Raw genomic sequence first — 57671 nt, forward strand, 5'->3', positions numbered from 1 at the left:
GCGGCCGAAGAACTCGGCGACGGCCACGCGCACCTGCGGCATGCGGGTCGAGCCCCCCACCAGCACCACGCCTTGCACTTCGTGCCGCTGCAGTTTCGCGTCGCGCAGGGCCTTGCGCACGGCGACCAGCGTCTTCGCGGTCAGCTCCTTCGTCGCCGCATCGAATTCGGCGCGCGTGACGGTGACATCCACGCTGCGGCCCTCGAGCGCCACCGGCACGGTGACGGTGGCCACATCGGACAGCCGCTCCTTGACCGAGCGCGCCAGCATCTTGATGGCGGCCTTGGCGGAAGCGCTGCTCGCCTGCAGGCCCGAGCGCGCCAGCAGCACGTCCGCCAGCGCGCGGTCGTAATCGTCGCCGCCCAGCGCGGAGTCGCCGCCGGTGGACACCACCTCGAACACGCCGGCCGTGAGGCGCAGCACGGAGATGTCGAAGGTGCCGCCGCCCAGGTCGTAGACGGCGTAGAGCCCTTCACTGCCGTTGTCCAGCCCGTAGGCGATCGCCGCCGCCGTGGGTTCGTTGATCAGCCGCAGCACGTTCAGGCCGGCCAGCCGCGCGGCGTCCTTGGTCGCCTGGCGCTGCGCTTCGTCGAAGTAGGCCGGCACGGTGATCACCGCGCCGTACAGGTCGTCGTTGAAGGTGTCTTCCGCCCGGAAGCGCAGCGTGGCGAGGATCTCGGCGCTGACTTCCACCGGCGACTTGCGGCCCGCGCGCGTCTCCAGCATCACCATGCCGGGCTCGTCGATGAAGCGGTACGGCAGCTTCTCGCGGTTGGCGATGTCCGCCAGGCCGCGGCCCATGAAGCGCTTGACCGAAGCGATGGTGTTTTCGGGGTCCTCGGCCTGCGCGGCCTGCGCGGCGTCGCCGATCTGGCGGCGATCCTCGGGCAGGTAGCGCACCACGGAAGGCAGGAGCACGCGGCCCTGGTCGTCGGGCAGGCATTCGGCGACGCCGTTGCGCACGGAAGCGACCAGCGAATGCGTGGTGCCGAGGTCGATGCCGACGGCGATGCGGCGCTGGTGCGGGTCGGGCGAGGCGCCCGGTTCGGAGATCTGGAGCAGGGACATGGTCAGCCCGCTATTGTCCCAGTTGCGCGAGCCGGTTCTCCACGTCCGCGCCAAAGCGCTCAAGGAACATGAGGGCTCTGACCTGCTGGGCCGCCGCGGCGGCATCGTGGTCGACGTCCAGCAGCTGCGCGATGCAATCCAGCACGCCCTGGCGGCCGCTGGCCAGTTCGTCCGCCAGCGCCTCGAGCTCTTCCTCGCCTTGCGCCTCTTCCAGCGATTCCCGCAGCTCCATCTGCTGGTGCAGGAACTCGGCCGGCATGGCGGTGTTGTGGTGGGCGTCGATCGGCGCCCCGAGCAGCTCGCAAAGGTAGGCCGCGCGCTTGAGGGGGTCCTTCAGGCGCTGGTAGGCCTCGTTGATGCGCACCGACCATTGCAGTGCCACCCGCTGCGCCGACGCGCCCTGCGCGGCGAACTTGTCGGGGTGGGCTTCGCGCTGCAGCTGCTTCCAGTGCGCGTCGATGACGGCCCGGTCCTGCGCGAATTGCTGCGGCAGGCCGAAGAGCTCGAAGTCGGTGGCTTGCAGGTTCACCGGGCTAGACGCGGAAGGATTCTCCGCAGCCGCAGCGGTCCCGCTCGTTCGGGTTGTTGAACTTGAAGCCTTCATTGAGGCCCTCGCGCACGAAGTCCAGCTCCGTGCCGTCGATGTACGCCAGGCTCTTCGGGTCGATCAGCAGCTTGACGCCGTGGTTCTCGAACACGATGTCTTCCGCCGCCACTTCGTCGACGTACTCCAGCTTGTAGGCCAGGCCGGAGCAGCCGGTGGTCTTCACGCCCAGGCGCACGCCCACGCCCTTGCCCCGCTTGGCAAGGTAACGCGTCACGTGCCGCGCCGCGGCTTCGGTCAGGGATACAGCCACGGCACTCAGTTCGCGTGTTTCTTCTTGTAGTCCTCGACGGCCGCCTTGATGGCGTCCTCGGCCAGGATCGAGCAGTGGATCTTCACCGGCGGCAGCGCGAGCTCCTCGGCGATCTGGCTGTTCTTGATCGAGGCCGCCTGGTCGAGCGTCTTGCCCTTGACCCACTCGGTCACGAGCGAGCTGGAGGCGATGGCGGAGCCGCAGCCGTAGGTCTTGAAGCGCGCGTCCTCGATCACGCCCGTCTGCGGGTTGACCTTGATCTGCAGCTTCATCACGTCGCCGCAGGCGGGCGCGCCGACCATGCCGGTGCCCACGCTCTCGTCGCCCTTTTCGAAGGAACCGACGTTGCGGGGATTTTCATAGTGCTCGACGACTTTTTGCGAATAGGCCATGGTGGTACTCCGTGATTCGTTTCTTCAGTGGGCGGTCCACTGGATGGTGCTGATGTCGATGCCGTCCTGGTACATCTCCCAGAGCGGGCTCAGCTCGCGCAGCTTCGCCACGTTCTGCTTGATGGTGGCGATCGCGTAGTCGATCTCTTCCTCGGTGGTGAAGCGGCCGATGGTCATGCGCAGGCTGCTGTGGGCAAGCTCGTCGCTGCGGCCCAGGGCGCGCAGCACGTAGCTGGGTTCCAGCGAGGCCGAGGTGCAGGCCGAGCCCGACGACACGGCCAGGCCCTTGATGCCCATGATCAGCGACTCGCCTTCGACGAAGTTGAAGCTGATGTTCAGGTTCTGCGGCACGCGGTGCTCGAGGTTGCCGTTGACGAACACCTGCTCGATGTCCTTCAGGCCGTCCAGCAGGCGCTGCTGCAGCTTGCGGGCGTGCTCGGCGTCCTTGTGCATCTCTTCCTTCGCGATGCGGAAGGCCTCGCCCATGCCGACGATCTGGTGCGTGGGCAAGGTGCCCGAGCGCATGCCGCGCTCGTGGCCGCCGCCGTGCATCTGCGCTTCCAGGCGGATGCGGGGCTTGCGGCGCACGTAGAGGGCGCCGATGCCCTTGGGGCCGTAGGTCTTGTGCGAGGCCAGGCTCATCAGGTCGACCGGCAGCTTCTTCATGTCGATCTCGACCTTGCCGGTGGCCTGGGCGGCGTCGACGTGGAAGATCACGTTCTTCTCGCGGCAGATGTTGCCGATGGCCATGATGTCCTGGATGACGCCGATCTCGTTGTTGACGAACATGACCGAGGCCAGGATGGTGTCCGGGCGGATCGCCGCCTTGAACGCCTCCAGGTCCAGCATGCCGTCTTCCTGCACCTCGAGGTAGGTCACCTCGAAGCCCTGGCGCTCCAGCTCGCGCATGGTGTCCAGCACCGCCTTGTGCTCGGTCTTCACCGTGATCAGGTGCTTGCCGCGCGACTGGTAGAAGTGCGCCGCGCCCTTGATCGCCAGGTTGTTCGACTCGGTGGCGCCGGAGGTCCAGACGATCTCGCGCGGGTCGGCGGCTATCAGGTCGGCGACGTAGCCGCGCGCCTTCTCGACCGCTTCTTCCGCTTCCCAGCCCCACGCGTGGCTGCGCGAAGCCGGGTTGCCGAAGTGCTCGCGCAGCCAGGGGATCATGGCGTCGACCACGCGCGGGTCGACCGGCGTCGTCGCGCCGTAGTCCATGTAGATCGGGAAATGAGGCGTCATGTCCATTTGCTGGCTCTTCTTGGCTGGCGGGTTGCTCTTACTGCTTGGCGAAGGAATTGCCGAGCGCGAACACCGAGTTCGGCGCGTTCACGCGGATCGGCTTGACCACGGGCTGGCTCGAGATGGCCCGCTTGGTGGCCGGCTTGTCCTCGATCTGGATGCCCTTGGCGAGCTGGTCGTCCACCAGCTTCTGCAGCGTGATGGAGTCCAGGAATTCCACCATGCGCTGGTTCAGCGCGGCCCACAGCTCGTGCGTCATGCAGCGGCCGCCATCGCCCTGGCAGTTTTCCTTGCCGCCGCACTGGGTGGCATCGATTGGCTCGTCGACCGACACGATGATGTCGGCGACGGTGATTTCGGTGGCCTTGCGGCCCAGCGTGTAGCCGCCGCCCGGGCCCCGCGTGGACTCCACGAGTTCATGGCGGCGCAGCTTGCCGAACAGCTGCTCCAGGTAGGACAGCGAGATCTGCTGGCGCTGGCTGATGGCCGCGAGCGTGACCGGCCCGTTGTTCTGGCGCAGGGCCAGGTCGATCATTGCGGTGACCGCAAAGCGGCCTTTGGTAGTGAGACGCATCGTCAGCTCCTTTTGCTGGCTTGGCTTCCATACCCCGGCAACGCCCGCTGCCGAGGCCGTCTCCACCCATGTTCCGGCTTGTTCCGCCGGCCCTCTGCCGGCACTCGCGGCCGGCTCAGTTCGTCGTTTTCTTGGGTTCCTGACTGTTTCCGTCAAGTATACCCGAAAACCCAGCTCCGAGCTCGGGTACTCCGGGCTTTCTGCGGTGCAGCAAGGCAACCGTCAGGTCTGGCTTCGCTCAGCCCGTGAGGACCTGCCCACCGGACGGCGCAACGGCCGGCCCTTCCTTGATGTATGGGCGGCGCAGCCGGAGGAAAGGGGACTCGACGAACGTGTAGCTGAGCCAGGCCGGTACGAACATGAAAGCGTAGAAGAGCACCGTCCAGGCCAGCGCCAGGTAGATGTTCGAAATCGCCATGACATGCGTGTGCACGTACCTGGTCGCCTCGAACACGAAGAAGAAGTGCAGCAGGTAGATCGAGTAGGAAAGTTCGCCGAAGCGCGCCAGGGTGCGCGAGAACCACCCTGCTCCCGGCGTGAACGAGCTTTCGTACCAGGCGATGAGCAAGCCGTAGGCGGCGCCCTCGAGGGTCGGCAGGACGATCCAGAAGGGGCTCGGCGAGGGATAGACCGGCAGGTTGTCGAACCCGCCGCGCAAGTCGAACAGCCAGTACATCGCGCTGAACAGGAGGAAGACGCCCGCGGCGACCACGTGCCGGCCGGTGAAGATGCGGCGCGCATGGAAGAAGAACATCCCCAGCGCGAACTGGTCGAACCGCCCCACCAGGCTCCAGTACGCGGGACCCTGGACCTGGCCGAGGCGCCACCACAGCACGGCGCGCAGCAGGACCGCGGCGGCGACCAGGCCCAGGAGCCACGCCGGCGAGCGGCGCGCGGCCAGCAGCAGCAAGGGCAGGATCAGGTAGAAATGCGCCTCGACCGTGATCGACCAGGCCCCGTTGGGCAACACCGGCCAATACGTTCCGCGCCCCATCGCCTTGAGGTACTCGCCGACGGTGATCGCCCCCGCGTGCACCCACATCGCGCCCACGATGGCCAGGACCAGCAGCAGCAGCGGCAGCAGGCGCAGCGCGCGATTCAGCAGGAAGGCGCCGTAGTCGATCCGGCGCGTGCCTATGAGCTTGGCAAACAGGTAGCCGCTCAGGGTCATGAACAGGGCGACGCCCGTGTGCCCTTCGTCGAGCAGCGCAAGAGGGAAGAAGTTGGGCGCGCCCCGCATGGGGACCGGCCCGCCCGCGAATCCGTGGAAGAAGTGCCAGGCGATGACGATGAAGACCGCCACCGCGCGCACATGATCGAGAGCGGCGTAATGCGCGCCGCTTGAGGACTTCATAGCGCGCGGATCATAGCAGCGCTCAGGCCTTCTTCTTGCCTCCCTCGGGCACCACGATGCTGTCGTGCGGCGCCGCGCCGAAGGCCTGCTCCTTCAGCAGCGCCAGCTGGTCGCGCACCCGCGCCGCCTTCTCGAATTCGAGGTTGCGCGCATGTTCCAGCATCTGCTTTTCCAGCCGCTTGATTTCCTTGGAGATGTCCTTCTCGGACATGTCCTCCACCATCGCGCGCTGCAGCTCCTGCTTCTCCTGCTCCTTGCTGGCCTTCTCGCTGTAGACGCCGTCGATCAGGTCGCGCACTTCCTTCTTGATGCTGCGCGGCGTGATGCCGTGCGCCAGGTTGTGGGCGACCTGCTTCTCGCGCCGGCGCTCGGTCTCGCCGATGGCCTTCTTCATCGAGTCGGTCATGCGGTCGGCGTAGAGGATGGCGCGGCCGTTCAGGTTGCGCGCCGCGCGGCCTATGGTCTGGATCAGCGAGCGCTCGGCGCGCAGGAAGCCTTCCTTGTCGGCGTCCAGGATGGCCACCAGAGAGACCTCGGGGATGTCCAGGCCCTCGCGCAGCAGGTTGATGCCCACCAGCACGTCGAATTGGCCCAGGCGCAGGTCGCGGATGATCTCCACCCGCTCCACGGTGTCCACGTCGCTGTGCAGGTAGCGCACCTTGACGCCATTGTCGGCCAGGTAATCGGTCAGCTGTTCCGCCATCCGCTTGGTCAGGGTGGTGATCAGCACGCGCTCGTTCTTCTCCACGCGGATGCGGATCTCCTGCAGCACGTCGTCGACCTGGTGGGTGGCCGGCCGCACCTCCACCTCGGGATCGATCAGGCCGGTGGGGCGCACCAGCTGCTCCACCACCGCGTCGCCGGCATGGGTCTTCTCGTAATCGGCCGGCGTGGCCGAGACGAAGATCACCTGCCGCATGCGGGTCTCGAACTCCTCCAGCCGCAGCGGCCGGTTGTCCAGCGCCGAAGGCAGGCGGAAGCCGTATTCCACCAGCACCGTCTTGCGCGCGCGGTCGCCGTTGTACATGCCGCCCAGCTGGCCCATCATCTGGTGGCTCTCGTCCAGGAACATCAGCGAGTCCTTGGGCAGGTAATCCGTCAGCGTGGAAGGCGGCGCCCCGGGCGGCGCGCCCGAGAGATGGCGCGTGTAGTTCTCGATGCCCTTGCAGTGGCCCAGCTCGGCGAGCATTTCCAGGTCGAAACGGGTGCGCTGCTCCAGGCGCTGCGCCTCCACCAGCTTGCCGTCGGCGACGAACTGCTTCAGCCGATCGGCCAGCTCCAGCTTGATCGACTCCACCGCCGACATCACCTTCTCGCGCGGCGTCACGTAGTGGCTGGACGGGTAGACCGTGAAGCGCGGCACCTTCTGGCGGATGCGGCCGGTGAGCGGATCGAACAGCTGCAGCGACTCGACTTCGTCGTCGAAGAGCTCGAGCCGGATCGCCAGCTCGGAGTGTTCGGCCGGGAAGATGTCGATGGTGTCGCCGCGCACGCGGAACGTGCCGCGCGAGAAGTCGTTCTCGTTGCGCTGGTACTGCATGCGAATCAGCTGGCCGATCACGTCGCGCTGGCCGATCTTGTCGCCCACGCGGACGATGAAGCGCATCTGCGTGTAGTCCTCGGGGGCGCCGATGCCGTAGATCGCCGACACCGTCGCCACGATCACCACGTCGCGCCGCTCCAGCACGCTCTTGGTGGCTGACAGGCGCATCTGCTCGATGTGCTCGTTGATCGAGCTGTCCTTCTCGATGAACAGGTCGCGCTGCGGCACGTAGGCTTCGGGCTGGTAGTAGTCGTAGTAGCTGACGAAGTACTCCACGGCGTTCTTCGGGAAGAACTCGCGGAACTCCGAATACAGCTGCGCCGCCAGCGTCTTGTTGGGCGCGAACACGATCGCCGGCCGCCCGAGCCGCGCGATCACGTTGGCCATGGTGAAGGTCTTGCCGGAGCCGGTGACGCCCAGCAGGGTCTGGAACACCTCGCCGTCCTGCACGCCTTCCACCAGCTTGTCGATCGCCTGCGGCTGGTCGCCCGCCGGCGGATAAGGCATGTAGAGCTCGAAGGGGGAGCCCGGAAAGGTGACGAATTCGCCCGCCTTCTCGGCCGCCTTCTCGTCCGTCTTCTGGTCCTTTTTGGCCTCGGCGGCCTTGGGAATTGCACTCATGCGGGTAAGTCTCTAGGGCTAGCCATTAAAATTGCGGGCAGCCGGCCAGCTTACGACAGGCCGGGCGTTCTTGCCACCGTCCACTAGGAACCCCATGTCTCTCTTCACCGCCGTCGAAATGGCGCCCCGCGACCCGATCCTGGGCCTGACCGAGCAATACGTCGCCGACACCAACTCCAAGAAGGTGAACCTGGGCGTGGGCGTCTATTACGACGACAACGGCAAGCTGCCGTTGCTGGAGTGCGTGCAGAAGGCGGAAGAGAAGATGATGGCGGCCCATGCGGCGCGCGGCTACCTGCCCATCGACGGCATCGCGGCGTACGACGCGGCCGTCAAGAGCCTGGTATTTGGGGCCGAAAGCGAGGCGGTCAAGAGCGGCCGCGTCGCCACCGTGCAAGGCCTGGGCGGCACCGGCGCGCTGAAGGTCGGCGCGGACTTCCTGAAGAAGCTCAACCCCGCGGCCAAGGTCCTGATCAGCGACCCGAGCTGGGAGAACCACCGCGCCCTGTTCACCCAGGCCGGCTTCCCGGTCGAAACCTATCCCTACTACGACGCGGCCAAGCGCGGCATCAACTTCGACGGCATGCTGACCGCGCTGAACACCGCGGCCGCCGGCACCATCGTCGTGTTGCACGCCTGCTGCCACAACCCCACCGGCTACGACCTGACGCCCGCCCAGTGGGACCAGGTGGTCGCCGCGGTCAAGGCGCGCAAGCTGGTCGCCTTCCTCGACATGGCGTACCAGGGCTTCGGCCAGGGCATCGCCGAAGACGGCGTGGCGGTGCAGAAGTTCATCGCCTCCGGCGAGAACTTCTTCGTGTCGACCTCCTTCTCCAAGAGCCTGAGCCTGTACGGCGAGCGCGTGGGCGCCCTCTCGGTGCTGTGCCAGGACAAGGAAGAATGCGCGCGGGTGCTGTCGCAGCTGAAGATCGTGATCCGCACCAACTACAGCAGCCCGCAGATCCACGGCGGCCAGATCGCAGCGACCATCCTCAACACGCCCGAACTGCGCGCGCTGTGGGAGAAGGAACTGGCTGCGATGCGCGTGCGCATCAAGGAAATGCGCGTCTCGCTGGTCGAGAAGCTCAAGGCCGCCGGCGTGAAGCAGGACATGGGCTTCATCGCGCAGCAGGTCGGCATGTTCAGCTATTCCGGCCTGAGCAAGGACCAGATGGTGCGCCTGCGCGACGAGTTCGGCGTGTACGGCATCGACAGCGGCCGGATCTGCGTGGCGGCGCTGAACACGAAGAACATCGACTACGTTGCCGGCGCCATCGCCAAGGTGATGCAGTAAGCACAACCGGCCGCCTTGTCATTGCGGGCCTGACCCGCAATCCAGCGACGGCGGTCGATCGAGTGCGGAGCTGGATCCCGGGTCAAGCCCGGGATGACAAGCTCAAGACCAGACCACCGACCGCATCGCCATCGACATGGACTGATAACGGTCGTTGAAGAAGCGCACCTTGTCGCGCGGCTCCGCCGCCCCGGCCGCCGTCAGCAGCGGCAGGAAGTGGTCGTACGTGGGATGCGCAGCTTCCGCCAACGCCCCGAGCTTCTGGAACTCCGCCAGCTCCTTCAACGCGCCCTTCTCGATCAACGCCGCCGTCTTCCGATCGAACTCGTACGCCCAGTCATACGCCTGCATCGCGCTCGCCCCGCGCTTGCTCGCACGCAGGTTGTGCACGATGTTGCCGCTGCCCACCACCAGCACGCCGCGCTCGCGCAGCGCCCGCAACTGCCGGCCCAGTGCGTAGTGCGCCTGCGGGGTTTGCGAATAGTCGATGCTCAATTGCACGACCGGGATGTCGGCTTGGGGGAACATCGGCTTCAGCACCGACCAGGTCCCGTGGTCGTAGCCCCATTCGTGGTCGTCCAGGCCCGCGCCCAGGCCGCCGGCGATTTCACGCGCGACGGCGGGCGCGCCGGGCGCCGGGTACTCCTGGTCGAACAGCTCCTGCGGAAATCCGCCGAAATCGTGAATCGTGCGCGGCTGGGCCATTGCCGTCAGGCGGAAGCCAGGCGTGATCCAGTGCGCCGAGATGCACAGGATCAATTGCGGCTTGGGGTAGGTCTTGCCGAATTCCGTGCCCAGCGCCTGCCAGCTGCGGCGGAACTCGTTCTCGGTGATCGCGTTCATCGGGCTGCCGTGGCCCAGGAACAGCACCGGCAGCCTCGGGCTGGCGCGCAATTTTTCCGCGGCGGAGGTCGCCGCCTGCAGCGTGCCCAGCAGCGACGAACCCGCCAGGGCTGCGGCCCCGGCGATCCAGTTTCTTCTCTTCATGTCAGCCTTGTCGTTGTGCTGTCCCATCCGAGACATTCCAAGCTCTAGAGTTCCCAACCCATCCGTAGTTTCACCTGACCACGCTTGCGCTTCCACTGGTATATTGCACTGCAACAACACCTACCCAACGCAGAATGCTCTACCAGATCTACGAAGCGCAGCGGTCCCTCATGGAACCGTTTGCCGATTTCGCGCAGGCTGCGTCCAAGCTTTACAGCAACCCGCTCTCGCCTTTCGGCCAGAACCCGTTCGCCCAGCGCATTTCGGCCGGCTACGACCTGCTGTATCGCCTGGGCAAAGACTACGAGAAGCCGTCCTTCGACATCAAGACCGTCGACGTCGACGGCACCGACGTCGTCATCTACGAATCGGTCGCGATCGACAAGCCCTTCTGCGAACTGCGCCGCTTCAAGCGCTTCACGGACGACTCCGCCACGCTCGACAAGCTCAAGGGCCAGCCCGCCGTGCTGGTCGTCGCGCCCTTGTCCGGCCACTACGCCACGCTGCTGCGCGACACCGTGCGCTCGCTGCTGCGCGACCACAAGGTCTACATCACCGACTGGAAGAACGCCCGCATGGTGCCGCTGGAAGACGGCGCCTTCCACCTGGACGACTACGTCAACTATGTCCAGGAATTCATCCGCCACCTGCAGGGCCACTACGGCAACTGCCACGTGATCAGCGTCTGCCAGCCCACCGTGCCGGTGCTGGCCGCGGTGTCGCTGATGGCCTCGCGCGGCGAGACCACGCCCCTGACGATGACCATGATGGGTGGCCCGATCGACGCGCGCAAGTCGCCGACGGCCGTCAACAACCTGGCGATGAACAAGAGCCACGACTGGTTCGAGAACAACGTCATCTACCGCGTGCCGACCAACTTCCCGGGCGCCGGGCGCCGCGTGTATCCCGGCTTCCTGCAGCACTCCGGCTTCGTGGCGATGAACCCCGACCGCCACCTCTCCAGCCACTACGACTACTTCAAGCACCTGATCGCCGGCGACGACGCCAGCGCCGAGGCGCACCGCCAGTTCTACGACGAGTACAACGCGGTGCTGGACATGGATGCGGACTACTACCTCGAGACCATCGAGACGGTGTTCCAGGAGTTCAAGCTGGTCAACGGCACCTGGGAAGTCCGAAACCCGGAAGGCGAGCTCGAACTGGTGCGGCCCGAGGACATCAAGACCACGGCGCACTTCACCATCGAAGGCGAACTGGACGACATCTCCGGCAGCGGCCAGACCGAAGCCGCCCACGCGCTCTGCTACAACGTGCCGAAGGCGCGCCAGAAGCACCTGGAGGTGAAGGGCGCGGGCCACTACGGCATCTTCAGCGGCCGCCGCTGGCGCGACGTGGTCTATCCGCAGGTGCGCGACTTCATCCAGCAGTTCAACGTGGTGCCCGCCGCCCGCGGCGCGAGCCGCGCTCCGGCCAGGCAGGCCGCGGCGCGCAAGTCCGCGAAGACGGCGCGCACCACCGCGAAATGAATGCACTGGCGGCGCGCCTGCACGCCGCCCTGCCGCAGACGCAGTGCACGCGCTGCGGCTATCCCGATTGCGCCGGCTACGCCGCCGCCATGGCCGAGGGCGCCGCGGAGATCAACCAATGCCCGCCCGGCGGCCAGGAAGGCGTCGCGCGCCTCTCCGCGCTGACGGGCCGCCCCGCCCTGCCCCTGAATCCCGCCAACGGCGTCGAAGGCCCGCGCACGCTGGCCGTGATCGACGAGGGCTGGTGCATCGGCTGCACGCTCTGCCTCGACGCCTGCCCCACGGATGCGATCCTCGGCGGCAACAAGCGCATGCACACGGTGATCGAGGAGCACTGCACCGGTTGCGAACTGTGCGTGCCGGTGTGTCCCGTGGATTGCATTTCGCTGATCAACGCCAGCGGCGAGCGCACCGGCTGGGACGCCTGGTCGGAAGCCGACGCAGAGCGCGCCCTGCAGCGCTACGAGTTCCACCTGTTCCGCTACCGCCGCGCCGAGGGCGAGAACGCGCAGCGGCTCGAGGCCAAGGCGCAGGCGAAGCTCGCCGACCTGGCAGCCCAGACGAAGGGCGAGGACCTGGACCGCAAGCGTTCGGTCATCGAAGCGGCACTGGCGCGCGCGCGGGCGAAGCGCTCAACCTAGCGCGTCGTTCACCTGCTCGTTGAATTCGGCTTGGCTCAGGGCCGTGCCGATCTCGCGCGGCAAGGCGTCGCGCACGGAGAACACGCCCAGGATCTTCCGGTCCGGACTCACGATCGGCAGGTGGCGGAAACCGCGTTCCAGCATGATGAGCACGGCATCCGACACCTTGGTCTCGGGCGCCACGCAGACCGGGTGCGTGGTCATCACCTCGCTGGCCGGCGTCTTCTTCGGGTCGAGCGCGCGCGCCACCAGGCGGGTCATGAGGTCGCGCTCCGTCAGGATGCCCAGCAGCTTGTCGGGCGGCTCCATCACGAGAATGCTGCCGCAGTTGGCGCGGGTCATGGCGCATGCGGCTTCCCAGACGCTGGCATGCGGGCCGCAGCTCAGCACGTGCTTCTGCGAAAGCGACTGGAACACCGTGCGTTCGGCCATCGATGGCTCCTTCGCGCTCTACCGGAGTGCGGCATTGATTTTCGCCAAAGCGGTCGCGCCTGGACAGAGCTCATTCGCATCCAGGGCATTCAGCGGACGAGCGGTCGTGTTCAGCGCGGTGTGCAGGTCCGTCGCCAGCGGGTCGACGTAAAGCAGCCCGGTCACGATCTCGCCGCGCGCCTGGTGCGACTGCATGAAAGCCATGGCGGCGAAACGGTCGGTCGCGTCGTAGTCGGCATGCAGGCTGCGCAGGCGCAGCAGGCTGCCGTCGTGCTGGCGCACGTCGACCGCTTCGCCCGGCGCCATCTCGGCCGTGATCTCCTCGCGCGAGGAGATGAAGTCGATGCGGCTGACGGCCTCGTTGTGCTCGCGCACGTAGTCGTAGCTCTTGGTGCTGCCGGGGTGGTTGTTGAAGGCGACGCATGGACTGATCACGTCGATGAAGGCCGCCCCGCCATGCGCCATCGCGCCCTTGATCAGCGGCACCAGCTGGGCCTTGTTGCCTGAGAAGCTGCGGCCGACATAAGTGGCACCGAGTTGCAGCGCCATCGCCACGAGGTCGACCGGGCTGTCGCTGTTGACCACGCCCTTCTTGCTCTTGCTGCCGCTGTCGGCGGTGGCCGAGAACTGGCCCTTGGTGAGGCCATAGACGCCGTTGTTCTCCACGATGTAGGCCATTCGCACGCCCCGGCGCATCGCATGGGCGAACTGGCCGAGTCCGATCGAGGCCGAGTCGCCATCGCCCGAGACGCCCAGGTACAGCAGGTCGCGGTTGGCGAGGTTGGCGCCGGTCAGCACCGAGGGCATGCGGCCGTGCACGGTATTGAAGCCGTGCGAGGCGCCGAGGAAGTAGTCCGGCGTCTTCGAGCTGCAGCCTATGCCGCTCAACTTGGCCACGCGGTGCGGCTCGATGTCCAGCTCCCAGCAGGCCTGGATGATCGCGGCGGAGATCGAATCGTGGCCGCAGCCGGCGCAAAGCGTGGAGATCTTGCCTTCGTAGTCGCGCCGCGTGTAGCCGACCTTGTTGCGCTCCAGCGTCGGATGCCGCAGCGGCGGCTTGGCGATATAGGTCATGCCGCGGTCTCCCTGTGTGCCTGCATGTGCGCGGTGATGGCGCCGGTGATGAAGCGCGCGGTGATCGGCGTGCCGTCGTAGTGCAGCACCTTCACCAGCCGCTGCGGCGCGATGTCCAGTTCGGTCATGAGCAGCGTGCGCATCTGGGCGTCGCGGTTCTGCTCGACGACGAACACGTGCTCGTGGCGGGCGATGAAGTCGACGACATCGTCGTTGAAGGGGAAGGCGCGCACGCGCAGCGCGTCGAGCGCGATGCCTTCGGCGGCCAGCACCTCCAGCGCTTCCTGCATGGCGGGACTGGTCGAACCGAAATACAGCACGCCGAGCGGCGTTTCCCGGTCCGCGCGTTTCAGCACCGGCTTCGGCACCAGGGTCGCCGCGGTCGCGAACTTGCGCAGCAGCCGCTCCATGTTGTAGACGTAGTCCGGCCCCCGCTCGGAGTAGCGCGCATACGGGTCGCGCGTCGTGCCGCGGGTGAAGTAGGAGCCCTTGGTGGGATGCGTGCCGGGCAGCGTGCGCCAGGGCACGCCGTCGCCGTCGACGTCCTTGTAGCGCCCGAAGTCGCGTCCGGCCTCCAGCTCCGCGGCGCTCATCACCTTGCCGCGGTCGTAGGCGCCTTCCTTCCATTGGAAGGGACGGCAAAGCCGCTGGTTCATCCCGATGTCCAGGTCGGTCATCAGGAACACGGGCGTCTGCAGGCGGTCGGCCAGGTCCAGCGCCAGCGCCGCCTGCTCGAAGCACTCGTGCGGATCTTCCGGGAACAGCAGCACGTGCTTGGTGTCGCCGTGCGAGGCATAGGCGCAGGCGAGGATGTCGGCCTGCTGCGTGCGCGTGGGCATCCCGGTGGACGGGCCGCCGCGCTGCACGTTGATGATGGTGATCGGGATCTCGGCGAAGTACGCCAAGCCGATGAACTCGGTCATCAGCGACACGCCGGGCCCGGAGGTGGCGGTGAAGGCGCGCGCGCCGTTCCACCCGGCCCCGACGACCATGCCGATGGAGGCGATCTCGTCTTCGGCCTGGACGATGGCATAGCGGTTCTGGCCGCTCTCCGTGTCCACGCGGTAGCGGCCGCAATAGCGCTGGAAGGCTTCCGCCACGGAGGATGAAGGCGTGATCGGGTACCAGGCCGCCACCGTCGCGCCGCCGTAGACGCAACCCAGCGCCGCGGCGCTGTTGCCGTCGACGAAGATCTGGTCGCCCACGCGGTCGGCCCGCTGCACGCGCAGGCCGATGGGCGCCAGGTGCTCCTGCGCGAACTCGCGCCCGAGCTGCAGCGCCTGCACGTTGGAAGCGAGCAGCTTTTCCTTGCCCTTGTACTGCTCGCCGAACAGCTTCTCGATCACCGCAGGATCGATCCCGAGCAGCACCGACAGCGCGCCCACGTAAACGATGTTCTTGAACAGCTGGCGCTGGCGGGGATCGGCGTAGACCGCGTTGCAGATCTCGGTGAGCGGCATGCCGATCACGTGGATGTCGGGGCGGAACCGGTCCGGCGGCAGCGGCCGCGTGTTGTCGTAGAAGAGGTAGCCGCCCGGCGACAGCTCCGCCACGTCGGCGTCCCAGGTCTGCGGGTTCATCGCCACCATCATGTCGACGCCGCCGCGCCGCCCCAGCCAGCCCTGCTCGCTCACGCGCACCTCGTACCAGGTCGGCAGGCCCTGGATGTTGCTGGGAAAGATGTTGCGCGGGCTGACCGGCACGCCCATGCGCAGGATCGCCTTGGCGAACAGTTCATTGGCGGACGCCGAACCGGACCCGTTGACGTTGGCGAACTTGACGACGAAATCGTTGACCGCTTCGATCCGGTTCATGCGACTGCCTCCTGCCGGGCCGGCGTCCGCTTGGCCATCCCCGCCACCGCCGACTGGAACAGGAACTTCTGCATGTCCCAGGCGCCGGTGGGGCAGCGCTCGGCGCACAGGCCGCAGTGCAGGCAGACGTCTTCGTCCTTGACCATCACGCGCCCCGTCTTCAGTTCGTCCGACACGTACAGCGCCTGCAGCAGGTTGAGCGCCGGGGCCTTCAGCTGCGTGCGCAGTTCAGGCTCCTCGGCGTTGCCGGTGAAGGAGATGCAGTCCATCGGGCAGATGTCGACGCAGGCGTCGCACTCGATGCAGGTGCCGGCGTTGAACACCGTCTGCACGTCGCAGTTCAGGCAGCGCTGCGCTTCGCGGAAAGCGGTGGCGGCATCGAAACCCAGTTCCACCTCCACCTTGATGCTGGCCAGCGCCATTTCCGCCTTGGCCCAGGGCACCTTGAAGCGGGCGTCGAGCGAGGTCGAATTGTCGTAGCTCCACTCGTGGATGCCCATCTTCTGCGACATCAGGTTCACGGTGGGTGGCGGGCGCTCGGTGGGACTGGCGCCGCGCAGCAGCTGGTCGATCGAGATCGCCGCCTCGTGGCCGTGCGCCACAGCGGTGATGATGTTCTTGGGCCCCAGCGCGGCGTCGCCGCCGAAGAAGACATTGGGCACGGTGGAACGGAAGGTGCCGGGCTGCAGCTGCGGCAGGCCCCACTTGTCGAAGGCGATGCCGCAGTCGCGTTCTATCCAGGGGAAGGAGTTCTCCTGCCCCACCGCGACCAGCACCTCGTCGCATTCGAAGACCGCATCCGGCTCGCCGGTGGGCACCAGCTGGCGCTTGCCCTGCGCGTCGTACTCGGCGCGCACCAGCTCGAAAGCCATGCCCACCAGCCGTCCGTTCTCGTGGAGGAAGGCCTTGGGCACGTGGTAGTTGAGGATGGGGATGCCTTCGTGCATCGCATCTTCCTTCTCCCAGGGCGAGGCCTTCATCTCCTCGAAGCCGCTGCGCACGATCACCTTGACGTCGGTGCCGCCCAGGCGGCGGGCCGAGCGGCAGCAGTCCATCGCGGTGTTGCCGCCCCCGAGCACGATCACGCGCTTGCCGATCTGCGTGACGTGGCCGAAGGACACCGAGGCGAGCCAGTCGATGCCGATGTGGATCTGCCCGGCAGCCTCCTGCCTTCCGGGCAGCTCGAGGTCGCGCCCGCGCGGCGCGCCGCAGCCGACGAAGACCGCGTCGTAGCCCTCGGCCAGCAGCGCCTTCATCGAGTCTATGCGGCGGCCGGCGACGAACTCCACGCCGAGGTCGAGGATGTAGCCGCACTCCTCGTCGATCACTTCTTCCGGCAGCCGGAAGCGCGGCACCTGCGTGCGCATGAAGCCGCCCGGCTTGGCTTCGCCCTCGAACACCGTGACTTCGTAGCCCAGCGGCGCCAAGTCGCGCGCGACGGTCAGCGAGGCCGGGCCGCCACCCACGCAGGCGATGCGCTTGCCGTTGGAGGCAACGCGCGCCGGCATGCGATGCCGCACGTCGTCCTTCATGTCGGCGGCCACGCGCTTGAGCCGGCAGATCGCCACCGGTTCCGGATCGCCGGCGTTGTTCTCCTCGACGCGGCCGCGGCGGCAGGCCGGCTCGCAAGGCCGGTCGCACGTTCGCCCGAGGATGCCGGGGAAGACGTTGGACACCCAGTTCACCATGTAGGCGTCGCCGTAGCGGCCCTGGGCGATCAGGCGGATGTATTCGGGAACCGGCGTGTGCGCGGGGCAGGCCCACTGGCAATCCACGACCTTGTGGAAATACGCGGGGTCGGCAATGTTCGTCGGCTGCATGGGCCTCCTGGCGGCACTGTCTCCTGTGCCGCGGGCCAGTCTACGCCGGTCGCGTGAAGTGCGCTGCTACGGGATTCCCCCGATCACAAAACGCCCGCGCTGGGCTCAGCCCGAATGCGGCCCGCCGTCGGCGCCCGCCACGCGCGTCGGCTTGCCCACGCGCGCCAACCACTTCGCCGCGAAATTGATGCCGGTGACCGGTGCGCCGAAGAAGTTGCCTTGCGCCTGGTCCCAGCCGTTCTTCTTCAGGAAGGCCACCTGCTGCGCGCTGTCGACGCCCGTCGCCACGCAGTTCAGCTTGAGGCGGCGCGCCAGGTCGCCGATGCCCAGCACCATGGCCGCCACCGTGGGGTCCTTGTCCAGGTCGCGCATGAAGGAAGCATCGACCTTGATCTCGTCGACCTGCAGCTTGCGCAGCTGCGCCACGGAGGCCGTGGCGCCGAAGCGGTCCAGCGCGATCCGCATCCCCTTCTTGCGCAGCGCCACGATCGCCGCGGTGTCCCGCTGCGCCACGTTGGCGTCGGCCGGCAGCTGCTGCAGTTCCAGCACCAGCAGGCGCGGGTCCATGCCGCCGCTCAGCGCCGCGTTCACCAGGTAAGCCAGGTCGCGCAGCTGGATCTGCCCGAGCGAGGCCTTCACCGCCACCGGCACGGCCTGCAGGCTCGCCGTCTTCCAGTTGCGCGAGTGCTTGTGCACCTGCTCGAACACCCACTCGGTCAGCGCCACGTCCATCTCGGACGTGCCGGCCAGGTCCATCAGCTCGTCGCCCTCGATGACGCGGCCGGAAGGATGGTTCCAGCGCACCAGGGCCTGGGCCGCCACCAGCCGGCCGGTGGAAAGCTCCACGCGCGGCTTGAACAGCAGCTCGATCTGGTCGCGGCTCACCGCATGGCGCAGCTCCGCGCCGAGGTCGAGACGCGCCTGCGCCTGTTCGGTGAAGCGCGGCGAGAAGAACTCGTAGCGGTGCGGGCCGGCCTGCTTGGCGTGGCGCAGCGCCAGGCCGGCATTGCGCATCAGCACGTCGGCGTCGCTGCCGTCGGTGGGGAACACGGAGACGCCGACGCTGCAGGTCACGAAGACCTCGGGCGCGCCGGGCCGCTGGAAGCTGACCGTGGCGTCCTCGAGGATGCGGTTGATGAAGGCGGCGGCGCTGTGGATGCCGTCCATGTAGGGGATCAGCACCGCGAACTCGTCGCCGTCGAAGCGGTACAGCGTCGGGTTGGCGATATCCGAGCTCAGCTCGCCGCCGGCCTCGGTCTGCACGCAGCTGGCCAGGCGCTTGGCGACGCGTTGCAGCAACTGGTCGCCCACCACGCGGCCGAGCGCATCGTTCACGCGGCCGAGGCCGTCCACGCCCACGTGCAGGAAGGCGCCGGAGCTGCCTTCGGCGCGCGCCAGCCCCAGCAGGGCCGCCGCTTCCTTGCGATAGCGCTGCTTGTTCGGCAGGCCGGTCAGCGCATCGTGGTAGCCCAGGTAGTCGCGGTACGCGCTGGCCGCCAGCGTGTTGCGGATGCGCAGGCCCAGCTCGCTCGGGTCGACCGGCTTCGAGAGGAAGTCCATCGCGCCCAGCGCCAGCGCCTTCAGCTTCACCTGCGGGTCGATGCTGCTGGTGAGCACGATCACCGGGATGTGGCGCGCGATCGGGTCGTCGCGCATCTCGGCCAGGATGTCGAGGCCGCTCACCTTGGGCATGCTCAGGTCCAGCAGCAGCACGCCGGGGCGCTCCTTGCGCAGCATGGCCATCGCGCCCTCGGGCTCGTCGGTGTGGACGAAGTGCGTGTAGCCGGCTTCCATCAGGAAGGCCTGCGTCATCTCGATATTGAGCTGCTCGTCGTCGACCATCATGATCAACGCCTCCGACAGGCCGGCAACCGAGCGGTGCCGCCAGATCATCTCCTGCGGCGACAGCGCGCGCAGTTCCTGTTCGGAGAGCTTGTCCTCGCCGGGCGCGAAGACGGTGGGAAAACTCAGGGGCTCGGTGTCGAGGCTGCTTCGGCTGGACTGCGGGCCGGAGGAGGAATCGGTTGCCATTGGATACAGATTGTCCGTCAAACTTTAGCCTGCACCGCGTCGGGCACTTCCATCAGCAGACCCATTCGCACGATCCGTTGCAATACCGCCTCAGCGGCGGGATGATCGCCGCCCTTGGCAGCCGCTTCCAGCTCGCGCGCCGGCTCGGTGAAGGCGTCGTAGCCCACCGTCCCCGCGGCGCCGGCCAGCCAGTGCGCCAGCCTTTCCACTTCCGCCAGGTCGCCGTTTCCGAGCGCGTCGGCAGCCTGGCCCAGTTGCTGGTGCAGGCGCGCCGCGAACTTGCGCACGATGGGCGCGAGCTTGGGATTGCCGGCAAAACGCGATCGCACCGGACCGTCCGCGGAGGCCGGCAGCGCCGGCAGGTCGCCGAACACCGACACGCCCTGGAACGCGCTTTCCCTCGCCGCGACGCCGCCCAGCAGCTGCGCCACCCGCTGCAGCAGCAGGTCGATGTCGACCGGCTTGGTGAGGTAGGCCGTGCAGCCCGCGGCCAGCACTTCCTCTTCGTAACCCTTCATCGCATTGGCCGTCAGGGCGACGATGGGCACCTCGACGCCGCGCCGGCGCAACTCGCGCGTGGCCTCGTAGCCGTCCATCACCGGCATCTGCATGTCCATCAGCACCAGGTCGCACGACACCAGCGCCATCTTGTCCAGGGCCGCCTGGCCGTGCTCGGCCTCCTCGACCCACAGGCCCTGCTCCGCCAGCACCAGCGAGAGCAGTTCGCGGTTCTCGGCGCCGTCGTCCACCACCAGCACGCAGGCCGGCGGAATCTTCCAGCGCGTGCGCATGGGCGGCTCCTCGCCTTGCGCCGCCGCCGCAACCTCGGCGGCATCCAGCAGCGGCACGCCATCGAGCGCGCCGGCATCGAAGGTGAACAGCATGGTGGTGCCCACGCCCGGCTGGCTGGTGGCTGCCAGGTCGCCGCCCAGGGCGCGCGCCAGGCGCCGGCTGATCGCCAGGCCCAGGCCGGTGCCGCCGAAGCGCCGCGCGATCGAGGCGTCGGCTTGCGTGAAGGGATCGAACATGGCCTCGACCCGGGACGGATCCATGCCGATGCCGGTGTCGGTGACCTCGATGGTGTAGGTCGATCCCGTGCAGGAGAGCACCACTTCCACGCTGCCGTGCTCGGTGAACTTGACCGCGTTGCTCACCAGGTTCAGCACCACCTGGCGCAGCCGCGCCGGATCGGACTGCACGCGTTCGGGCACGCTGCCCAGCAGGCGCACGGTGAGCGCGATGCCCTTCTCCTGCGCCTTCAGGCCCAGCTCCGCCAGCGCGCCCTGCACCACCTTGTGCGGCTCGCAGGCGATCTTCTCCATCACCAGCTGGCCGGCTTCCACCTTGGACAGGTCGAGGATGTCGTTGATCAGCCCCAGCAGGTGGCGGCCGCTCGCGTGGATGGTGTCGAGATAGTGCGAGGACTCGCGCTCGCTCTTGCCGAAGCCGCGCCGCAGCAGCTCCGTGAAGCCGAGGATCGCGTTCATCGGGGTGCGGATCTCGTGGCTCATGTTGGCCAGGAACTCGCTCTTGGCCTGGTTGGCGGCCTCGGCCTCTTCCTTGGCGCTGCGCAGCTCGATGCGGCTTTGTTCCAGCTGCGTCACGTCCTCCAGGCTCACCAGCACGCCGGCGGCCTTGCCGCCCGCATCGAGCACGGGCGAGCAGTTCACCAGGAAGCTGCGCTGCCGGCCCGCGGTGTCGCGCAGCTTCAATTGCCGGTCGCGGTGCACGGTTCCCTCCGCCAGCGCCGCCGCCCAGGGAAACTCCTCGGGCCGCAGCGGCTGCCCCGCTGCGTCGAGCCACGGAATGGACGCCACCGGCTCGCCCATCATCTGTTCGTTGGTCTTGCCCAGCAGGCGCGTGAGTGTCTCGTTGGCCAACACCACGTTGCGCTTCTGGTCCACGACCACCAGGCCGCCCGTGAGCGAATCGAAGGCGGAGCGCACGCGCGAGGGAATCGCCTGCGCCGGATCGAGATGCCGCAGCACCCGGCTCAGGTAGACGTAGAACGCCAGCACGCACAGCGCGCCGCAGAACATCAGCAGGATGACGATCGGCATGTGCAGGATGCCTGCCAGGCCCGGCGGCGCGAGCGGCGCGAAGCGCATCTCCAGCTGGCCCCAGGGCTGGTCGCCCGCATGCAGCGACACCTGCACCTGCGCATCGCGCACCTGGCCGCTTTCCACCGGCACCCAGTTGCGCGCGTGTTCGCCGACCGCCAGCACCAGCCGGCCGTCGCGGGTGCGCAGCCCGATCGAGAGCAGGTCGTCGTTGCGCTTCTGGATGAAGCGCAGCACTTCTTCCAGCCGCGCGGGATCGGAGCCGCCCAGCAAGGCGGCGCTGCTTGCCGCGACCGACTCGGCCAGCGCCACGCGGCCTTCGCGCACCGCGCTCTGGCGATCGGGCACCAGGCCGAGGAAGGACGCCGCCAGCAGCGCGGTGCTGACGATCGAGGCCAGCCCGAGGCTGATGTAGGTCTTGGTGTTGAACAGCTTCACGCGAATCCTCGCAGCGGGTCGGGGGCCTGGTCCGCAGCGGGCGGCAAGGCTTCGTCGTCGTCTTCTTCCTCGTCGTCGCCGGTGCGGGCCAGCACCGGCAGCGGGTCGAGCAGGCGCCAGGCGGGCAGCGCCGACAGGTAGCTGCCGACCAGCACGCCACCGCGGATCAGCCAGAGCACGTAGACCACCGAGACGCCGAGCGACAGGCCGGCGACGGTGATGCTGGTACTGCGATCCAGGTTGAAATCTTCCTGCAGCTGCTTGCGCAGCCGGTTCACTTCCTCGACGAAGGCGCCGGCGCGCAAGGTCTGTTGCAGCTGCTGCACGCTCAGCCGGGTGACGCTGCCGTCGAGACCCTCGAAGCCCATGACCTTGAACTCCGCCGGCGCGCCGAAGGCTTCGACGCGCAGGTCGCGCAGTTCCTGCAGGGAGACCGGGATCAGCCGCGCCGATTCCGAGGGCAACTGCAGTTGCTGCGGCGCGAAGCCCATGACCTGCTGCGGTGCTTGCGCCAGACCTGCGGTGTTGCCGAAGGCGTCGCCGAGTGCCGCTTCCACGGTGCCGCCGGCACGGCCCGGGGCTGTTGCCGGCGCGGGCGCGGGAGCAGCGGCCGTTGCGGGCGCCGGGGCGGCGACCGGTGCCGGTGCGGGTGCAGGAGTCGGGGCTGGCGCGGGCGCAGGCGCAGGCGCCGGCGCGGCAACCGTTCCGGCGTCGACCACGATGCGCACCGCGCCTGCGGCAGCGTCGACACCGCCGCCGGCGGTGCCGCCATCGTCGCGCACCAGCCAGGCCAGTTCGGCCACGCTGCCGGCGCTGCCGCGGGCGGCCATGAACTGCAGGCCCTGCAGCTGCGCCAGCGTGTAGGTGGCGCCCAGCTGCACCGGCGTCGTGCCATCTGCCAGCAGCACCGTGCCGACCTGGCTGGCGGGCAGCACCGTGATCGTTACGCCCAGCTGCTGGCCGGCTTCGTCGCTGCCGCCGCCTGCCGAATAGTCCAGGGTCGCGAGCTGCAGGGAAGCCGCCGGCGTGCCTTCGGCGACGACGACGCTGGGCGTCTGCGCGCCGGCCCCGCGCGGCACCGGGCTGTCGTTCACGGGCGTGATCGTGATGCTGGCGGTCGCCAGGCCGGCGCTGAAGGCCGACGTTCCGCCATGGACGGTGGTGTCGCCGCTGCCGTCGCCACTTTGGTCCCAGGCGCGGAACACCAGGCCGGTGGCCGTGCCGTTCCAGTCGGCGGCGGGCGTGAAGCGTATGCGGGTCAGGCGGTCGGCGCCCAGGAGTTCGGCATGGGCGGCGTCCGCCGATGCAAGGCTGGACCAGGTGGCGCCGCCGTCGCGCGTGAATTCCCAGCTGCCGCCGGCGCTCTGCGCGGACACCACCGCGATGCCCAGGCGCCCGAGCGGATCGCTGGCCTGGCCGGCGATGAGGTCCGCCACCGACATGCCCTGGGCATCGATGCCGTCCTCGGGCATCGCTGGCAACACATTGGCGCCAGTCAGCTCCGGCGCCTGGTTGACCACCGAAACGGTGAACTGCTCCGCGAGCGTCGCGCCGCTGCCGTCGGCCACGCTGAAAGCGAAGGCGCCGCTGCCGCTGCTGACGTCCTTGCCCGCAAGGAACTGCATGCCGCGCAATTGGTCCAGCGTGTAAGTTGCGCCTGCCACCACGGTGGTGGTGCCGTCGGCCAGCACGATGGCGCCCAGCTTGTCCGGCAGCGCGGTGACGGTGAAGGCCAGCGCCTGCGAGGCTTCGTCGCTGCCGCCGCCCGGGCCGTACCCCAGCGCGGCCAGGCCGAGCGGCATGGCGCCGCTGCCTTCGTCCACGGCCAGGTCGGCCGGCGCCGGAGACGTGCGCACCGGTGCATCGTCGACGGCGGTGACCGTGAGGAAGAGCGTGCTGCCGGCGCCCGTGTCGACGGTGTAGCGCACCGCCGGGACCGCGCCGTTCCAGTCGGCCAGCGGGGTGAAGAGGTAACTGCCGTTCGCCGCCAGCGTGAAGCTGCCGACACCGGCGATGGTGGCCGTCTCGCCCGCGGCATACGAGATGCTGCCGATCGTGAAGCCCGTGACCTGCAGCGCAGATTCGACGTCGCTGTCGTTGGCCAGCACGTTGCCGGTGGCGGCGCCGTCCTCTTGCACGGTGGCCGTGTCGGGGGTCGTCACCGTCGCGTCGTCGACGGCGTTCAAAGTGATGTCCAGTGAGCTGCTCACCCCGGTGCTGGTGGTGTAGCCGACCTGCGGCACGGCGCCGTTCCAGTTGGCCAGGGGCGCGAAGACGTAGTCGCCGTTGGCCGCCAAACCGAAGCTGCCGACCCCGGCGATCGCCACCGTGGTGCCCGCTGCGTAGTTGTTGCCCCCCAGCGTGAAGCTTGTCACTTGCAGCACACTGTCGATGTCGCTGTCGTTCGCCAGGACGTTGCCGGTGGCCGCGCTGTCTTCGTCGGCGGTGGCCGCATCGGCGGCGACGACGGTCGCATCGTCGACGGCGGCGACCGTGAGCGTCAACGTGCTCGAGGCGCCGGTGGTCGTGGTGTAGCCGATGGCGGGCACCGCACCGTTCCAGTTCGCAACCGGGGTGAAGCTGTATGCGCCGTTGGCGCCGAGGGTGAAGCTGCCGATGCCGGCCAGGGCGACGGTGCTGCCGGCGGCGTAGCTGTTGCCGGCCAAGGTGAAGCTGGCGACTTGCAGGGCATCGTCGGCGTCGCTGTCGTTGGCGAGGACGTTGCCGGTGGCGATCGAGTCTTCGTTGACGGCTGCGGCGTCGGCCGCGACCCGGGTCGGGTCGTCGACCGCGGCCACCGTGATGTCCAGGGTGCTGGCAGCGCCGGTGCCGGTCGTGTAGCCGACCTGCGGCAGCGTGCCGTTCCAGTTGGCTGCCGGCGTGAAGCTGTAGGCGCCGCTGGCTGCGAGCGTGAAGCTGCCGACGCCGGCCAGCGCCACGGTGCTGCCGGCCGCGTAGGTGTTGCCCGCCAGCGTGAAGCTCGCGACCTGCAGGGCGTCGTCGACGTCGCGGTCGTTCGCCAGCACGTTGCCGATGGCCGCCGTGTCTTCGCTGGCCGTGGCGGCATCGGACGCGACCACCGTCGCGTCGTCCACGGCGTTCAGCGCGATCGCCAGCGTGCTTGCGGCGCCGGTGTTCGTGGTGTAGCCCACGACCGGCAGCGTGCCGTTCCAGTTCGCCACCGGCGTGAAGGTGTAGCCGCCATTCGCCGCCAGCGTGAAGCTGCCGACGCCGGCCAGGGCCACCGTGCTACCGGCCGCGTAGCTGTTGCCCGCCAGCGTGAAGCTCGCGACCTGCAATGCGTCGTCGACGTCGCTGTCGTTGGCCAGGACGTTTCCGGTGGCAATGTTGTCTTCATTCACCGTCACGGCGTCGGCCGCCACCACGGTCGCGTCGTCGACCGCATTCAGCGCGATGTCCAGCGTGCTGGATGCTCCGGTGTTCGTCGTGTACGCCACCTGGGGCAGCGCACCGTTCCAGTTGGCGACCGGCGTGAAGCCGTAAGCCCCGCTGGCCGCCATCGTGAAGCTGCCGACGCCTGCCACGACCACCGAGCTACCCGCCGCATAGGTATTGCCGCCCAGCGTGAAGCTCGCGACCTGCAAGGCGTCGTCGACGTCGTTGTCGTTCGCCAGTACGTTGCCGGTGGCGATGCTGTCTTCGGCGACCGTGATGGCGTCGGCCGCCGCCACGGTCGGATCGTCCACGGCGGTCAGGGTGATGGCGAGCGTGCCGGTGGCGCCCGTGCCCGTCGTGTAAGTCACCAGCGGCGCGCTGCCGTTCCAGTTCGCGACCGGCGTGAACGTGAAGCTGCCGTCGGCGGCGATGGCCAGCGTGCCCCGGCCGGCGAGGACCGCGGTGCTGCCGGCCGCATAGCTGGCCGGGTCTCCCGCGACCTGGAAGCTCGCCACCGCGAGGACGTCGTCGAAGTCACTGTCGTTGGCCAGCACGTTGCCGATGGCGGTCGCGTCTTCCGGGACGGTCACGCCATCGGCCGCGACGACGGTCGCGTCGTCCACGGCGGCGACCGTGATCGCCAGCGTGCTCACAGCGCCGGTGTTCGTCGTGTAGCTGACGACCGGCACGGCGCCGTTCCAGTTCGCCACCGGCGTGAAGGCGTAGTCGCCGTTGCCGCCAAGCGTGAAGCTGCCGACGCCGGCAAGCGCGACCGTGCTGCCCGCCGCGTAGCCGGTGCCGGCCAGCGTGAAGCTCGCGACCTGCAGGGCGTCGTCGACGTCGCCGTCGTTCGCCAGCACGTTGCCGCTGGCCGCGCCGTCTTCGTTGACCACGATCGCATCGGCGGCGACCGAGGTCGCGTCGTCCACGGCGTTCACGGTGATTGCCAGCGTACTCGCGGCCCCCGTGTTGGTGGTGTAGCCAACGATAGTGGCCGCGCCATTCCAGTCGGCTACGGGCGTGAAGGTGTAGGCACCATCCGCACCCAGTCTGAAGCTGCCGATGCCTGCCAAGGTCACCGTGCTGCCGGCAGCGTAAGTGGTCGCGCCCAGGGTGAAAGCGGCAACCTGCAAGGTGTCGTCGACGTCGCTGTCGTTGGCCAGCACATTGCCGGCGGCGACGTTGTCTTCGGCGACAGCCACCGCATCCGGATTCACGACGGTGGGGTCGTCGACGGCATTCACCGTGATGTCCAGCGTGCTCGCGGCGCCGGTGTTGGTGTTGTAGCTCACCCGGGGCACCACACCGTTCCAGTGGGCCAGCGGCGTGAAGGTGTAGTCCCCGTTGGCGGCCAGCGTGAAGCTGCCGACGCTCGCGATGGTCACCGTGGCGCCCGCCGCGTAGGTCGTGCCACCTACCTCGAAGCTGGCCACCTGCAGTGCCGTCTCGACGTCGCTGTCGTTGGCCAGCACGTTGCCGGTCGCGGCCGTGTCTTCGGCGACGGCCACCGTCTCGGCGTTCATCACGGTCGGGTCATCGACGGCGGTGACCGCGAGATCCAGCGTGCTCGAAGCGCCCGTGCTGGTCGTGTAGCGCACCTGCGGCGCGGTGCCGTTCCAGTTGGCCAGCGGCGTGAAGATGTAGGCGCCGCCGGCGTCCAGCGTGAAGCTGCCGACGTTCGCGATCGCCACCGTGGCCCCGGCCGCGTAGCTGCTGCCGGCGATGCTGAAGCCCGCCACCTGCAGCGAGGAATCGACGTCGCTGTCGTTGGCCAGCACGTTGCCGCTGGCGACCGTGTCTTCTGCGACCGTGGCCGCATCGGCCGCAACGACGGTCGCGTCGTCGACCGGATTCACGGTGATGTCCAGAGTGCCGTCCGCGCCGGTCTGGGTCGTGTAGCCGACCTGCGGCACGGCGCCGTTCCAGTTCGCGATCGGCGTGAAGGCATAACTGCCGTCGGCCGCCAGCGTGAAGCTCCCCATGCCGGCGATGGCGACGGTGGCGCCGGGCGCGTAGCTGGTGCCCGCGATCGTGAAGGCCGCCACCTGCAGCACGTCGTCGGCGTCGCTGTCGTTGGCCAGCACGTTGCCGGCAGCGACGTTGTCCTCGGCGACGGCCACGGCGTCCGGATTCACGACGGAGGCGTCGTCGACGGCAGCCACCGTGATGTCCAGCGTGCTGGCGGCGCCGGTGTTGGTCGTGTAGCTCACCTGCGCAACGGTGCCGCTCCAGTCGGCGACGGGCGTGAAGGTGTAGTCGCCGTTCGCAGCGAGCGTGAAACTGCCCTGGCCGGCAAGCGTGACGCTGGCGCCGGCCGCGTAGCTCGTGCCGCCGATGACGAAGCTGCTCACTTGCAGGGCCGTCTCGACATCGCTGTCGTTGGCGAGGACGTTGCCGCTGGCCACCGTTTCTTCGGCCACGCTGGCGGCGTCCGGCGCCATCACGGTCGGATCGTCGACGGCACTGACGCCGATGTCCAGCGTGCTGCTCGCGCCGGTATTCGTCGTGTAGGTGACCTGCGGCAGCGCGCCGTTCCAGTTGGCGAGCGGCATGAAGCTGAAGACGCCGCCGGCAGAGAGCGTGAAGCTGCCGACTCCCGCGAGAGCGACGCTGCTCCCCGCCGCGTAGGTGTTGCCGCCCAGGCTGAACCCGGTCACCTGCAACACCGTATCGACGTTGCTGTCGTTCAGCAGGACGTTGCCGCTGGCGACGGAATCCTCGGTGATGCTGAAGTTGTCCGCGACCATGAAGGTCGGATCGGCCACCGCGGCGACCGTGATGTCCAGCGTACTCGCGGCGCCGGTGTTCGTCGTGTACGCAACCTGGGGCACGAGCCCGTTCCAGTTCGCCACGGGCGTGAAGCCGAAAGTGCCGTCGGCGCCCAGCGTGAAGCTGCCGATCGCGGCCAGGGCCACGGTCGTGCCAGCCGCGTAGCTGGTGCCGCCGATCGCGAAGCTCGTCACCTGCAGCGCCGTTTCGACATCGCTGTCGTTGGCCAGGACATTGCCGGTCGCGACCCCGTCCTCGGCAACCGTCACTGCCTCGGCGTTCATCACCGTCGGGTCATCCACCGCGGTGAGCGTCACGGCCAGCGTGCTGGTGGCGCCGGTATTCGTGGTGTAGGTGACCTGTGGCAGGCTGCCGTTCCAGTTGGCCGCCGGCGTGAAGCCGAAGGCGCCGTTCGCGCCCAGCGTGAAGCTCCCGCCGGCCACTGCCACCGTCGTGCCGGCGGCGTAGCTGGCCGCACTGCCCGCCAGCTGGAAGCTTGCGACCGCCAGCGCGTCGTCGATGTCCAGGTCGTTCGCCAGCACGTTGCCGCCGGCCACGTTGTCCTCGGCGACGGTGACGCTGTCCGGCGCAGTCACGGTGGCATCGTCCACTGCCGTGACGATCAGAGCCAGGGTGCTGGAAGCGCCCGTGGTGGTCGCATAACTCACCACCGGCACGGTGCCGTTCCAGTCGGCCAGCGGCGTGAAGGCATAAGCCCCGTCGGCGGCCAGCGTGAAGGTGCCGACGCCGGCAATGGCGGCCGTGGCGCCGGCTGCGTAGCTCGTGCCGGCGACCGTGAAACCGGCCACCTGCAGCGGCGAGTCGACGTCGCTGTCGTTGGCGAGTACGTTGCCGGTGGCCACGCCGTCTTCCGCAGTGCTGCCCGTGTCCGCCACCGCCAGCGTCCCGTCGTCGACCGCCGCGACGGTCACCGTGACGGTCGCCGTCGCCGTGCCGCCCTGGCCGTCGCTCACGAGGTAGCTGAAGCTGCCCGCACCGTTGAAGTTGCCGGCCGGCGTGAACACGATGTTGCCGCCGACGAGGGCCACCGTCCCTCCGGCGCCGTTGCTCACGGCGAGCACGGCGAGGGTCCCGCCATCGAGGTCGCTGTCGTTGGCCAGCAGGTCCGCGGGCAGCAGCGTCAGGGCCTGGTCTTCCGTGGCGTTCACCGTGTCGCTCCCGGCCGAGGGCGCGTCGTTGACGGATGCGAGGTTGACCGTGACCTGCGCGCTCGAAGTGCCGCCTTGCCCGTCGCTGACGGTGTAGGTGAAGCTCGCGGGTCCGTTGAAATTCAGTGCCGGCGTGAAGACGATGTTGCCGCCGGCCAATGCGACCGAACCGCCGCTCACCGCGCTGACCGAGGCGATCGCCAGGGTGTCGCCGTCGACTTCCGCGTCGTTCAGCAGCAGCGAAGACACCGGAATCGCCAGCACCTGGTCTTCGGTCCCGGCCACGGCGTCATCCTGGGCGACGGGCGCATCGTCCACCGGCGCGAGGTTGATCGTGACCGTGCCGATGGACGCATTGCCGGTGGCATCGGTGACCGTGTAACTGAAGGCGGCCGGCCCGTTGAAGTTCGCGCTGGGCGTGAAGGTGACGACACCGCCGGCCAGGCTTACGCTACCGCCGGCCACCGCGGTCACCCCGGTGAGCGTGAGCGCACTGCCCTCCACGTCGTAGTCGTTGGCCAGCAGGTCGGCCGCGGTCAGCGCCAGCGGCGTGTCCTCGGTGCCGGCCAACGCTTCCCCGGCCACGCGGGGCGCGTCGTCCACGGCGGCGACGTTGACCGTCACCCGGCCGATGGAGCTGCCACCATTGCCGTCCGAGACCGTGTAGAAGAAGCTGGCGACGCCGTTGAAGTCGGCGTCCGGCGTGAAGACGATGTTGCCGTTGGCGAAGTTCACCTGGCCGCCGGTGCCATCGGCCACGCTGGTGATCGCGAGCGCATTGCCTTCGAGGTCGGAGTCGTTGGCCACCAGCGTCGCCGGTGCGAAGGTGATCGGGACATCCTCGCTGGTCGCGGCGACGTCGTCCGTCGCCGTGGGCGCATCGTTCACGGCCGTGACGTTCACGGTCACCGTCGCCGCGGACGTGCCGCCGTTGCCGTCGGCGATCGCGTAGGTGAAGCTGGCCGGTCCCTCGTACTGCGCATCCGGGGTGAAGACGACGTTGCCGCCGACGAGGGCCACCGTCCCGCCGGTGCCGTTGGACACGCTCGTGATGGCGAGGGTGTCGCCCTCGACATCCGTGTCGTTCGCCAGCACGTCCAGCGGCGCCAGGACCAGCGGCGTGTCTTCGACCGCATTCACGACGTCGGAGTGCGCGAGCGGCGCGTCGTTCACAGCCGCCACGTCCACCCGCACGTTGCGCGTGACGACGCCGCCGTTGCCATCGCTCACCGTGTAGCTGAAGGCGCCGGGGCCGTTGAAGTCGGCGGTGGGCGTGAAGACGATGTTGGGACCGGAGAAGGCCACCGTGCCGCCGCTGCCGTTCGCCAGGCCGGTGACGACCAGCGTGTCGCCGTCCACGTCGCCGTCGTTGGCCAGCAGGGTTGCCGGATCGATGACCAGGGGCGCGTCCTCCGTGCCGGCCACGACGTCGTCCAGCGCCACCGGCGCATCGTTCACGGCGGCAAGGGTGACGGTCACGGTGGCGGTCGCCGTGCCGCCCTGCCCATCCGAGACCGTGTAGGTGAAGCTGGCCGGCGTGTTGCGGTTGGTCGCGGGCGTGAAGCTGATGACGCCGCCCGACAGGGTGACGGTGCCGCCGACGGCGTTGCCCACGCCGGTGACGGCCAGGCTGTCGTTCTCGAGGTCGGTGTCGTTGCCCAGCAGCGAGGCCGCGGCGATGGTGAGCGGCGTGTCCTCGACACCCGCCACGGTCTCGCCATTGGCGACCGGGGCGTCGTTGACCGGTGCCACGTTGACCGTGACGGAGGCCGAGGCGGTGCCGCCTTGGCCGTCGGACACGGTGTAGCTGAAGCTGCCCGCCCCGTTGAAATCGGCCGTGGGCGTGAAGACGATGTTGCCGCCGACGAGCGCCACGGTGCCGCCGCTCGCACCGGCGACGGAGACGACGGTCAGCGCGTCGCCTTCGAGGTCGGTGTCGTTCAGTGCCAGGCCGGCCGCCGCGATCGTGAGCGGCGTATCTTCAGTCGCCGCCACCGTGTCCGCATTCGCGATGGGCGCGTCGTTCATGGCCGCCAGGTTCACCGTGACGGTGGCGGTCGCGGTGCCGCCGTTGCCGTCGGCGACCGTATAGGTGAAGCTGCCGGCGCCGTTGAAGTTGGCGGTGGGCGTGAACACGATCGTGCTGCCGGACAGGCTCACGGTTCCACCGCTGCCGTTGGCGACCGCCACGACGGACAGCGTGTTGCCGTCGATGTCGGCGTCGTTCGCCAGCAGCGTGGCCGCCGTGATGGCCAGCGGCTGGTCTTCGGTGCCGTTCACCGAATCGGCGGCGGCGACCGGCGCGTCGTTGACCGGCGCCACGGTGACCGTCACCAGCGCCGTCGCCGTGCCGCCGTTGCCGTCGGACACGGTGTAGCTGAAGCTGCCGGTGCCGTTGAAGTTGGCGGCGGGCGTGAAGACGATGTCGGTGCCGGAAAGCGTCACCGTGCCGCCGCCGATGGCGGCCACGCCGGTGATGGTGAGCGTGTTGCCTTCGACGTCGCTGTCGTTGCCCACCAGCGTGGCGGCCGCGATCGTCAGCGGGGCATCTTCCACCGCGTTCACCGCATCGGCCACCGCCACGGGCGCGTCGTTCACGGCGGCCAGGTTCACCGTGACCGTGCCGGTCGCGGTGCCACCGTTGCCGTCCGCCAGCGTGTAGGTGAAGCCGGCTGCGCCGTTGAAGTTGGCCGTGGGCGTGAAGACGATGTTGCCGCCGACCAGGTCTACCGTGCCGCCGGCGCCGGAAGTGACGCCCGTGATCGTCAAGGCGTCACTCTCGGGGTCGGTGTCGTTGCCTGCCAGCGCGCCCGGCATGATGGTCAGCACCTGGTCCTCGGTGCCGCCCACCGTGTCGGCCCCGGCGACCGGGGCGTCGTTCACCGCCGCCACGTTGACCGTCACCGTGCCGGTGGAGGTCGCGCCGTTGCCGTCGTCCACCGTGTAGCTGAAGCGCGCGGGCCCGTTGAAGTTGGCGGTGGGCGTGAAGGTGATCACGCCGCCGGCGAGGCTCACGGTGCCGCCGGTGACGGCCGTCACGCCGGTCACGGTCAAGGCGTCGCCGTTGCTGTCCGTGTCGTTGGCGGCCAGCAGCGCCGCCGCGAACGAAAGCGGCGTGTCCTCGGTCGCCGCGACGCTGTCCGCATTGGCGACCGGCGCCGAGTTGCCCAGGATCACCGAGATGTTCACCAGGCCGGTGGCGGTTCCGCCGTTGCCGTCGCTCACGGTGTAGGTGAAGCTGGCGGGGCCGATGTACAGCAGGTCGGCGACGAAGGTGACCACGCCGCCGACCAGGCTCACGGTGCCGTGCGTCGCGCCGCCGACGCCGGTGACGGTGAGCGCATCGCCTTCCAGGTCGGTGTCGTTGCCGAGCAGCGATGCGGCCGGGATCAGCAGCGGCACCGCGGGCAAGGCGGTCACGCTGTCGTCGGCAGCCACCGGCGCGTCGTTGACCGGTGCGACGTTCACGGTCACTGCGCGGGTCGCGCTGCCGCCCTTGCCGTCGGCCACGGTGTAGCTGAAGCTGGCGGTGCCATTGAAGTTGGCCGCCGGGGTGAAGACGATGTCGGTGCCGGAGAGAACCGCCGTGCCGCCGGTGCCGCTCGTGACGCCGATGACCGCCAGCGGGTCGCCGTCCACGTCGCTGTCGTTAGCCAGCAAGGCCGCGGCGGGAATCGTCAGCGGGACGTCCTCGGTGCCCGCCGCCGTGTCGGCATTGGCCGCCGGCGCATCGTTCACCGGTGCGAGGTTGACCGTGACGGTGGCGCTGGCCGTGCCGCCCTTGCCGTCGGACACCTTGTAGCTGAAGGTGGCGGGGCCGTTGAAGTTGGCAGTCGGCGTGAAGACGACGTTGCCGCCGGAGAGCACCACGGTGCCGCCGCTGCCATTGGTGACCGAGACGATGGACAGCGCGTCGTTGTCGACGTCGGTGTCGTTGGCCGTGAGCGCCGCCGCCGCGATCGCCAGCGCCTGTTCCTCGGTGCCGGCCAGGCTGTCTGCGGCGGCCACGGGCGCGTCGTTCACCGCAGCGACGTTGACCGTCACGCTGCCGGTGGCGACGCCGCCCTGCCCGTCCGCCACCGTGTAGCTGAAGCTGGCCGCGCCGTTGAAGTCGGCGCTGGGCGTGAAAACGATGTTGCCGCCCGAAAGCACCACCGTGCCGCCGCTGCCGCCGGTGACGCCCGTGATCGCCAGCGCATCGTTCTCGGGGTCGGTGTCGTTCGCCAGCAGCGAGGCAGTCGTGAGGGTGAGCGGGACGTCCTCGGTCGCCGCAACCACGTCCCCATTCGCGACCGGGGCGTCGTTCACCGGGGTGACCGTCAGCAGGAGGGTCTGCACCAGCGTGTCGTCGCCGCCGCCGTCGTCGCGCACCGAGAAGCCGAAGCTGGCCGTGCCGGAGGCGTTGGCGGCCGTGACGAAGCGCATGCCGCGCAGGTCGGCCAGGCTGTAGTCGCCCGCGGCCACGTCCGTGCCGTCGGCCAGCGTCACGCGGCCGAAGCTCGCCGGCGGCAGGGCGGTCACGGTGTAGGTGAGCACCTGGCCGGCTTCGTAGCCGCCGCCGCCGGGGCCATAAGCCACGCCGGCCAGGCCGAGGCTGGTGCTCCCGCTGTCTTCCGCGACCGCCAGGTTGGACACCGTACCGCCGACGGGCCGATCGTTGACGGCAGCGACGGTGATCGTCGTGCTGGCGGTGGCCGTGCTGAAGGCCTTGGCCGCACCGGCGACCGTCGCGTCGGCCACGCCGCCGGCGGCGCCCGCGGTGCCGTCCCAGGCGGCCAGCGTCAGCGTGGCGGTGCCGCTCCAGTCGCTGGCCGGCACGAAGCGCACGCGGGTCAGCGTGTCGGCCAGCAGCAGGCGCGCGCTCGTCGCCGTGGCGGCGCCGAAGGCCGTCCACGTCGTACCGCCATCGCGCGTGTACTGCCAGCTGCCGTGGCTGTCGTCGACCGCGGTCACGGCGATGCCGCGCGTACCGGTCGGGTCGGCTACCTGGCCGGCGATCAGGTCCGAGACCAGCGTGCCGTTGCCGACGGTGTCTTCCGCGATCGCCGCCATGGCATTGGCGCCGTTCAGCACCGGTGCCCGGTTGGTGACCGTGAGCGTGAGGGACAGGTTGGAGAGGTCCACACCGCCGTTGGCGACGCCGCCGTCGTCCTGCACGCTGAACGCCACCACCACCGCGCCCGGCGTGGCGTTGGCGGCCGAGCGGAACAGCATCGCCTGGAACTGCGCCTGCGTGTAGGCCGTGCCCACGCTCACCGGCGTCACGCCGTCGGCCAGCAGCAACTGCACGTTGCCCGGGATGGAAGTGAAGTGGAAGGTCAGCGCCTGCGCCGCTTCGTCGCTGGCGGTCGCGGGGCCGGGTGCATAGCTGCCGGAAGCCAGGATGGAGGCCGGCGCCGCGCCCTCTTCCACGGTCCCGCCGGTGGCACCCACCGCGACCGGTGCGTCGTTGCGGGGGGTGACGGTGAAGACCGAGGTGGCGGTCGCCGCGCTGAAGGCGAAGGCGCCGCCGTTGTAGGAAGCGTCGGCCAGGGTGCCGTTGCTGCCCGTGGTCTGGTCCCAGGCGCGGAAGGTGAGCCCCGCGGTGCCCATGCTGCTGTTCCAGTCGGTGCCGGGCAGGAAGCGCAGCTTGGTCACGCCGTCGGCCGCCAGCTGCAGCGCACCGGTGTTGCTCACGCCGGTGATGCTGATCCAGCTGTTGCCGTCCACCGTGTACTGCCAGGTGCCGTTGCCGCTGGTGCCGACGATGGCGATGCCGCGGTCGCTGATGACGGCGTCGGTGACCTGCCCGGTGATGAGGGCGTCCACCAGCGTGCCGGCACGCTGCCCGGCGGACGACCATGGCGGCGGATTGCCGCCCGGGATGTTGCCGCTCCAGTCGAAGTCCTCGTAGACGACGACCGGCGAATTGGCGCCGTTCAGCACCGGCGCGCGGTTGACGATCACCTTGACGGTGAACGTGCCGGTGTCCACGCCGGTGTTCGCCGTGCCGCCGCTGTCCCGGGCGGCGAAGGAGAAGCTGCCGGTCCCGAGCTGGCCGATGCCGGACGACAGGAACTGCATGCCCTGGACCTGCGCCAGCGTGTACTGCGTGTTGAGCGTGACCTGGGTCGTGCCGTTGGCCAGCCAGACCGTGCCCAGCGCCGACGGCAAGGCGGTGACGGTGTAGCTCTGGAGGGTCTGCGCGGCTTCGTCCGGGCCGCCACCGGGGCCGACGGTGAAGCCGGCGAGGCCCAGCGACGTGAGCGGCGAGCCATCGAGCAGGATCAGCGGGGCGGGCGCCACGCCGGCAACGTCGGTGCGCGCCGGTGCGTCGTTGACGGCGGTGACGATGACGGTCGCGGTGGCCGTCGTCGAACTGAAGGCCGTCGCGCCGCCGTTGACCGTCGTGTTGGCGGTGCCGCCACCGGTGCCCGCGCTGCGGTCCCAGGCACGGAAGGTGAAGCCCGGCGCCGTACCGTTCCAGTTGGCCGTGGGCACGAAGCGCACGCGCCACTGGCCGCCGGTTTCCAGCAGGATGGAGTTGGTCGCGCTCGCCGCGGCGAGCGAATTCCAGTTGCTGCCGCCGTCACTGTTGTACTGCCAGGTGCCGGCCGCGCCGCCGGCGGCCGCAGTGACGGCGATGCCGGTGGTATTGCTCAGGTCGGTGATCTTGCCGGCCACCAGGTCCGCGACCCGCATGCCGTTGCCCGGCACGTCTTCCAGGATCGAGGGCATGGTGTTGGCGCCGCTCAGCGTCGGGGCCTGGTTGAAGACCGAGATGGTCATCGAATCCAGCAGCGTGTCGACGCCCCCGTTGGCGGTGCCGGCGTTGTCCTTCACCATCCAGCTGAAGGTGCCGCTTGCGCTCTGCACGCCGTTCCCGGGCTTGAACTTCATGCCCTGGATCTGGCCGATCGTGTAAGTGGTGCCTGCGCTCACCACGGTGGTGCCGTCGGCGAGATAGATCGTGCCGACCGCGGACGGCACCGCCGTGACCGTGTAGCTCACGCTCTGGTCGTTGTACTCGTCGAGCGCGTAGCCGGGGATGTAGTCGAGGCTGCCCAGGCCCAGCGAGGTGAAGGTGACCGTGGCTTCGCGCACCGACACGGCCGCCGGGGGCGGCAGCAGCGTGCCGAGGGCAACGCTGTAGCGCACCGGGATGTCGTTCACCGGCGTCAGCGTCAGCGCCGCCGTCGCCGTCGTGGCGCTGAAGGCGGAGACGCCGCCGGGAGCACTGGTGCTCGCGAGGCCGCCTGCCACGCCGGACGTGCCGTCCCACGCACGGAAGGTGAAGCCGGGGATGGCGCCGTTCACGTTGGTGCCGGCGTCACCGACGAAGCGCACCCGCGCGTCGGGGCCTAGCAGGCGCGCGTTGTTGGTGGTGCCGCTCAACGCCAGCCAGGTGCCGCCGCCGTCGACGCTGTATTCCCAGGTGCCGCCGATGTTGCCGTTCGGCATGCCGACCACCGCCATGCCGTAGGGGCCGCTGCCGTCGGTCACCGCGCCGGCCAGGATGGCAGACACCAGCGTGCCGTTGCCCGGCACGTCTTCGAGCTGGGTGAAGGGATTGGGCGGCGCCGAAAGCACGGGCGCCGCGTTGGTGACGGTCACGGCCAGCGACTGCGCCAGGCTGTCCGCGCCGCCATTGGCGGTGCCGCCGCTGTCGTTCACGCGGAAGCTGAAGCTGCCGGTTCCGATGGCGCCGGCGCGCAAGCGCATGCCTTGCAGCTGCGCCAGCGTGTAGCCGGTGCCGGAAGTCACGGCGGTCCCGTCGGACAGCTCGATGGTGCCGGCGGCGCCCGGCAGTCCGGTGACGGTATAGGTGAAGGTCTGCGCGGCTTCGTCCGTGCCGCCGCCCGGCCCGTAGTTCAGGCCGGCGAGGCCCAGGGACACGATGGAACCTTCGGTGGTGCCCAGGTTGGCCACGGTGCCGGCGCTGCGCACCGGCGCATCGTTCACGCCGGTGACCGTGACCGTGGACGCCGCCGTCGCCGTGCTGAAGGCGCTGTTGCCGCCCGGGCTGGGCACGGCGACGACGGCGCCCGCGGCGCCGGTCGTGCGGTCCCAGGCGTGGAAAGTGATGCCCGCGCTGCCGGCGTAATTGGCGTTCGGCACGAAGCGCACGCGGGTGGTCGTGTCGGCGGCGAGCAGCAATGCATTGCCGCTCGCGGGGCTCGCCAGCGCCGCCCAGGTGCTGCCGTCCAGCGCGTACTGCCAGCTGCCGTTGGCCGTATCCACCGCCGTCACGGCGATGCCCTTGAGCGCGCCGGCGTCGAGGTCGGTGATGGCACCGGCCACCAGGTCGGCCACCAGCGTGCCGCCACCTGCGGCGGCATCTTCCAGCTGCGCCGGCAGGTTGGCCACGGCGCCGAGGACCGGGGCGCGGTTGAAGCCGCCGAACTGCGCCACCACGCCGTCGCCCCCGCTGCCGATCGTGGTCTTGTAGCCGTCGGTGGTCGCGAGGCCGCCGGTGCTGGTCGAGCCGACGAGGTACAGCCGGTTGCCGGCGCCCCAGGCGACGCCGCCGCTGTCCAGCCCCGTGCCGTAATAGCTGCCGTACACCATGTCGCTGCTGCCGCCGCCCACCGGGTTCAGCACGAGGACGAAGCCGGTCTTGCCGGCGGTGTTGGTGCGCTGGACCGCGTCGGCGGTGGTGGGGAAGTCGGACGTGTCGGTGCTGCCGACGATCGCCACGTAGCCCCCATTGACCGCGATGCCGGTCGGTGTGTCGGTCAAGCCGCCGGAAAGCGAACCGCTGGCGTTGCGCGAGCCGCCGATGAAGCTGGAATACACCATCGAGGCGCTGCCGGCCAGCGTGGTGTCGTAGATGCGCAGGAAGCCGGTCTGCAGCGTGTAAGGCGTGGTGGCAAAGGCGCCCGTCGTGGTGGGAAAGCCGTTGCTGGGATCCTTGGTCTGGCCGATCACGTAGGCCTTGCCGGCGTTGTCGGCGGCCAGGCCGGTGACGTTGTCGAACTTGGTCCAGCCGACGTAGCTCGAATAGAGCACCGTTCCCGCGGCCCCGTACTTCACCAGGAAGCCGTCGCCCGCGCCGCCCGCGCTGGACTGCGCGCCGCCGACGATCGTGTTGTCGGTGGAGAGCGTGTTGCCGGCGAGGTAGACGTTGCCGGCGCCGTCCACCGCCATGCCCATGCCCGCCTCGTCGCCGCTGCCGCCCCAGGTCCACTTGGCAAGCGACGTGCCGCCGGCGCTGTACTTGTTGACGAAGGCGTTGTCCGAGGTCCCGGTCACCGTGCCGGCGAGGTAGATGGTGCCGCTGCCGTCCACGGCGACCGCGGTGGCGGTGTCGTTGCCGCCGGCGCCGCCGAAGTAGGTGCTGAACACCAGCGCGTTGCCCGCCGCGTTCAGCTTGAACAGGAAGGCATCCTGGTTGCCGCTCCTGGCCGCCTGGTCGCCCGCGGCCGCGCCGACGAAGTCGGCCGACTTGGTCCAGCCGCCCACCACCACCTGGCCGCTCGCGTCGACGGCGATCGCGTTGCCGGCTTCGTTGTTGCTGCCGCCCACGCGCGTCGCGTAGACCAGCGTCGTGAGGTCGGCGTTGAACTTGGCGACGTAGGCTTCGTTGCCGTCCGGGCCGGCGTCCAGCCGCGTGCCGAAGCTGCCGCTGTTGGAGGTCGTCTGGCCGGTGACGTAGACCGCGCCATCGCTGCCGACCGCGACGCCCAGCGCCGTCTCTGCGCCGGCTTCGCCGAAATAGGTGGCGTGCGACAGCACCGGGTCGACCACCAGCGCGCGGCGGGTGTCGTAGGCGCCGACGACGATGCGCACCGTGCCGTCGGCCTGCAGGGTGTAGTGGCTCTCCACGCTCTCGCGGCCGGCTGCGCCCTGCTGGTAGCTCACGGGCGCCTGGAAGCGCAGCTCGCGCCCGGTGCCCGCCACCTGCAGCAGCAGGTCGCCGTTTTCGGCGATGGTGGCGCCGTCCGTGCCGTGGAAGCGCAGCTGCAGCTGCGCAGCGTCGGCGCCCGGCGCCAGCAGGAAGTCGTATTCGAGCTGGCTCTGGTTGCCGTAGTAACGGATGTCGATGCCGTCCCAGACGCCCTGGTAGCGCACGCTGCCGTAGTTGGCGATGTCGGTCACCCACTTCGACGCGTCGGCGCCCACCAGGGAGTTGCTGCGCGTGGCCAGCAGGTCTTCGCCGACCGGCGTTCCCGCGTTCGCGCCGACCAGTTCCAGCCGCACCGGGTCCTGCGCGCCATCGAGCAGCAGTTCGGCCTGGCCGCCACCCCCCAGGCGCAGCGAATAGCCGAGGCCCGATGCGGCGAAGTCGACGCCCTCGCCCAGCTGGCCCGCATCGGCCTCGAACTGCAGCGGCGTCAGTGCATAGGCGGCGCGAACCTCCGCGCTCGCGGGCGCGGCGGCGGTGTCGGCGCTGTATTCGAAATCGGTGCCGAGCTGCCGGGTCTGCTGCAGCGCGCCGTCGTCCACCGCCAGCAGCAGGCTGGCCGCGTCGGCGGAATACAGCAGCCGCGGCTCCAGCCACTCTGCCTGCGGCGCGACCCGCGCCTTGCGGGCGGGCCGGGAGCGTCGCAGCAGGGCGCCGAGCATGCGGGATTCAGATCCGCGGCTTGACGCGCAGGTCGGGCGACAGCTGCAGCTGCAGCTCGCTGCCGCGGCTGGTGCGCGACACCGGATTGGCGGCCGCGGGCGCCTCGGCGCCGGACAGGTCCGCCTTGCAGCGCAGTCCGGCCGGCAGCGTGTTGCCAGGGTTCGGCAGCGACAACCTGGCGCGGAAGGTGTTGCTCGCGCCCTCGATCACGCGGTCGACCAGGGCCACGGTCGCAAAGCGCGGCTGCGCGCCGGGAAACTCCGGCGTGATGCGCATCGCCACGCCCTTGCGCACCACCGGGTACAGGCTGGCCGGCAGCACCACCTCGACCCGCAGCGGGTCGACCACGGCGACGCGGAACATCGGCTTGTCCTCGACCCGCTCGCCTACGGAGAGGTAGCGGTCGGCGATCACGCCGTTGGCCGGGCTGCGGATGGTGCGCAGGCCCAGTTGCGCGCGCGCCAGTTCGTGTTCGCGGCCGTAGATGTCGCGCTGCTCGCGCGCCTGCATCAGCCGGTTCTCGGCCACCATCGCTTCGGCGCGGGCCTGTTCCAGCGCCTGCGCGCTGATGAAGTCCTGGCGCGCCAGGTCGACCGCGCGCGTGAGCTTCTGGCGCGCGAGTTCCGCGTTGGCTTCGGCGGCCTTGAGTTCGCCCAGGCCCTGCGCGCGTCCCTCGGCCACGTTGACCGACATGCGCTCGACGTCGGCGCGCAGCGTGGCCAGCGGCTGCCCGGCGCGCACGGTGTCGCCGCGTTCGACGTGCACGGTCTCGATCACGCCCACCACCGGGCTGCCGATGTCCGACACGCTGAAAGGCTCGATCAGGCAGCCCAGGGGCTGCGGCGGCGCGGCATGGAGCGCGGGCGCCAGCAGGCAGGCCGCGGACAGCAGCGTTCTACGGATCCAGTTCATCCCAACCCCCAGCGACTGAAATTCAGGTCGCGTTCTTCGTTGTCCGCCAGGCGCGACAAGGCGACGCGCTGCCTGGAACGGGTATTGGCCTCGCACCACTGCGCCGCCCGCAGGCTGGCCCAGGACAGGAAGCGCGGAAACTGCAGGCGCTGCAAGGCCGCGCGCCAGGGCGCGGGCAGCCAGCGCTGCGGCAAGGCGAAGTCCAGCGCCACCATCACCTCGCAGCTGCCCGGCTGGCCCTGGCGGCCGGCGCGGCCCAGGAACTGCCGGTCGATGCGCGGAGAGGCATTCAGCTGGCACAGCACGACGTGCAGGCCGCCCGCCGCCAGCACCCCGGGCGCCAGCGTGATGTGCGAGCCGCGCCCGGCCATGCTGGTGGCCACGGTGAGGCGGCCCGGCTGGCCGGCGGCCGCGATGATCTCGCTCTCCTCGCGGTCCTGGCGCGCGTTCAGCACCACCGGCTGCAGGCCGCGCGCGCGCAGCACGGCGGCCAGCGCCTCCGACTGGCTGACGCTCTCGGTCCCGACCAGCACCGCACGGCCTTCGCCGCACAGGGCCGCGGCGCGCCCGGCCACCGCATCCCACAAGGCGGCGCTGTGGCCGAACACGCGGGTCGCTTTGTGCCGCACCTGGCGCGGCGTGCGCGGCGGCACCCGCACGGTGCCCAGGCCATACACGGTGCGCAACTCGGAGCCCGAGCCGCGCAGCGTGCCGCTGATGCCGGCCAGCCGCAGGTAGCGCACGAAGAAGCGCTGGAAGGTGATCTGCGTGACGGTGGTGTTGCGCTGGGTCGGCGCCACCCCTTCCTTGATCTCCACCAGTTGGTGCAGGCCACGGCTCCAAGCGCGGCCGGGCGAGGTGCGGCCGGTGTTCTCGTCGACCAGCTGCACCTCGCCGTCGCGCACCACGTAGTCGTGGTCGCGCTGCAGCACGCGGCTGGCCGTCACGGCGAGTTCCAGCGTGGCGGCGCGATGCTGCGGATGGCCCAGCAGCGGGTGCGGGTCGGCCGGCCAGGCCTGCAGGTGCATGAGGCCGGCTTCCGTGAGGCGCACGGCGCCCGCTTCACGCTGGTAGTCGCGCCCTTCCTGCAGGCGCAGGGCCAGCATCAGCGCGCGGCGAAAGAAGGCGTTCTCGGCTAGCGCGGGCGCGGCCTGCGACAGCACCAGCGGCACGCGCGCCTCGTCGATCAGCGTGGTGTCGGCTTCGTCGAGGATGGCCATGCAAAGGCCGCGCAACACCGGTTCCTGGCCGCCCGGCGCCTTGTCAGCGCGCAGCCGCCGCTCCAGCGGCGACAGGTCGCCGGGCTGCAGCAGGCTGTCGCGCAGGTAGTCGAAGGCCAGTTCCTTGGCGGTGCAGTAGGTGACGTCGCAGGCGTAGGCCGCACGGCGCTCGGCCATCGGCTGCTCCTGCGCGACGGCGCCGACGGTCAGGCCCAGGCGCGCATAGAACGACCGCAGTTCATCGGCATCGCGCTGCGCCAGGTAGTCGTTGGCGGTCACGACGTGGACCGGCGTGCCGGCCAGGCCGCCGACGGCGGCGGCCAGCGCGATGGCGACCGTCTTGCCCTCGCCGGTGTCCATCTCCACCAGGCGCTGGTCCAGCAAGGCGCGCGCGGCCATCAGCTGCTGCCGGTAGGGCCGCACGCCCATCGTCTGCTCCATCGCGGCGGCGGCGATGCGCAAGGCCTGGCGCAGCCAGGCGTCCTCGCGGTGCGCCTGCGGCACCTGGCGCAGGGCATGCAGCGCCGGCGGCATGGCCAGCGGCACCTGCAGTTCGTTGTGCAGCTCGCGCGCGGTTTCGTCGAGGCCGCGCGGACGCAGGCGGGCCTTGCGCTGCAATTCCGCGATCGGCAGCCGCATCTGCGGATACGGACCCCACACGAGTCCCGGGAACGGCCACGACGCGGCGTGCGCGCTCATGCCTGCCCCGTCGGGTTGAACTGCTTCAGGAACAGCTGGCGCAATTGCGCCAGCCACTGCAGCGCGAGCGGCTGCGGCGGCAGCACCAGCTTGACCCAGGCCCGCCCGCCGATGGTGCTGGCCTGCAGCGCCGGCACTTCGGCGTCGAGCAGGAACACGGGGACGCGCGTGCGGATGCCGGCCGGATCGGCCGGATCGAGCGGGATGCTGCCGCCGAAGCGGTCGCCCAGCGCGGGCGCCGGCAGCTCCAGCGTCGCGCCCGGGGCGGCTTCGGCCAGCCGGCCGGCGTAGGTGGTGGCGGGCGCGTCGGCGAGCCGCACTTCGAGGGCGCGCACGCGGCCGCGCGTGCGCAGGTAGTCGTCTTCCAGCAGCGCGATGCGCACGTGCGCCGGGCCGCCGGTCAGCACGTGGCCCAGCATGGCGCCGCGCTTGACGAAGCTGCCGGGCAGGTCTTGCGGGCGCGACCACACCACTTCGCCCGGCAGGTGCGCCCGCACCTCGAGCTGCCCGAGTTGCTCCTCGACGCGTGCGAGTTCGGCGGCGTTGCGATTCAGGTCCTCCGCCAGTTCGGCGGCGCGCACCGGTTGCGACAGCAAGGCGGCGTATTGCTGCGCGAGCAGGCCGCCGCGCTCCGCCGTGACGCGCTCCTGCGTGGCCACCAGCACCGGATCCTGCAGTTGCACCAGCTGCTCGCCGGCGATCGCCCGCTCGCCCTGCCCCAGCGCCAGCTTCTCGACGAAGCCGGCTGCGCCGGCGCGCAGCTGCGCCTGTTCGGGCGGCCAGACGACGCCCCGGGCCACCACCTGCTGCGGCGCCGGCACCAGCACCAGCAGCACGAGCGCCACGCAGGCGACGGCCGCCGCGGCGCGCAGCGAACGGCGGCGCGCGGAAACATCGCCGCCACCGGCCGTGGCCCAGCGCCACAGCTGCCGGCCGAGCCAGGCAGCCAGCGCGATGGCAGCCACCCATCCCAGCAGCCAGGACTGCTGGCCGATCCAGAACACCAGCGCCAGCAGCAGCACGACGCGGTAGACCGCCGCGGCCGGCGCATAGGCGGCCAGCCACTTGGCTTCACCGCGCGCCAGCAAAGGCGCCGGGCCGGCCGCCGGAACACGGATCCAGGTGCGCCAGCGGCGCGCCCACCAGGCCTGGCTGCGCTGCGCCAGGTTGGGCAGCTGCAAGGCGTCGGTCAAGGCGTAGTAGCCGTCGAAGCGCATCAGCGGATTGGCGTTGAACAGCACGGTGGACAGCGAACAGGTCAGGGCCACCACCAGCGCGATGTCGCGCACCAGGCCCGGGCTCACCGACAGCCACAGCCACAGGGCCAGGCAGGCCAGCGCCACTTCCACCAGGATGCCCGCGGCGCTGACGACCAGGCGGTGGCGCGGGGCGGGAAAAGCGTTGGCCGCGCTTGCATCCACGTACGGCGCCGGCGTCAGGAACATCAGCGACAGGCCCAGCTCGTGGACCTGGCCGCCGTAGCGGCGCACCGCCAGGCCGTGACCCAGTTCGTGCAGCAGCTTGACCAGCGGGTAGCAGAGCCAGGCGATGAAGTAGCTCGAAGGGGTGGCGAACAGGCGCCGGGCGTCGGCTTCGAGTTCGCCGAAATGGGCGCCCGCGGCCAGCAGGGCGAGCAGCACGGCAACCGTCCACGCCAGCAGCACGCCGGGCTGGAACAGCGCCTGCCCGAGCGGCGCCAGCCGGTCCAGCAGTCGCGCCGGATTGGCCAGCGGCATCCGCAGCATCAGCGGATTCATCATGCCGCGGCGGCGCTGCTTGTCGTCCTCGGCGCGGCGCGCGAACAGCAGCGACAGGTGCGGCGCGGCGTCGAAGCGCAACATCCCGCCGCGGAACAACTGGGCCAGCAGCCGCAGCACTTCGTCCTGGGTGGGCGCGTCGGCGCGCTGCTCGCGCAGCTGGCGCTGCCAGAGCTGCTCCACCGCCACGCTGCCGTCGAAGCGCGCCACCAGGCCGTAGGCGGCGGGATTCAGGCGCAGCTGGCGGCCCGAAGCCGGCTCCACCAGCACGTGCCAGACCTGTTCGCGCACCTGTTGCCGCACCACGCGCAGGCCGGCCACCAGGCTGGGACGCAGGCCGGCGACCCGGTGCCAGGAGGCGCTGACCAGCGGCTCGTTCACCACGGCGTGACTTTCCACCACGCCAGCCGCAGCCAGTCGATGCCGCGATGGGCCAGCAGCCAGCCGAGCGGGCGCCAGCCGGCATCGACCTTGGCGACGCCGCTCAGGCCCGGCCGCAGCTGCGGCAGCGCCTCCTGCAGGGCGGCTTCGACCTCGAAGAAGTTGCGGCCTTCGGCGGTGGCGGCCACCGGCACGATGCGCCGGGTGGTGAAGGCCAGCGTGCGATCGGGCTGCGCCGCCAGCGCCAGTTCGCCGCGCTGGCCGGGACGGATCGCGCCGACATCGGCTTCGTCGACTTCCAGGATCAGGCGAAAGCTGTCGTTGGGCGCCAGCACCATCAGCACTTCGCCGCGCTGCACCGGCGCGCCCAGGGTCTGGCTCAGGTCGCCCTTAATCACGATGCCGTCGAAAGGCGCTTCGATGCGCGCGCGCTGCAGCTGCGTTTCCACCAGCGACAGCAGCGCCTGCGCCTCGGCGGCCTTGGCCTGGAAGGCCACCATCTGCGCCCGGTCGGCGCGCGACTGGGCGGCGCGGTAGGCGTTCTCGTGCTGACGCAGTTCGCTCTCGCGGCGGCGCCGCTCCAGCTCCAGGTCCTGCGAATTCAGTTGGGCCAGCACCTGGCCGGCCTGCACGCGGTCGCCCGGCCGGACGTTGGCCTGCTGCAGGAAACCGTCGGTGGCGGCCACCACGGCGCGCTGCACCGAGCCTTCGAGCCGCGCCGGGGCGCTGACGCGCCAGGGCACGGGAATGGCGAGCGCCGCCGCGACGAGCGCGATGGCGCCGGCGATGGCGAGCCGGCGCCGCGAGGGCCGGGCCAGGCGTTCGCGCAGGTCGTGGCGCACGCGCCGGTGCCAGGGCAGCGCCAGTTGCTGCTTGAGGTCGAACACCGGGCCGGCCAGGCGGGACAGGTCGGCCAGCGCGGTCATTTCGGCCGCGGTGAAGGCGGGGGCGGCACGTTCCAGCGTGACGGCGCCCAGGACGCGGGTGCCGTCCACCAAGGGGATGCTGCAGGCCGCGCCGGCGGCGGCCAGCTGGCGGTGCGCGAGGGTGATGTGTTCGGGGCCGGCCGGCCAGGCGACCACCTGCTGCTGGTCGAGCGCCTCCTGCATGGCGTCCAGCAGGGCCGTGGCGCCCGGCTGCCCCGGCTGGAGCTCAGCGGGGTGCGAGCTGCCCGCGAGGCGCAGGACGCCGTCTTCCAGCAACCCGACCGAGGCGCGCGCACAGCCCAGCAGCTCGCACAGCTCGCTGCCGAAGGCGGCCGCCGCCTCGGCCAGTCCCGCACGCCCGAGGGCAGCCGCAACCGGCCGCATGAGCAGGCTGGAAGCGGGCGCAGCCGGCGCTTGCGCAACCGGCAGGGTCGGTGGGCTGGACAGGTCCATGGTTACACTTGGCCACAATTGTCGCCGTCCGCAACCTTACGGACGAGGGCAAATTACCGCCTCGGTGCATCGGCGGCGGCCTGTATCCGCCGGGAGGTAGCTCAGGGTTGCTGCGCGGCCACAGCCGAGAAGGCTTTCACGACCTCGGGGGGCGCCTGGACCAGTTCGAGCAACACGCCCTCCCCGCCGACCGGGAACTCCTCGTTGCCCTTGGGATGGACGAAGCAGATGTCGAAACCGGCCGCTCCCTTGCGGATCCCGCCGGGCGCAAAGCGCAGGCCCTGCGCCGACAGCCACTCCACCGCCTTGGGCAGGTCGTCGATCCAGAGGCCGACGTGGTTCAGCGGCGTGGTGTGCACCGCCGGTTTCTTCTCGGGGTCCAGCGGTTGCATCAGGTCGACTTCGACCTTGAACGGGCCGGTGCCCAGCGCGCAGATGTCCTCGTCGACGTTCTCGCGCTCGCTGACGAAGGTGCCGGTGACCTCCAGGCCGAACAGGTCGACCCAGAGCTTCTGCAGCTTCTTCTTGTCGGGGCCGCCGATGGCGATCTGCTGGATGCCGAGGACTTTGAAGGGACGCTGGCTCATTTCTCGAACTCCACGATCGGCTGGTCCACGGCCAGTGACTCGCCCTTGGCCGCCAGCACCTTGCCGACGATGCCGTCCGCCGCGGCGAACAGCACGTTTTCCATCTTCATCGCTTCGATCACCGCGATGCGCTCGCCCGCCTGCACCTTCTGGCCGGGTTGCACGGCCACATCGACCAGCAGCCCCGGCATCGGCGACAGCAGGAACTTGCTCAGGTCGGGCGGCGCCTTGAAAGGCATCAGCGCGTGCAGTTCGGCGGTGCGCGGCGTCAGCACCATGGCATCGAGCCGGGTGCCGTTGTGGGCGATGCGCATCGCCAGCGGATTGCGCGCCACGCCGCGTTCGACCTGCGCCGCGAAGGCCTTGCCGTCGACGGTGCCGCGGATGCGCGCGCCGCCCAGGTGCCAGTTGCTGCAGATGGCATAACGCTTGCCGTTGGTCTCGACGACGCTGGAGCCGGACTCGGTCTCGTAATCGAGCACCTTCGCTGCCTGCTGGCCGTGCTTGCCCTGCGCATCGAGCTTGACCACCACGTAGTCCTCGCCCACCTTGAACTCGTGGCCGCGCATCTGCCCGCTGATGCCGGCCGAGCGCTGCAGCGCACGCCGGTTGGCCCAGGCCGCCAGCGCCACCAGGAAGTCCGGATCGTCGTGCGGCACGTCTTCGGCCTTGAAGCCGCCGCCGTAGTTCTCGGCGATGAAGCCGGTGTTGAAGTCGCCGGCGACGAACTTCGGATGCGCCAGCAGCGCCGCCTGGAAAGGGATGTTGCTCGAGATGCCGCGGATCACGAAGGCGTTGAGCGCCTCGCGCATCTTGGCGATCGCGTCGCGCCGGTCGGTGCCGTGCACGATCAGCTTGGCGATCATCGAGTCGTAGTACATCGGGATCTCGCCGCCCTCGGTGACGCCGGTGTCGACGCGCACGCCGTGCAGGTGCCCCGTGTCCGAAGCCCACATGCTCGGGCGCGGCGGCTGGAAGCGCACCAGCCGACCGGTGGAAGGCAGGAAGCTGCGGAAGGGATCCTCGGCGTTGATGCGGCACTCGATCGCCCAGCCGTTGCGCTGCACGTCCTTCTGCGCCAGCGGCAGCTTCTCGCCCGCGGCGACGCGGATCATCAGCTCCACCAGGTCCAGGCCGGTGATGCATTCGGTGACCGGGTGCTCCACCTGCAGGCGCGTGTTCATCTCCAGGAAGTAGAAGCTCTGGTCCTTGCCGACCACGAACTCCACCGTGCCCGCGCTCTGGTACTTCACGGCCCTCGCGAGCGCCACGGCCTGCTCGCCCATCGCCTTGCGGGTGGCGTCGCTGATGAAGGGCGACGGCGCTTCTTCGATCACCTTCTGGTGGCGGCGCTGGATGGAGCACTCACGTTCGTTCAGGTAGATCACGTTGCCGTGCGAATCACCGAGCACCTGGATCTCGATGTGGCGCGGCTCCTCGACGAATTTCTCGATGAACACGCGGTCGTCGCCGAAGCTGTTGCGCGCCTCGTTGCGGCAGGAGGTGAAGCCCTCGAAGGCTTCCTTGTCGTTGAAGGCGACGCGCAGGCCCTTGCCGCCGCCGCCGGCGGAGGCCTTGATCATCACCGGGTAGCCGATGTCCTTGGCGATCTGCACCGCCTGTTCGGCCGTTTCGATGGCGTCGTTGTAGCCCGGGATCGTGTTGACCTTCGCCTCTTTCGCGAGCTTCTTCGAGGCGATCTTGTCGCCCATCGCCGCGATCGAATAGTGCTTGGGGCCGATGAAGGTGATGCCCTCTTCTTCCACCCGCCTGGCGAAGCCTTCGTTCTCCGACAGGAAGCCGTAGCCGGGATGGATGGCTTGCGCGCCGGTCTGCTTGGCAGCGGCGATGATCTTGTCGGCCTGCAGGTAGCTTTCGCGCGAAGGCGCAGGGCCGATGTGCACGGCCTCGTCGGCCAGCGCGACGTGGCGGGCTTCGCGGTCGGCGTCCGAGTAGACGGCGACGGTGGCAATGCCCATCTTCTTCGCGGTGGCGATGACGCGGCAGGCGATTTCGCCGCGGTTGGCGATCAGGATCTTGGTGAACATGATTGTCCTATTTTCAGAATCTGCGCGGATCGTCTTGGTTTTCCTGGGGCACCCGGATCACCCCCCTGAACCCCGCCTTGGCGAGAGCGTCCAGCCGTATATCCGTCTTCGAATCGGGGGCGTCCACGCCCTTTGCCACGGAATCGGCAAGCGCCTTGATAACGAGAGGCATAACCGTCGACTCTTCCCTCCCCGGCAAACTCGCCACGACCACCACGACGGCATCATGTTCCGGGAAGACGTAAATACGCTGTCCCTTGAACCCATTGGCAAAGAAGTAACGTGTACCGCCGGCATTCGCGTGACTCCCGATCCACCAGTGCAAGCCGTATGCCGCGTTGGGGCCGGCGGTCCAGGCGGCATCCAGATACTCGGACGCGAAAATCCGATGGCCGTTCCATTCACCCTTCTGGAGGTAAAGCTGCCCCAGCTTGGCCATATCCATAGGCCTAAGGCGCAGGCCCCATCCCCCTGGATAGCGGCCAGCGCGATCCTTGAATGACCAAGCGACGTTGCTCATTCCCATCGGCTCGAAAAGCGTCCTTCGCGCAAAGGCGAGGAGGTCAGTCTCGGCCGCGGCAGCAACAACCGCACCCGTAATGGAAACATCCCCATCCGAATACAAGAAGCGCGTACCAGGGGCGACTTGTTGCTCCGGCGACAGGGCAAAGGCAAGACGGTCTTCGCGCGTGTCATAAATGGGATTGTTGACAGGGTCGTGCTGGTAGGCCAGCCCGGACGACATCTGCATCACATTTCGCAAAGTGAGGCGCTGTGCGTTTTGCCAGCCTTGCTCGGCAAGCCGATCTGGCTTGGCCACCACCTCGGACACGCGCGTGTCTAGCGACCGCAGCTTGCCTTGATACAGCAGTGCGCCCACGAGAGTCGATGTCACTGACTTCGTCACCGAATACACTGAGTGGTTATGTTCGCGGTTGAGCCCGTCTTTGTACCGCTCGAATACGACCTTGCATCCGCGCACCACGAGCAGCGCCCGGACTTCGTGGCGTCCGGCGTCCAGGGCCTCTACAGCAGCAGCCCACGCCTCGGAAGAGAGCCCAACTTCAGACGGAGCTGCTGTCGCCAGGTCACGGCCGACCCTATCCATACAGGCCGCGCCGGCATCCGCCACGGTCAGCAGAGCCAATAGCCACACCGCCGAAGTGCGCACCTTCATAGCGGGATGTTCCCGTGCTTGCGCCACGGGTTCTCGAGTTTCTTGTCGCGCAGCATCACCAGCGAGCGGCAGATGCGCTTGCGGGTTTCGTGCGGCAGGATCACGTCGTCGATGAAGCCGCGGGCGCCCGCCACGAAGGGGTTGGCGAAGCGCGCCTTGTATTCGGCTTCGCGCGCCGCGAGCTTGGCCGGGTCGCCCTTGTCCTCGCGGAAGATGATCTCCACCGCGCCCTTGGCGCCCATCACGGCGATCTCGGCGTTGGGCCAGGCGAAATTGACGTCGCCGCGCAGGTGCTTGGAGCTCATCACGTCGTAGGCGCCACCATAGGCCTTGCGCGTGATGACGGTGATCTTCGGCACGGTGCACTCGGCATAGGCGTAGAGCAGCTTGGCGCCGTGCTTGATGATGCCGCCGTACTCCTGGGAGGTGCCGGGCATGAAGCCGGGCACGTCGACGAAGGTCACCACGGGGATGTTGAAGGCGTCGCAGAAGCGCACGAAGCGCGCGGCCTTGATGCTGCTCTTGATGTCCAGGCAGCCGGCCAGCACCAGCGGATTGTTGGCGACGATGCCCACCGTCTGGCCTTCCATGCGGCCGAAGCCGATGACGATGTTCTTGGCGTAGTCCGGCTGCAGTTCGAAGAAGTCGCCGTCGTCCACCGTCTTGGCGATCAGCTCCTTCATGTCGTAGGGCTTGTTCGGGTTGTCCGGCACCAGCGTGTCGAGCGAGAAGTCCATGCGGTCGGCCGGATCGTGGCTCGGGCGCACCGGCGGCTTCTCGCGGTTGTTCAGCGGCAGGTAGTTGTACAGGCGGCGCAGCATGATCAGCGCCTCGACGTCGTTCTCGAAGGACAGGTCGGCCACGCCGCTCTTGGTGGTGTGGGTGGTGGCGCCGCCCAGCTCCTCGGCGCTCACCTCCTCGTGCGTCACCGTCTTCACCACCTCGGGGCCGGTGACGAACATGTACGAGCTGTCCTTCACCATGAAGATGAAGTCGGTCATGGCCGGCGAATACACGGCGCCGCCGGCGCACGGGCCCATGATCATGCTGATCTGCGGCACGACGCCCGAGGCCATCACGTTGCGCTGGAACACGTCGGCATAGCCGCCCAGCGAGGCCACGCCTTCCTGGATGCGGGCGCCGCCCGAGTCGTTCAGCCCGATCACCGGCGCGCCGACCTTCATCGCCTGGTCCATCACCTTGCAGATCTTCTCGGCATGCGCCTCCGACAGCGCGCCGCCGAAGACGGTGAAGTCCTGGCTGAAGACGAACACCAGGCGGCCGTTGATCATCCCGTAGCCGGTGACCACGCCGTCGCCGGGGATCTTGTTGTCGGCCATGCCGAAGTCGGTGGAGCGGTGCTCCACGAACATGTCCCACTCCTCGAAAGTGCCTTCGTCGAGCAGCAGCTCGAGCCTTTCGCGGGCGGTCAGCTTGCCCTTCTTGTGTTGCGCGGCAATGCGCTTCTCGCCGCCGCCCAGGCGGGCGGCCGCGCGCTTGCGCTCCAGTTGCTCGAGGATGTCATGCATTCTTGGCTTCTCCGTTCACTTGCATGGCGGCCAGCAGTTGGCGGGCCGCCGTCGAGGCCGCCAGGCGGCCGTGTTCCACTTCCTGGGTCAATCGGGGCAGCAGAGCCTTCACCTCGGGCGCCTGCCGGAAGGCCTGCCTGAGGCCGCTCTCGATGCGCTCCCACATCCAGTCGCGCGCCTGGTGGCTGCGGCGCTTCTCCAGCCGGCCGCTGGCCTGCTGCAGCTGGCGGAATCGCTCCACCGTGGACCAGAACTTGTCGAGGCCCTGCGCCTTCAGTGCGCTCAGTTGCAGCACCTCGGGGTGCCACAGCTTGTCGTCGTGGTGGGCATGGTCGGGATGGCCGTGCTGGCCCAGGATGCGCAAGGCGCTGGTGATCTGCGCCTGCGCGCGGGTCGCGGCATCGCCGTCGAGGTCGGCCTTGTTGATGACGACCAGGTCCGCCAGCTCCATCACGCCCTTCTTGATCGCCTGCAGGTCGTCGCCGGCGTTGGGCAGCTGCAGCAGCACGAACATGTCGGTCATGCCGGCCACCGCGATCTCGCTCTGGCCGACGCCGACCGTTTCGACGATCACGATGTCGTAGCCGGCGGCTTCGCACACCAGCATCGACTCACGCGTCTTCGCGGCGACGCCGCCCAGCGTCCCGCTCGCGGGGCTGGGCCGGATGTAGGCCTGCGGATGCACGGACAGGTGTTCCATCCGCGTCTTGTCGCCGAGGATGGAACCCCCGGAGACCGAGGACGACGGGTCGATCGCCAGCACGGCGACGCGGTGGCCTTGCGCGATCAGGTGCAGTCCCAGCGCCTCGATGAAGGTGCTCTTGCCGACGCCGGGCACGCCCGAGATGCCGAGTCGGAAGCTCTTGCCGGTGTGGGGCAGCAGCTGCGTCAGCAAGGCGTCGGCCTGCGTGCGGTGGTCGGCGCGGGTCGACTCCAGCAGCGTGATGGCCTTCGCGATGGCGCGGCGTTGCGCCGCGCCCTGGCTGCCGGTGATGGCCGCGAGAAGATTCATGAAATTGGGTTCTGACCCCAATTAATGAGCGGCGATCGCGCGGCGGATCTGCTCCAGCACGTCCTTCGCACTGGCCGGGATCGGGGTGCCGGGGCCATAGATGCCCTTGACGCCGGCGTTGTAGAGGAACTCGTAGTCCTGCTGCGGGATGACGCCGCCGACGAACACGATGATGTCGTCGGCGCCCTGCTTTTCCAGCTCCGCGATGATCGCCGGGACCAAGGTCTTGTGGCCGGCGGCCAGCGTGCTGATGCCGACGGCGTGCACGTCGTTCTCGATGGCCTGGCGCGCGCATTCTTCCGGGGTCTGGAACAGCGGGCCCATGTCGACGTCGAAGCCGAGGTCGGCATAGGCGGTGGCCACCACCTTGGCGCCGCGGTCGTGGCCGTCCTGGCCCAGCTTGGCGACCATCACGCGCGGGCGCCGGCCCTGCTCCTCGGCGAATTGCGCGATCTCCGACTTCAGTTTTTCCCAGCCCTCGGCCGAGTCATAGGCAGCTGCATACACACCGGTCACCTTTTGCGTATCGGCGCGGTGGCGCCCGAACACTTTCTCGAGCGCATCGCTCACCTCGCCCACCGTCGCACGCAAGCGGATCGCCTGGATGCTCAGTTCCAGCAGGTTGCCCTGGCCCGTGCGGGCCGCCGTGGTCAGGGCCTCCAGCGCGGCATGCACCTTGGCGCCGTCGCGCGTGGCCTTGATCTTCGCCAGGCGCGCGATCTGCTGCTCGCGCACCATCACGTTGTCGACTTCGCGGATCTCGACCGCGTCTTCCTTGGCCAGCTTGTACTTGTTGACGCCGACGATCACGTCGCGGCCGCTGTCGATGCGCGCCTGCTTCTCGGCGGCGGCCGCTTCGATCTTCAGCTTGGCCCAGCCCGAGTCGACGGCCCTGGTCATGCCGCCCAGCGCTTCCACTTCCTCGATGATCTTCCAGGCCGCGTCGGCCATGTCCTGGGTCAGCTTCTCCATCATGTAGCTGCCGGCCCAGGGGTCGATCACGTTGGTGATGTGGGTCTCTTCCTGGATGATCAGCTGCGTGTTGCGGGCAATGCGCGCCGAGAACTCGGTCGGCAGCGCGATGGCCTCGTCGAAGCTGTTGGTGTGCAGCGATTGCGTGCCGCCGAACACCGCCGCCATCGCCTCGATGGTCGTGCGCACCACGTTGTTGTACGGGTCCTGCTCCGTGAGCGACCAGCCCGAGGTCTGGCAGTGCGTGCGCAGCATCAGGCTCTTGGGATTCCTGGCGTTGAAGCCGCTCATGATGCGGTGCCACAGCAGGCGCGCCGCGCGCATCTTGGCGATCTCGAGATAGAAGTTCATCCCGATCGCCCAGAAGAACGACAGCCGCCCGGCGAACTCGTCGACGTCCAGGCCCTTGGCCAGCGCCGTCTTCACGTACTCCTTGCCATCGGCCAGCGTGAAGGCCAGTTCCAGCGCCTGGTTGGCGCCGGCTTCCTGCATGTGGTAGCCGGAGATCGAGATCGAGTTGAACTTCGGCATGTTCCTTGCCGTGTACTCGATGATGTCGCCCACGATCCGCATGGAGGGTTCCGGCGGATAGATGTAGGTGTTGCGGACCATGAACTCCTTGAGGATGTCGTTCTGGATGGTTCCGCTCAGCTGGTCCTGCTTCACGCCCTGCTCTTCGGCCGCCACCACGTAGCCGGCCAGCACGGGCAGCACCGCGCCGTTCATGGTCATGGAGACCGAGACCTTGTCGAGCGGAATGCCGTCGAACAGGATCTTCATGTCCTCCACCGAATCGATCGCCACGCCGGCCTTGCCGACGTCGCCCGTCACGCGCGGATGGTCGCTGTCGTAGCCGCGGTGCGTGGCCAGGTCGAAGGCCACGCTCACGCCCTGCCCGCCGGCGGCCAGGCCCTTGCGATAGAAGGCGTTGGATTCTTCGGCCGTCGAGAAGCCGGCGTACTGGCGGATGGTCCAGGGCCGCGCCGCGTACATGGTGGCTTGCGGGCCGCGCAGGAAGGGCGCGAAACCGGGCAGCGTGTCCGCATGCGGCAGCCCTTGCAGGTCGGCCGCCGTGTACAGCGGCTTCACCGTGATGCCGTCGGGCGTCACCCAGTTCAGGGCGGCGGGGTCGCCGCCGGGCGCGGACTTCGCCGCCGCCTTGTTCCACAGGTCCAGGTCCGTTGCCTTGTTCATGGTCGGTTCGCTCATAACATCGCAATCTTCGCAAAACCCGGCCGGCAAGACAACGGCTAAACTAGAGCTGGAGCCCGATTTGGCTCTGTTAATTTGCGAAGCTTGCGAAGATGACCAAAGCCTTCATGGGCGTGCGGCTCAAGACCTTCCGCGAACAGCAGCGGCTGACGCAGGCCGCCCTGGCCGCCTCGCTGAAGATCTCGCCCAGCTACCTGAACCAGATCGAGAACGACCAGCGGCCGCTGACGGTGCCGGTGCTGCTGCGGCTGCAGTCGGCGCACGGCATCGACCTGCAGCTGTTCTCCGAGGACGAAAGCGCCCGCCGGCTGAGCGAGATCCAGGCCGTGTTCGCGGATCCGCGCGAGACCGACGCGGTGCCGCAAGCCGAAGCGAAGGTGGTCGCCTCGCAGCTGCCTTCGGTGGCCAAGGTGCTGCTGCACCTGCACAAGCGCGCCCGGGCGGCGGAAGACAGGCTGTCGTCCATCGCGGCCGACTCCGATGGCGACCGCGCCGAGGGCGAACCCGGCCTGCCGCTGCAGCCCTTCGAGGAAGTGCGCGAGTTCTTCTACGCGCGCCACCACTACATGGCCATGCTCGACGAGCGCGCCGAGCAGCTCTACGAGACGGTGATCGCGTCCGCCTCCGACGTCCCCGTGACCGAGCTGCTGGCGCGCCTGCGCGAACGGCTGCAGATGCAGCACGGCATCGCGGTGCGCGAGAGCGCCGCCAACCGCACCTTCGACCAGGCGCTGCGCAGCTACGACGCCGCCACCAAGACCATCGCGCTGGCCACCGACATGGATCCGGGCCAGCAGGCTTTCCAGCTCGGCGTGCAGCTGGCCTTCCTGGAAGCCGGCCCGCTGATCGACTCGTTCACGACGGCCGACGCCTTCACCACCTCGCAGGCCCGCAAGCTCGCCCGCCTGGGCTTCGCCAACCATTTCGCCGGCGCGCTGGTGCTGCCGAACCGGCGTTTCCAGGATGCGGCCGAGGCGCTGCGTTACGACCTGGAGCTGCTGAGCGACCGTTTCGGCGTGGGCGTGGAGACCATCGGCCATCGCCTGTCGACCATGCACCATGCGCCGGGCCGCGGCATTCCCTTCTTCTTCGTGCGGGTCGACCGCGCCGGCAACGTGTCCAAGCGCCAGTCCACCGGCGACTTCCACTTCTCGCGCCACGGCGGCACCTGCCCGCTCTGGAACGTCTACGAAGCCTTCTCGCAGCCGGGCAAGATCCTCACCCAGCTCTCGCGCATGCCGGACGGCCGCACCTACCTGTGGATCGCGCGCACGGTGGAGCACAGGCGCGGCGGCTACGGCTCGCCCAACCGCATCTTCGCGGTGGCGCTCGGCTGCGACGCACGCTATGCCGAACGGCTGGTGTACGCCAAGGGCGTGAACCTGGTCGACCCGGACGCGGCCACGCTGATCGGCGCCGGCTGCAAGGTCTGCGACCGCGCCGACTGCGCGCAGCGCGCTTTCCCGCCCCTGGGCCGGACGCTGCAGATCGACGAGAACCAGCGCGGCTTCGCGCCCTACGCCGCCGGCATGTGAAGGGAAGCTTGGTGCGCGACTTCGACCCGGTTTCGATCCGCCTCTTCCTCGCCACGCTGGAGGAAGGCAGCATCGCCAAGGCCGCGGCGCGCGAGAACATCGTGCCCTCGGCGGTGAGCAAGCGCATCTCCGAGCTCGAGTCGCAGCTGCGCGTGCCGCTGCTCGAACGCGGCGCCAAGGGGGCGCAGGCAACGCCCGCCGGCCTGGCCCTTGCCCACCATGCACGCCACCTGCTGCAAACCATGGACCGCATGCAGCGCGAGATGGCCGGCTACGTGGAAGGCGTGCGCGGCGTGATCAAGGTGCTGGCGAGCGTGACTTCGCTCTCCGGCGAACTGCCTTTGGACATCCTGCGCTTCCGCGCCGACCGCCCGCAGATCGAGGTGGACCTGGAGGAACGGGTCACGCCGGCGATCTACCGCGGCGTGCGCGAAGGCCTGGCGGACGTCGGCGTGGCTTCCGAGTTCGCCAGCCACGAAGGCCTGCAGGTCTTTCCCTATCGCCGCTACGCGCTGGCCGCCGTGCTCCCGTCCGGCCACCCGCGCGCGCAGGCCCGCAGCGTGGCCTACGCCGAACTGCTGGACGACGACCTGGTGGAGCTGGGCCGCGACAGCGGCATCACCCAGGTGTTCGACGAGGCCGCGCGCGAGGCCCGGGCCTCGCGGACGGTACGCGCGCGCGTGAGTTCCTTCGAGACGATCTGCACGCTGGTCGGGCGCGGAATGGGCGTCGGCGTGGTACCGCTCTACCTGAAAGCCAGCAAGGAAAGCGCGCTGGACGTGCGCTTCGTGCCGCTGTCGGACGCCTGGGCGCAGCCGCGCAGCTTCATCGCCGTGCGCGACCTCGACGCCCTGCCGCTGGCGGCGCAGGCCTTCGTGGCCCATCTGCGGGCCAGCTCCGTCGCGATCGACTAGCGGAGCCCGGGGGGTCTCCAAACGAGAAAGCCCCGGTTCCCAAGCATCGCTTGGCGGGACTGCCGGCCGGGTGCAACATGCACGCTCCGCGCCGCAACGAGACCGCATGACCGACTCCTCCGCCTACCTTCCCGACGATTCCCTGCCGCTGCGCGGCACCAAGGTGCTGGAGCTTTCGCACATGATCATGGGGCCGGCCGGCGGCCTGGTCCTGGCCGACCTCGGCGCCGAAGTGATCAAGGTGGAGCCCCTGGACGGCGACCGCACCCGGCGCCTCAAGGGCTCGGGCATCGGCTACTTTCCCGTCTTCAGCCGCAACAAGCAGAGCCTGGCGGTCGACCTGAAATCCGCAGAGGGCCAGGAGCTGGTGCGCCGGCTGGCGGCCGGCTGCGACATGCTGGTGGAGAACTTCCGCGACGACAGCCTCGTGCAGTACGGCCTGGACTACCCCACGCTCAGCGCCACCAATCCCCGCCTCATCTACGTGTCGCTCAAGGGCTTCCTGTCCGGCCCCTACAAGCAGCGCACCGCGCTCGACGAAGTGGTGCAGATGATGGGCGGCATGGCCTACATCAACGGCGGCACCGGGGCGCCGCAGCGCGTCGCGCCCTCGGTCAACGACATCCTGGGCGGCACCTTCGGCGTGGTGGGCGCGCTGGCCGCGCTGCACGACCGCGCCCGCACCGGCCGCGGCCGCCACGTGCGCGCGGGTTTGTTCGAGAACAACCTGC

At 69.2% G+C, this 57671-nt stretch carries 32 protein-coding genes (2 of these 32 only partly in view); 6 read left to right on the forward strand and 26 right to left on the reverse strand.

Features of this window, described 5'->3' with window-relative positions:
- The 8 genes from hscA to uvrB all read right to left on the reverse strand — a co-directional run.
- Positions 1–1068, reverse strand: the 5' portion of a protein-coding gene (gene hscA, locus LZ009_RS13310; protein WP_275698415.1) for a Fe-S protein assembly chaperone HscA. Its footprint begins 792 nt before the window's first position; the window shows 1068 of its 1860 coding nt (coding positions 1–1068); it begins with the start codon at positions 1066–1068; its stop codon lies off the left edge, out of view.
- A gap of 10 nt (positions 1069–1078) precedes the next feature.
- Positions 1079–1597, reverse strand: a complete 519-nt coding sequence (gene hscB / locus LZ009_RS13315) for a Fe-S protein assembly co-chaperone HscB (protein WP_275698416.1) — start codon at positions 1595–1597, stop codon at positions 1079–1081.
- 4 nt (positions 1598–1601) lie between these two features.
- Positions 1602–1925 (reverse strand): iron-sulfur cluster assembly protein IscA, encoded by a 324-nt coding sequence (gene iscA, locus LZ009_RS13320; RefSeq protein ID WP_275698417.1) that lies wholly within the window; start codon positions 1923–1925, stop codon positions 1602–1604.
- A gap of 5 nt (positions 1926–1930) precedes the next feature.
- Positions 1931–2317, reverse strand: a complete 387-nt coding sequence (iscU, locus tag LZ009_RS13325) for a Fe-S cluster assembly scaffold IscU (RefSeq protein WP_275698418.1) — start codon at positions 2315–2317, stop codon at positions 1931–1933.
- 24 nt (positions 2318–2341) lie between these two features.
- Complete coding sequence (locus tag LZ009_RS13330; RefSeq protein ID WP_275698419.1) at positions 2342–3562, reverse strand: IscS subfamily cysteine desulfurase; 1221 nt, start codon at positions 3560–3562, stop codon at positions 2342–2344.
- Positions 3563–3593: 31 nt separating this feature from the next.
- The gene (gene iscR / locus LZ009_RS13335) at positions 3594–4130 is read right to left on the reverse strand and encodes a Fe-S cluster assembly transcriptional regulator IscR (RefSeq protein ID WP_275698420.1); all 537 of its coding nucleotides are present in this window, start codon (positions 4128–4130) and stop codon (positions 3594–3596) included.
- Positions 4131–4368: 238 nt separating this feature from the next.
- Positions 4369–5484, reverse strand: coding sequence for an acyltransferase family protein (locus tag LZ009_RS13340; protein ID WP_275698421.1), 1116 nt, complete (start codon positions 5482–5484; stop codon positions 4369–4371).
- A 22-nt stretch (positions 5485–5506) separates the two neighbouring features.
- Positions 5507–7648, reverse strand: a complete 2142-nt coding sequence (uvrB, locus tag LZ009_RS13345) for an excinuclease ABC subunit UvrB (RefSeq protein ID WP_283254255.1) — start codon at positions 7646–7648, stop codon at positions 5507–5509.
- A 94-nt stretch (positions 7649–7742) separates the two neighbouring features.
- Here uvrB and LZ009_RS13350 point away from each other — a divergent pair, with 94 nt between their 5' ends.
- Positions 7743–8942 (forward strand): amino acid aminotransferase, encoded by a 1200-nt coding sequence (locus LZ009_RS13350; protein ID WP_275698422.1) that lies wholly within the window; start codon positions 7743–7745, stop codon positions 8940–8942.
- A 102-nt stretch (positions 8943–9044) separates the two neighbouring features.
- Here LZ009_RS13350 and ygiD read toward each other — a convergent pair whose 3' ends face one another.
- Positions 9045–9929: a 4,5-DOPA-extradiol-dioxygenase gene (ygiD, locus tag LZ009_RS13355; protein ID WP_275698423.1), complete on the reverse strand. Its 885-nt coding sequence runs from the start codon at positions 9927–9929 to the stop codon at positions 9045–9047.
- Positions 9930–10063: 134 nt separating this feature from the next.
- Between ygiD and LZ009_RS13360 the strand changes: the two genes are divergently transcribed.
- Positions 10064–11416, forward strand: coding sequence for a polyhydroxyalkanoate depolymerase (locus tag LZ009_RS13360; protein ID WP_275698424.1), 1353 nt, complete (start codon positions 10064–10066; stop codon positions 11414–11416).
- The gene (gene rsxB / locus LZ009_RS13365; protein ID WP_275698425.1) at positions 11413–12057 is read left to right on the forward strand and encodes an electron transport complex subunit RsxB; all 645 of its coding nucleotides are present in this window, start codon (positions 11413–11415) and stop codon (positions 12055–12057) included. The genes LZ009_RS13360 and rsxB overlap by 4 nt, the downstream gene beginning before the upstream one ends.
- On the opposite strand, the gene LZ009_RS13370 is transcribed toward rsxB, so the two are convergent.
- The 17 genes from LZ009_RS13370 to scpA all read right to left on the reverse strand — a co-directional run bounded on the left by LZ009_RS13370 (position 12049) and on the right by scpA (position 54488).
- Entirely contained in the window at positions 12049–12489 is a 441-nt protein-coding gene (locus LZ009_RS13370; protein ID WP_275698426.1) for a CBS domain-containing protein, read from the reverse strand. The two genes, rsxB and LZ009_RS13370, sit on opposite strands and share 9 nt — an antisense overlap.
- Positions 12490–12507: 18 nt before the next feature.
- Entirely contained in the window at positions 12508–13563 is a 1056-nt protein-coding gene (locus tag LZ009_RS13375) for a 2-oxoacid:ferredoxin oxidoreductase subunit beta (RefSeq protein WP_275698427.1), read from the reverse strand.
- Positions 13560–15377, reverse strand: coding sequence for a 2-oxoacid:acceptor oxidoreductase subunit alpha (locus LZ009_RS13380; RefSeq protein ID WP_275698428.1), 1818 nt, complete (start codon positions 15375–15377; stop codon positions 13560–13562). The genes LZ009_RS13375 and LZ009_RS13380 overlap by 4 nt, the downstream gene beginning before the upstream one ends.
- The gene (locus LZ009_RS13385; protein WP_275698429.1) at positions 15374–17197 is read right to left on the reverse strand and encodes an FAD-dependent oxidoreductase; all 1824 of its coding nucleotides are present in this window, start codon (positions 17195–17197) and stop codon (positions 15374–15376) included. Before LZ009_RS13385 ends, LZ009_RS13380 begins: the two co-directional genes overlap by 4 nt.
- Before the next feature lie 105 nt (positions 17198–17302).
- Positions 17303–19228 carry a putative bifunctional diguanylate cyclase/phosphodiesterase gene (locus LZ009_RS13390; protein ID WP_275698430.1) on the reverse strand — a complete coding sequence of 642 codons (1926 nt, stop codon included), beginning with the start codon at positions 19226–19228 and terminating at the stop codon, positions 17303–17305.
- A 17-nt stretch (positions 19229–19245) separates the two neighbouring features.
- Positions 19246–21726 (reverse strand): ATP-binding protein, encoded by a 2481-nt coding sequence (locus tag LZ009_RS13395; RefSeq protein ID WP_275698431.1) that lies wholly within the window; start codon positions 21724–21726, stop codon positions 19246–19248.
- Positions 21723–39605, reverse strand: a complete 17883-nt coding sequence (locus LZ009_RS13400) for an Ig-like domain-containing protein (protein ID WP_275698432.1) — start codon at positions 39603–39605, stop codon at positions 21723–21725. The genes LZ009_RS13395 and LZ009_RS13400 overlap by 4 nt, the downstream gene beginning before the upstream one ends.
- 7 nt (positions 39606–39612) lie before the next feature.
- Entirely contained in the window at positions 39613–40518 is a 906-nt protein-coding gene (locus tag LZ009_RS13405) for an efflux RND transporter periplasmic adaptor subunit (RefSeq protein WP_275698433.1), read from the reverse strand.
- Entirely contained in the window at positions 40515–42437 is a 1923-nt protein-coding gene (locus tag LZ009_RS13410) for a preprotein translocase subunit SecA (RefSeq protein ID WP_275698434.1), read from the reverse strand. The genes LZ009_RS13405 and LZ009_RS13410 overlap by 4 nt, the downstream gene beginning before the upstream one ends.
- Positions 42434–44593 carry a PqqD family protein gene (locus LZ009_RS13415; protein WP_275698435.1) on the reverse strand — a complete coding sequence of 720 codons (2160 nt, stop codon included), beginning with the start codon at positions 44591–44593 and terminating at the stop codon, positions 42434–42436. The genes LZ009_RS13410 and LZ009_RS13415 overlap by 4 nt, the downstream gene beginning before the upstream one ends.
- Positions 44572–45954 carry a GAF domain-containing protein gene (locus LZ009_RS13420; protein ID WP_275698436.1) on the reverse strand — a complete coding sequence of 461 codons (1383 nt, stop codon included), beginning with the start codon at positions 45952–45954 and terminating at the stop codon, positions 44572–44574. The genes LZ009_RS13415 and LZ009_RS13420 overlap by 22 nt, the downstream gene beginning before the upstream one ends.
- Before the next feature lie 101 nt (positions 45955–46055).
- Positions 46056–46541 carry a VOC family protein gene (locus LZ009_RS13425; protein WP_275698437.1) on the reverse strand — a complete coding sequence of 162 codons (486 nt, stop codon included), beginning with the start codon at positions 46539–46541 and terminating at the stop codon, positions 46056–46058.
- A complete protein-coding gene (locus LZ009_RS13430; RefSeq protein ID WP_275698438.1) occupies positions 46538–48589 on the reverse strand; it encodes an acetyl-CoA carboxylase biotin carboxylase subunit in 2052 nt (683 codons plus the stop codon). The genes LZ009_RS13425 and LZ009_RS13430 overlap by 4 nt, the downstream gene beginning before the upstream one ends.
- A gap of 13 nt (positions 48590–48602) precedes the next feature.
- Positions 48603–49766, reverse strand: coding sequence for a serine hydrolase domain-containing protein (locus LZ009_RS13435; protein ID WP_275698439.1), 1164 nt, complete (start codon positions 49764–49766; stop codon positions 48603–48605).
- A complete protein-coding gene (locus tag LZ009_RS13440) occupies positions 49763–51295 on the reverse strand; it encodes an acyl-CoA carboxylase subunit beta (protein WP_275698440.1) in 1533 nt (510 codons plus the stop codon). Before LZ009_RS13440 ends, LZ009_RS13435 begins: the two co-directional genes overlap by 4 nt.
- Entirely contained in the window at positions 51288–52307 is a 1020-nt protein-coding gene (gene meaB / locus LZ009_RS13445; RefSeq protein WP_275698441.1) for a methylmalonyl Co-A mutase-associated GTPase MeaB, read from the reverse strand. Before meaB ends, LZ009_RS13440 begins: the two co-directional genes overlap by 8 nt.
- A 21-nt stretch (positions 52308–52328) precedes the next feature.
- Positions 52329–54488, reverse strand: coding sequence for a methylmalonyl-CoA mutase (gene scpA / locus LZ009_RS13450; protein WP_275698442.1), 2160 nt, complete (start codon positions 54486–54488; stop codon positions 52329–52331).
- A gap of 95 nt (positions 54489–54583) precedes the next feature.
- Between scpA and LZ009_RS13455 the strand changes: the two genes are divergently transcribed.
- The 3 genes from LZ009_RS13455 to LZ009_RS13465 form a co-directional block, all read left to right on the forward strand.
- Positions 54584–56026: a short-chain fatty acyl-CoA regulator family protein gene (locus tag LZ009_RS13455; protein WP_275698443.1), complete on the forward strand. Its 1443-nt coding sequence runs from the start codon at positions 54584–54586 to the stop codon at positions 56024–56026.
- Between the two features lie 11 nt (positions 56027–56037).
- Positions 56038–56940 (forward strand): LysR family transcriptional regulator, encoded by a 903-nt coding sequence (locus tag LZ009_RS13460; protein ID WP_275698444.1) that lies wholly within the window; start codon positions 56038–56040, stop codon positions 56938–56940.
- A 106-nt stretch (positions 56941–57046) separates the two neighbouring features.
- Positions 57047–57671, forward strand: the 5' portion of a protein-coding gene (locus LZ009_RS13465; protein ID WP_275698445.1) for a CaiB/BaiF CoA transferase family protein. Its footprint extends 581 nt past the window's final position; the window shows 625 of its 1206 coding nt (coding positions 1–625); the start codon lies at positions 57047–57049; its stop codon lies off the right edge, out of view.

Source organism: Ramlibacter paludis (genome assembly GCF_022012305.1).
Taxonomy (GTDB): Bacteria; Pseudomonadota; Gammaproteobacteria; order Burkholderiales; family Burkholderiaceae_C; genus Ramlibacter; species Ramlibacter paludis.

Excerpts from the sequence above, each read along its gene's own strand:
- LZ009_RS13420 (WP_275698436.1), bottom strand. The coding sequence starts at position 45,954 with ATGGACCTGTCCAGCCCACCGACCCTGCCGGTTGCGCAAGCGCCGGCT.
- LZ009_RS13375 (WP_275698427.1), bottom strand. The coding sequence starts at position 13,563 with ATGACCTATATCGCCAAGCCGCCGCTGCGGCATCCGACGCTGGAGCGC.
- rsxB (WP_275698425.1), top strand. The coding sequence starts at position 11,413 with ATGAATGCACTGGCGGCGCGCCTGCACGCCGCCCTGCCGCAGACGCAG.
- LZ009_RS13370 (WP_275698426.1), bottom strand. The coding sequence starts at position 12,489 with ATGGCCGAACGCACGGTGTTCCAGTCGCTTTCGCAGAAGCACGTGCTG.
- LZ009_RS13385 (WP_275698429.1), bottom strand. The coding sequence starts at position 17,197 with ATGCAGCCGACGAACATTGCCGACCCCGCGTATTTCCACAAGGTCGTG.
- LZ009_RS13380 (WP_275698428.1), bottom strand. The coding sequence starts at position 15,377 with ATGAACCGGATCGAAGCGGTCAACGATTTCGTCGTCAAGTTCGCCAAC.
- LZ009_RS13340 (WP_275698421.1), bottom strand. The coding sequence starts at position 5,484 with ATGAAGTCCTCAAGCGGCGCGCATTACGCCGCTCTCGATCATGTGCGC.
- LZ009_RS13400 (WP_275698432.1), bottom strand. The coding sequence starts at position 39,605 with ATGCTCGGCGCCCTGCTGCGACGCTCCCGGCCCGCCCGCAAGGCGCGG.
- uvrB (WP_283254255.1), bottom strand. The coding sequence starts at position 7,648 with ATGAGTGCAATTCCCAAGGCCGCCGAGGCCAAAAAGGACCAGAAGACG.
- ygiD (WP_275698423.1), bottom strand. The coding sequence starts at position 9,929 with ATGAAGAGAAGAAACTGGATCGCCGGGGCCGCAGCCCTGGCGGGTTCG.
- LZ009_RS13425 (WP_275698437.1), bottom strand. The coding sequence starts at position 46,541 with ATGAGCCAGCGTCCCTTCAAAGTCCTCGGCATCCAGCAGATCGCCATC.
- LZ009_RS13435 (WP_275698439.1), bottom strand. The coding sequence starts at position 49,766 with ATGAAGGTGCGCACTTCGGCGGTGTGGCTATTGGCTCTGCTGACCGTG.
- iscU (WP_275698418.1), bottom strand. The coding sequence starts at position 2,317 with ATGGCCTATTCGCAAAAAGTCGTCGAGCACTATGAAAATCCCCGCAAC.
- LZ009_RS13360 (WP_275698424.1), top strand. The coding sequence starts at position 10,064 with ATGCTCTACCAGATCTACGAAGCGCAGCGGTCCCTCATGGAACCGTTT.
- LZ009_RS13440 (WP_275698440.1), bottom strand. The coding sequence starts at position 51,295 with ATGCATGACATCCTCGAGCAACTGGAGCGCAAGCGCGCGGCCGCCCGC.
- LZ009_RS13455 (WP_275698443.1), top strand. The coding sequence starts at position 54,584 with ATGACCAAAGCCTTCATGGGCGTGCGGCTCAAGACCTTCCGCGAACAG.
- LZ009_RS13405 (WP_275698433.1), bottom strand. The coding sequence starts at position 40,518 with ATGAACTGGATCCGTAGAACGCTGCTGTCCGCGGCCTGCCTGCTGGCG.
- LZ009_RS13330 (WP_275698419.1), bottom strand. The coding sequence starts at position 3,562 with ATGGACATGACGCCTCATTTCCCGATCTACATGGACTACGGCGCGACG.
- meaB (WP_275698441.1), bottom strand. The coding sequence starts at position 52,307 with ATGAATCTTCTCGCGGCCATCACCGGCAGCCAGGGCGCGGCGCAACGC.
- LZ009_RS13390 (WP_275698430.1), bottom strand. The coding sequence starts at position 19,228 with ATGGCAACCGATTCCTCCTCCGGCCCGCAGTCCAGCCGAAGCAGCCTC.
- LZ009_RS13410 (WP_275698434.1), bottom strand. The coding sequence starts at position 42,437 with ATGAGCGCGCACGCCGCGTCGTGGCCGTTCCCGGGACTCGTGTGGGGT.
- scpA (WP_275698442.1), bottom strand. The coding sequence starts at position 54,488 with ATGAGCGAACCGACCATGAACAAGGCAACGGACCTGGACCTGTGGAAC.
- LZ009_RS13430 (WP_275698438.1), bottom strand. The coding sequence starts at position 48,589 with ATGTTCACCAAGATCCTGATCGCCAACCGCGGCGAAATCGCCTGCCGC.
- LZ009_RS13350 (WP_275698422.1), top strand. The coding sequence starts at position 7,743 with ATGTCTCTCTTCACCGCCGTCGAAATGGCGCCCCGCGACCCGATCCTG.
- iscR (WP_275698420.1), bottom strand. The coding sequence starts at position 4,130 with ATGCGTCTCACTACCAAAGGCCGCTTTGCGGTCACCGCAATGATCGAC.